Origin of the sequence: Streptomyces sp. NPDC006610 (assembly GCF_040611575.1) — a bacterium.
GTDB lineage: Bacteria > Actinomycetota > Actinomycetes > Streptomycetales > Streptomycetaceae > Streptomyces.
The window spans coordinates 1-54876 of record NZ_JBEXOP010000026.1; the positions used below are offsets into that span (position 1 = coordinate 1).

Sequence of the window (54876 nt, forward strand, 5' to 3'; positions counted from 1 at the left end):
AGTTCTCAAGGAACGGCCGCTTCCTTTGTACTCACCCTCTCGGGCTTTCCTCCGGGCGCTTCCCTTCGGTCTTGCGTTTCCGACTCTATCAGATCCTTTCGGCTCCGATTCCCGGTCGGCGGGGCGTCTTGAGGCTTCCGGGCTTTCGCTCGTCGGCCTCTCGACATTCACTACGTTAGCCGAATCTGCGAGCAGCTCATAATCGAGCTTCCCGAGTCCCGAATTCGACATGCGGGCACGCCGAATTCGCTCCCGCCGAGGGGAGGACGTAGGTAGTGGGTTTGGCCGCTCCGGCTGCTGACTTCGCAGTACCCGGTTCAGCGGCTTGGGCCACATTACGGACCTTCCAAGGTCGAGTCAAGTTCGACGGCGGCGGGGAACGTGGGCCCGGTAAGGGCTGACGGTCGGGTCGTCGGCCACCCAGAAGCGCCAGGGGTGGACGCCGCCCTCGCCGGCGACGCCGGTGCGCGGACCGTTGCGCACCTGGTCGGCGGGGACGGGGGTCCCGGTGAGGACGCGGATGGGGGTCTCGCCGGGGGCGCAGGCGTCCGTGCCGTCGAGGGTCCGGTCCACGTCCAGGGCCGTGGCGAGACGTGCCGGGCCTTTGGCCAGTTCCTTGTCGTTGCGGGCCGAGAGTCGACGGGTGCGAGCCAGTTCCGCGCCCTCGACGATCTCGCCGGCGCGGAGCAGGACCCCGCTCGCCCGGCCCTCCTCGCCGCACACCAGGTTCATGCAGAACCACATGCCGTAGGTGAAGTAGACGTACACGTGTCCGGGAGGCCCGAACATCACGTCGTTGCGGGGGGTGCGGCCCCGGTAGGCATGGGAGCCGGGGTCGTTGTGGCCGTCGTAGGCCTCGACCTCGGTCAGGCGTACCGCGATGGGTCCGTCCGGGGTGTCCCGTACGACGATGCGCCCGAGCAGGTCGGGGGCCACGTCGAGGACGGGGCGGTCGAAGAAGGCGCGCGGCAGGGGCGTACGGTCGGGGGTCGCGATCACGCCGTCCGAGGGTAGTGCAGTCGGGTGGCGCGGAACCGGGGGGTGGCGTATCGCGTATGTAGGGATCGAGGATCCAAGCGCAAGTGGGCGAAGGGGTAAGACATGGCGTTCAAGAAGCTGCTCGCGAGCCTGGGGGCCGGCGGGGCTTCCGTCGAGACGGTGCTCACCGAGGTCAACGTCGTTCCGGGTGGTGTCGTCCAGGGTGAGGTGCGCATCCAGGGCGGGTCCGTCAACCAGCAGATCGAGGCGCTGTCGCTCGGACTGCAGGCCCGGGTCGAGGTGGAGGGCCAGGACTCCGAGTACAAGCAGGACGTGGAGTTCACCAAGGTGCGGCTCGGCGGCGCCTTCGAGCTGCAGGCGAACGCCGTGCACACGGTGCCGTTCGGGCTGGACATCCCGTGGGAGACGCCGATCACCATGATCGACGGTCAGGCGCTGCACGGGATGCACATCGGCGTCACCACGGTGCTGGAGATCGCGCGTGCGGTGGACTCCGGGGACCTTGACCCGATCAACGTGCACCCGCTGCCGGCGCAGAAGGCCATTCTGGACGCCTTCGTCCAGCTGGGCTTCCGGTTCAAGAACGCGGACATGGAGCGCGGGCACATCCGGGGCACGCGTCAGAAGCTGCCGTTCTACCAGGAGATCGAGTTCCTGCCGCCGCAGCAGTACCGCGGGCTGAACCAGGTGGAGCTGAGCTTCGTGGCCGACGAGCAGGCCATGGACGTGGTGCTGGAGATGGACAAGAGGCCGGGCCTGTTCAGCGAGGGCAGCGACACCTTCCGCTCCTTCCAGGTGGGCCTGCACGACTTCCGGGGCACCGACTGGGTGGCGTACCTCAACCAGTGGCTGTCCGAGGTCGGCAGCAAGCGGAACTGGTTCTAGGCTCGGAGGCCTCTGCATTTACCCGATCCAGGAGGTACCGAGGTGACCGAGCTCAAGCGGCGGCCGCTCCCCCACGACTTCCATCCGCCCGTGCCGTCGTTCGCGGTCACGAGCGAGGACGTCCAGGAGGGCGCGACGCTCAAGGACGCTCAGGTCCACGCGGCCGGCAACACCTCGCCGCAGCTGCGGTGGGAGGGCTTTCCGGCCGAGACCAAGAGTTTCGCCGTGACCTGCTACGACCCGGACGCTCCGACGGGGAGCGGGTTCTGGCACTGGGTCCTGTTCGACATCCCGGCCTCGGTGACGGAGCTGCCGGCGGGCGCGGGCAGCGGGAAGTTCGAGGGGCTGCCGGAGGGCGCGGTCCACGCCCGCAACGACTACGGCACCAAGGACTTCGGCGGCGCCGCGCCGCCGCCCGGGGACGGGCCGCACCGGTATGTGTTCACGGTGTACGCGGTGGACCAGGAGAAGCTGGGCCCGGACGCGGACGCCAGTCCGGCGGTCGTGGGCTTCAACCTCCGGTTCCACACCCTGGCGCGCGCTCAGCTGATCGGTGAGTACGAGGTGCCCGCCCAGTCCTGACGTTCATCGAACGTTCGCCCGTCTCTGGTCGCCGCGGTGGTTGGCGGTGATCGGAGGCGGGCATTTATTGCGTTGTCCATCTCGGCGTGCACGGCCAGAGTTGATCCCAGCCCGCCAAGGGGGTGGGCCGGTGCGCACGGGAGGTGGGCTGGTCATGCGGGACACGCTGGTACTGAACGCGAGCTTCGAGCCGCTGTCGACGGTGACGTTGAACCGAGCCGTCGTTCTGGTGCTCCAGGACAAGGCCGTCGTGGAGCAGTCCCACCCCGAACTGCGCATGCGCGGAGCCGCGGTCGACATACCGGCGCCCCGGGTCATCAGGCTGTGCAGATACGTACGGGTGCCGTTCCGAAGACAAGCGCCGTGGTCCCGGCGGGGTGTTCTGGTGCGGGACCGGCACCGGTGCGCGTACTGCGGGAAGCGGGCCACGACCGTGGACCACGTGGTGCCGCGGTCCCAGGGGGGTCGGGACACCTGGCTGAACACGGTCGCCTCGTGCGCGGAGGACAACCACCGCAAGGCGAACCGGACTCCGGAGGAGGCGGGGATGCCGTTGCTGCGGCAGCCGTTCGAGCCCACTCCTGCCGATGCGATGCTGCTGGCGCTGGGGCAGGACGACCTCACGGCGTTGCCGGACTGGCTGACTCTCGACGCTGCGTGAGGCGCCCGCCGGGGTGCGGCTGAGGTGTTCCCCGCGGGTGCGGGGTTCGTCATGGCTTGTCGCGCGGTTCCCCGCGCCCCGGAGCGGGGTTGCGGGGAACTCGCGCTTCCCGAGGCGCCCTCAGTCGATGCTGGGCTTCTCGCGGCGTTCCGTCGGGGTGTGGCCGTTGTCCTGGCTGGGCCTGGGGGCGCCGAAGTTGCCCATGGCGCCGGACAGACCCTTGAGGGCGTCGCCGATTTCGCTGGGGACGATCCAGAGCTTGTTGGCGTCGCCCTCGGCGATCTTCGGGAGCATCTGGAGGTACTGGTAGGAGAGCAGCTTCTGGTCCGGGTCGCCGGCGTGGATCGCCTCGAAGACGGTGCGGACGGCTTGGGCCTCGCCCTCGGCGCGCAGGGCCGCGGCCTTGGCCTCGCCCTCGGCGCGCAGGATCTGGGACTGCTTCTCGCCCTCGGCGCGCAGGATCTCGGACTGCCGGACGCCCTCGGCCTGGAGGATCGCGGCGCGCTTGTCACGGTCGGCGCGCATCTGCTTCTCCATCGAGTCCTGGATGGAGGTGGGCGGTTCGATGGCCTTGAGCTCGACGCGGTTGACGCGGATGCCCCACTTGCCGGTGGCCTCGTCCAGGACGCCGCGCAGGGCGGCGTTGATCTCCTCGCGGGAGGTCAGGGTGCGCTCGAGGTCCATGCCGCCGATGATGTTGCGCAGCGTGGTGACGGTGAGCTGCTCGATGGCCTGGATGTAGCTGGCGACTTCGTAGGTCGCGGCCCGTGCGTCCGTCACCTGGTAGTAGATGACGGTGTCGATGTTGACGACCAGGTTGTCCTGGGTGATGACCGGCTGCGGCGGGAACGGCACGACCTGCTCGCGCAGGTCGATGCGGTTGCGGATGGTGTCGATGAACGGGACGACGATGTTGAGGCCCGCGTTCAGCGTCCGCGTGTAGCGGCCGAAGCGCTCCACGATCGCGGCACTGGCCTGTGGGATGACCTGGATCGTCTTGATCAGGGCGATGAAGACCAACACCACCAGAATGATCAGGACGATGATGACCGGTTCCATCGACGTTCCCCGTACCCTTCTCCGCCTCGGCGCTCTTGGAAGATCTTATGGTTGTCGAAGATCTTGCTGGTCGAGTCTGTCAGACCGTCGCGCGGCTCGTGCGGTGTTCGGCCACCTTGCGTCGTGCGGGGTCATATGACGATCGCCGTGGCTCCCTCGATGTCCACGACGTCCACTTCCTCACCCGCCTCGTAGGCGCGGCCGTTGTCGAGGGCGCGCGCCGACCAGATCTCGCCGGCGAGCTTGATCCGTCCGCCGGAGGCGTCGACGCGTTCCACCACGACGGCCTGGCGGCCTTTCAACGCGTCGACCCCGGTGACGTGTTGGGGCCGGTCGGCGCGGTGCCGGGCCGCGATGGGGCGTACGACGGCGATGAGGGCGACCGATACGACGGCGAAGACGACGACCTGGGCGACGATGCCGCCGCCCAGCGCGGCGACGAGCGCGCCGGCCAGTGCGCCCACGGCCAGCATTGCCAGTTCCGGCATCGCGGTCACGACGAGCGCGATGCCGAGCCCCGCCGCTCCGACGAGCCACCACACCCATGCGTCAATGGCGTTCACACGGTCATGGTAGGTCCGCGGCGGCGTCCCGGACAGGGCGCGCCGTGGGTCGAACGCCCTTGGTGTGCGCCCCTGTTGTCCGCTGTGGGTCCGGGGAGGGTCAGGCGAGCGGGAGGCCCTGGGCGGTCCAGCGGTCGCCGACCTGCTCCACGACGAGCGGGAGGCCGAAGCAGAGGGAGAGGTTGCGGGAGGTGAGTTCGAGCTCCAGCGGGCCCGCGGCGAGGACCTTGCCCTGGCGGATCATGAGGACGTGGGTGAAGCCCGGCGCGATCTCCTCGACGTGGTGGGTGACCATGATCATCGAGGGGGCGATGGGGTCGCGGGCGAGGCGGCCGAGACGGCGTACGAGGTCCTCGCGTCCGCCGAGGTCGAGGCCGGCGGCGGGCTCGTCCAGCAGAAGCAGCTCGGGGTCGGTCATCAGGGCGCGGGCGATGAGGGTGCGCTTGCGCTCGCCCTCGGAGAGGGTGCCGAACTTCCGGTCGAGGAAGTCGGACATGCCGAGGCGGTCGAGGAAGGCGCGGGCGCGCTGCTCGTCGACGTCCTCGTACTCCTCCTGCCAGGCGGCGGTCATGCCGTAGGCGGCGGTGAGGACGGTCTGCAGGACGGTCTGGCGCCCGGGGAGCTTGTCGGCCATGGCGATGCCGGCCATGCCGATGCGGGGGCGCAGTTCGAAGACGTCGGTGCCGGGGCGGCCGAGGGTCTCGCCGAGGATGGTGGCGGTGCCCTTGCTCGGGTAGACGTAGCTGGACGCGACGTTGAGGAGGGTGGTCTTGCCGGCGCCGTTGGGGCCGAGGATGACCCAGCGCTCGCCCTCCTTGACCGACCAGGAGACCTGGTCCACCAGAGCCCGGCCCTCACGGACCACGGATACGTCCTGAAGCTCCAGAACATCGCTCATGAGCGCGTTGTCTCCCCTTGCAGTGTGGCCGGTCTCGGCTGTCGCGTTCGCCTGTGGCTCGGTCCGCCGCGCCGGTGGGGCGGCCCTCCAGGAAATCTACGCCACCGGTCGGCCGCTCCATTCCATCGGTCCGGTACTTAGGGTGGGAGCCATGCTTTCGGAACCGCGCTCTGGACGCCTCGCCGCTTGGGGAAATGCCCTTCTCGCCGGACTTGTCTCGCCGGACGACGCCGTGGTCGCGATCGTCGGCGAGGACGCCGTGCACCGCGTGGAGGGGCTGCCGGGCGAGTCGGCGCCGGTGGGTCTGACGCTGGCGCTGGGACGGCTGCGGGCGCTCGGGGCGACGGGGCTGCGGGTGGCGCTGCCGGCGCCGGGGCATCCGCTGGGGCTGAGCGGTCCGCCGGAGTTCAACGCGCGGGCGCTGGAGGCCGAGGAGGCGGTGATCTGTCACGGGGCCGCCTTCGGGCTGGTTCCCGAGGTGTACGAGGCCGGGCCGGACGGCGATGTGCACGTGGAGGTCGTCTGGCACTGTCTGCCGGTGCGGGAGGCGCCGCCGGCCGACGTGCCCTCGCTGGGCGAGGCGGAGCGGGAGCTGGCGGAGGCGCTGCGGGAGGCGACGGAGGCGTTGACGCGGCTGGACGTGGCCGGGTCGGGTCCGGTGGCCCAGGCGGCGATCGACGCCTACCGGGCGCGGGCCGAGCGCGGCCGGGAGGCTCTGGCTCCGGGGTATCCGGGGCGGGCGGTGCGGGTGCTGGAGCTGGCGCAGCGGGTGGCCCTGCTGATGTCCGTGGCGCACGGGGCGGGGCACGGGGGTGCGGTGAGCGCGGGCGAGATGGCGGCGCGGGCGCAGGCGCTGCGTCCGGTGGAGCGGACGGCCCGGCGGGCGCAGGTGGCGGCGTACAACTCCATGGTGGAGGAGCGGGAGCGGGGCGTGCGCTGAGCGCGGCGCCGCCCGGCGGGCTCCGGCTCAGCCGGTGACGCCGTGGCGTACGGCCCACAGGGCGGCCTGGGTGCGGTCCGACAGGTCGAGTTTCATGAGGATGTTGGAGACGTGGGTCTTCACCGTCTTCTCGGACAGGACCAGGGCGCGGGCGATCTCGCGATTGGAGCGGCCGTCCGCTATCAGGCTCAGCACCTCGCGCTCCCGGTCGGTGAGCGTGCCGCCCCTGCCCTGGCCGCCGTTGCTCTCCTCCTGGGCGAGCAGGGCGCCGGCGACCTCCGGCTGGAGCAGGATGTGGCCGGCGTGGACCGATCGGATGGCGCCGGCGAGGGCGTCCGGGTCGACGTCCTTGTAGACGTACCCGGCGGCGCCGGCGCGCAGGGCGGGGACGACGGTGCGCTGCTCGGTGAAACTGGTGACGACGAGGACGCGTGCGGGGTTGTCCAGTTCGCGGAGCCTGCGCAGCGCCTCGACACCGTCCATGCCCGGCATCTTGACGTCCATGAGGACGACGTCCGGCCGCAGCTCCTCGGCGCGGGCGACGCCCTCCTCGCCGTCGGCGGCCTCGCCGACCACCTCGATGTCGTCCTGTACCTCCAGGAAGGTGCGCAGGCCCCGGCGGACGACCTGGTGGTCGTCGACGAGCAGCACCCTGATTGCGTCAGCCACCGGGGACCTCCATCTCGATCGTGGTGCCCTTGCCGGGCGCCGATTGCACGGTCAGCCTGCCGCCGACGCCGCTCGCGCGGTCCCGCATCGAGACCAGGCCGAGGTGGCGTCCCGCCCGGCGCACGGTGCGCGGTTCGAAGCCGCTGCCGTCGTCGCCGATCCGCAGGACGGCTCCGGGGCCGTGGCGGTCCAGGGTGACGTCGACGCGGGTGGCGCCGGAGTGTCTCAGGGCGTTGTGCAGGGCCTCCTGGGCGACGCGCAGCAGAGCCTCCTCCTGGGCGGCGGGCAGGGCCCGCACGCCGCGCGCGGTGAAGGTGACGTGCGCGCTGTGGGCGCGGTCGAGGACCTGGATCTGGGTGCGCAGGGTGGCGACGAGGCCGTCCTCGTCCAGGGCGGCGGGGCGCAGCTCCACGACGGCGGCGCGCAGTTCGTCGGCGGCCTCGGCGGCGAGGCCGGCGATCTGCTGGAGTTCGCCCTTGGCGCGGGCCGGGTCGCGGTCGACCAGGGCCGCTGCGGCCTGGGCGGTCAGGCGCAGGGAGAAGAGTTTCTGGCTGACGGCGTCGTGCAGTTCGTGGGCGAGGCGGGAGCGTTCCTCGGCGATGGTCAGTTCGCGGCTGCGTTCGTAGAGGCGGGCGTTGGTGAGGGCGATGGCCGCGTGCTGGGCGAGGATGGCCAGCAGTTCCTCGTCGTCCTCGGTGAAGCCGCAGCCGCCGTCGGGTCTGGGGCAGTTCTTGTTGGCGAGGAAGAGCGCGCCGATGATCTCGTCGCCGTCGCGGATGGGCAGGCCGAGGAAGTCGGCCAGCTCGGGGTGGGCGGAGGGCCAGCCCTCGAAGCGGGGGTCCTTGCGGACGTCGGCCAGGCGCTGCGGTTTCGCCTCGCGCAGCATCGCGGCGAGGATGCCGTGCTGGCGTGGGAGGGGGCCGATGGCCTTCCACTGCTCGTCGCCGACGCCGTCCACCACGAACTGGGCGAAGCCGCCGTGGTCGTCGGGGACGCCGAGCGCGGCGTACTGCGCGTCGAGCAGCTCACGGGCGGAGGCGACGATCGTCTTGAGGACGTCGCGCACCTCCAGATGCCTGCTCATCGCCAGCAGCGCGGCGCTCACCGCGGCAAGGCCGGACCGGGGTCCTCGACTCATGGCGTCCACGCTACCGGCGGGGTGCGACAGCGCGGATCGGACCTGTGACGGCCGCCGCCCGGGACGGTGGACCTAGGGCGCGGGACGGAGCGCGGGGCGTAGGGCCGGGGACGGAGCGCGGGGTGTAGGCCCCGGGACGGAGTGCGGTGGCGTAGGCCGAAGGGACCCGTCGTTCTGCGGCCTGCGTCCGACGCGCGGCGGGCCGGCCGGTTCCTAGCGTTCCCCTCGTCGAGGCGACGCCCGTCGAGCGGCGTCGGGAACGAGGGGAGACGTCATGCCGGTAGCGATCATCACAGGGGCGTCCAAAGGGCTGGGGCGGGCGCTCGCCGAAGGGCTGGCCGCGCGCGGCTGGGATCTGGTGCTGAACGCCCGTGGCGCCGGGGCGCTGCGGGAGGCGGCGGCACAGCTCGGGGCGCACGGGACGCGGGTGGAGGCGCTCGCGGGGGACGTGACGGACGCGGGGCACCGGTCGGGGCTGGTGGCCGCGGCCTGGCGGCTCGGCGGGGTCGATCTGCTGGTGCACAACGCGAGCGCTCTGGGCGCCGAGCCGCTGGTGCCGCTGGAGGAGCTGCCCCTGGAAGGGCTGCGGCGGGCGCTGGAGGTGAATGTGGTGGCCGCGCTGGGGCTGGTGCGCGAGGCGTTGCCGCTGCTGCGGGCGTCGGGGGCCGGCGCGGTGATCGCGGTCAGCTCGGACGCCGCCGTGGAGGCCTACCCGACGTGGGGCGGCTACGGGGCGTCGAAGGCGGCGCTGGACCGGCTGGCGGCGGTGCTGGCCGTCGAGGAGCCCGCACTGCGGGTGTGGGCGGTGGATCCCGGGGACATGGCCACCGACCTGTACGCGGCGGCCGTACCGGACGACGACGGGCCGCGGCCGGAGCCGGCCGCTGTGGCCCCGGCGTTCCTGCGGCTGCTGGACGAGCGGCCGGCGAGCGGCCGGATCGTGGCGTCGGCGCTGCTGGAGGAAACGCGATGACGCTCGCGGTGCGGGTGCCGGAGGAGTTGTCCGCGCGGGTGCCGGCCGAGCAGCGGGGACCGGGCCTGGAGCGGGACGACGTACGGCTGCTGGTGTCCCGCGGAACGCAGGTGTCGCACCACGCGTTCCGGGAGCTGCCGCTGCTGCTGCGGGCCGGGGACCTGCTGGTGGTGAACACCTCGCCCACCCTGGCCGCCGCGGTGGACGGCCGGATCGGGCACGCGCGCGTGGTGGTGCACTTCTCGACGCGGGGGGACGACGGGCGCTGGGCGGTGGAACTGCGCGAGCCGGACGGCAGGGGCACCACGCGCCCGCGTGCGGGAGGTCCCGCGGGTGCGGAGGTGGGGCTGCCGGACGGGACGCGGCTGGTGCTGGAGGAGCCCGTCGGTGCCGGGGAGCGGCTGTGGTGGGCGCGGCCGACGGATGCGCAGGTGCTCGGGGTGCTGCGCCGGCACGGGCGGCCGATCCGCTACTCCTACACGGAGCGGGATCAGCCGCTGTCGGCGTACCAGACGGTGTTCGCGCTGCCGTCGGGCGACGGGTCGGGCAGTGCGGAGATGCCGAGCGCGGCGCGGCCCTTCACCGGCCGGACGGTGGCGGAGCTGGTGAGCCGGGGGGTCGGGTTCGCGCCGGTCACGCTGCACACCGGGGTCGCCTCGGCGGAGGCGCACGAGCCGCCGTACCCGGAGCGTTACGAGGTGCCCCCGACGTCGGCCCGGCTGATCAACGCGGTGCGGGCGGGGGACGGCCGGGTGATCGCGGTGGGGACGACCGCGGTGCGGGCGGTGGAGTCGGCGGCCGGCGCCGACGGGGTGGTCCGGGCCGCCCGGGGGTGGACGGACCTGGTGGTCACGCCCGGACGCGGGGTGCGGGTGGTGGACGGGCTGCTGACCGGGCTGCACGAACCGGAGGCCTCGCATCTGCTGATGCTGGAGGCGGTTGCGGGGCGGGCGGCGATCGACCGGGGGTACGGGGAGGCGCTGCGCGGGCGCTATCTGTGGCACGAGTTCGGGGACGTGCACCTTCTGCTCCCGCCGGAGGCGCCGTAGCCGGACCTCACACTCCGCATTGCTCGCGCAACTCCTCGTGAGAGCGCGGCGCGGGCCGTGTGAGGCCTCGCACAGGGCGCAGGTCACCTACGAAGGCGCATAGGAGAGGGGCCCACCCATCCCAGCGGGACAGACAGCCCGGTCTGTCCCGCTTTGCCCCTCCCTGATCCACTATGGGAGATCGTAGATCACACCTTTGCCCCGTTTTTTACAGGCCGCTAACAATGGCTGACGTCGCTCACCGCCGCGGGTTCCCACCCGCGGCGTTCGTACGGGCAACCCCGTGTCCCCGCCGGACGCCGAGCGACCTCCGCGCTATTCGAAGAGGTCCAACCCCCATGCTCACGTATGCCCGGATTCGCGAACGCAGTCGCGCTCTGACCCGGAACCGCAAGATCGCCCTCGCCGGTGCCGCCACGCTCGGCGCCGCCGCCCTCGGCTTCACCGTCGTCCCCGCAGGCGGCGCGACCACCACCACCGAGGCCGTCTCGTCCCCCACGGTGACCTACCGCTCCGAGCCGAGCAAGGACGTCAAGGCCGGTCTCACGGACCCGCTGTACGGCGAGAACCCGGCCTTCGCGGCCCTGGAGGAGCAGCGGAAGGCCGACGCCAAGAAGAAGGCCGACGCCGCCGCCAAGAGGAAGGCCGCCGAGGCCGCGAAGCAGAAAGCCGCCGCCGAGGCCGCGCAGGTGCGCGCCGCCAAGCAGACCGCGAGCCGCTCCGCCGAGCGCGCCCCGGTCAGGAAGGCCGCCGTCAAGAGCTACCCGAACAACCTGCACGGCTGGATCACCCAGGCCCTGGACATCATGAACGCCAAGGGCATACCCGGCTCCTACCACGGCCTGCACAAGAACATCATGCGCGAGTCCTCGGGCAACCCGAACGCGATCAACGACTGGGACATCAACGCCATCAACGGCGTGCCCTCCAAGGGCCTGCTCCAGGTGATCCCGCCGACCTTCCAGGCGTACCACGTGCCCGGCACCTCGTGGAACATCTACGACCCGGTCGCCAACATCACCGCCGCCGCCAACTACGCGGCCGACCGCTACGGCTCGATCGACAACGTCAACAGCGCGTACTGAGGTCGGCGCGGACCTCTTCACGCGAACGAGAACGCCGAAGGGCGGCACCCTCCTGACGGGGTGCCGCCCTTCGGGGCCGAAGCCCCCGGTTACTTGCGCATGACCTCGGGCTCGTGGCGGCGCAGGAAGCGGGCCACGAAGAAGCCGCAGATCGCGCCGAGGATCAGCAGGGCGGCCATGTCCATGCCCCACGTGCCCACGGTGTTCTCCCACAGCGGGTCCTCGTTGCCGGCCTCCTCGGGCGGGCTGATCCGGTTGAAGTCCAGCGTGGCGCCCGCGGCGGCCACCGCCCAGCGCGACGGCATCAGATACGAGAACTGGTTGACGCCCACCGTGCCGTTCAGCGCGAACAGACAGCCCGTGAAGACGACCTGGATGATCGCGAACATCACCAGCAGCGGCATGGTCTTCTCGGCCGTCTTCACCAGCGACGAGATGATCAGGCCGAACATCATCGAGGTGAAGCCCAGCGCCATGATCGGAAGCGACAGCTCGACCAGCGTCATGCCGCCGAGGACCAGGCCCTCCTCCGGGATCTCCCGGCTGGAGAAACCGATCACGCCGACCAGCAGGCCCTGCAGCACGGTGATCATGCCGAGCACGAACACCTTGGACATCAGGTACGCCGACCGGGACAGGCCGGTCGCGCGCTCCCGCTCGTAGATGACCCGTTCCTTGATCAGCTCGCGGACGGAGTTGGCCGCGCCGGCGAAACAGGCGCCGACCGCGAGGATCAGCAGGACCGTGGTGGCCGTGCCGTTCGGGATGACCCGGCCGGTCTGCGGGTTGGGCGGGTTGGGCAGCAGGCCCCGGTCCGGGTCGATGAGCAGGCTCACCGCGCCGAGCACCGCCGGCAGGATCAGCATCAGCGCCAGGAAGCCCCGGTCGGAGGCGATCACCGACACATAGCGGCGCACCAGCGTGACGAACTGCGACATCCAGCCCTGCGGCTTCGGCGGGCGCATGGCCTGCATGGGCTGCATCTGCACGGACTGCGGGGCGACGGCGTCGATGTCCGCGGCGTACATCTGGTAGTGCTGCGAGCCCTTCCAGCGGCCCGCCCAGTCGTAGTCGCGGTAGTTCTCGAAGGCGGAGAAGACATCGGCCCAGGTGTCGTAGCCGAAGAAGTTCAGCGCCTCCTCGGGCGGACCGAAGTAGGCCACCGAGCCGCCCGGCGCCATCACCAGCAGCTTGTCGCAGATGGCCAGCTCGGCCACCGAGTGGGTGACGACCAGCACCGTGCGGCCGTCGTCCGCCAGACCCCGCAGCAGCTGCATCACGTCGCGGTCCATGCCCGGGTCCAGGCCGGAGGTCGGCTCGTCCAGGAAGATCAGCGACGGCTTGGTCAGCAGCTCCAGGGCGACGGAGACGCGCTTGCGCTGGCCGCCGGAGAGGGAGGTGACCTTCTTCTCCTTGTGGATGTCGAGCTTCAGCTCGCGCAGCACCTCGTCGATGCGGGCCTCGCGCTCGGCCGCCGTGGTGTCGGCCGGGAAGCGCAGCTTGGCCGCGTACTTCAGGGCCTTCTTGACGGTCAGCTCCTTGTGCAGGATGTCGTCCTGCGGGACCAGACCGATGCGCTGACGCAGCTCGGCGAACTGCTTGTACAGGTTCCGGTTGTCGTACAGCACCTCGCCCTGGTTGGCGGGCCGGTAGCCGGTCAGCGCCTTGAGCAGGGTCGACTTGCCGGAGCCGGACGGGCCGATGACCGCGATCAGCGACTTCTCCGGGACGCCGAAGGAGACGTCCTTGAGGATCTGCTTGCCGCCGTCGACCGTGACCGTCAGATGGCGGGCCGAGAAGGAGACCTCACCGGTGTCGACGAACTCCTCGAGCCGGTCGCCGACGATCCGGAACGTCGAGTGGCCGACGCCCACGATGTCGGTCGGCCCGAGCAACTGGGAGCCGCCCTTGGGTATCGGCTGACCGTTGACGTACGTGCCGTTGTGGGAGCCCAGGTCGCGGATCTCCATGCGGCCGTCGGGCGTCGAGTGGAACTCCGCGTGGTTGCGGGAGACCTGGAGGTCGGAGACGACCAGGTCGTTCTCCAGGGCACGGCCGATGCGCATCACGCGGCCGAGGGAGAACTGGTGGAACGTGGTCGGGCTGCGGTCGCCGTGGACCGGCGGCGCCCCCGCGCCACCACCGGGGCCCTGCTGCGGCGGAATGTGCGGCGCGGGCTGCTGCTGCGGCGGCGGCCAGCCGGCCTGCGCCGGCTGCGCCTGCGGGACGTGCTGCTGCGCCGGCGCGGACCAGCCGGCGGGCGCGCCCTGCGCCTGCGGCGCCTGCGCGGCGTACGGCTGCTGAGGCGGTGCGGCGACGGCCGCGGCGCCCGAGAGGTTCAGCTGCGGTCCGTCGGTCGCGTTGCCGAGGTTCACCGTCGAACCGGGGCCGATCTCCAACTGCTGGATCCGCTGCCCCTGCACGTATGTGCCGTTGGTGCTGCCATGGTCCTCGACGACCCAACTGCGGCCGTTGAAGCTGACCGTGGCGTGCCGCCAGGAGACCCTGGCGTCGTCGAACACGACGTCTCCCTGCGGATCGCGTCCGAGTGTGTATGCCCTGGACGGGTCGAGCGTCCAGGTCCGTCCATTGGTTTGCAGTACGAGTTCCGGCACTCCATGCCCCACTGAGTTGTCCCCCGAATTACCCCCGTCGCGGGGAGTCTAGGGATGTCGAACATCGGGGGAACTATCGCAGGAGGGGCCGCCTGACCGAAAGCCGGGCCTTGTGAAGACGGCGCGAGGGTGTTTCCCCGCGCGCCGTCGACGGGGGTGATATCGGGCCGGAGAGTGGTAATCCCCGCGAGGGGGACATGAGCGGCGGCCGGCCGCGCCGCGGATCGGGGGGTCCGCCATGAGCGCTTCGACCGGCGGGGGGGGGGACGGTGGTGGGGCGCGGCCGGCGCGTGCCGTGGGGTGAGGTGCTGCTGTCCGCGACGGGCTCGGTGAGCTGGGCGGTGGCCGCGATGGCGGGCGCCGCGGCGCTCGGGCTGCGGCTGCTGGAGGCGGACGCGTCCGGTGCGGGGGCGTCGGATGCGGGGGGCGTGGAGGGCTCTGCGGGGCCGATGACCGCGGCCGTGGTGGCGCTCGGGGCGGGCGGTTCGGTGACGTCGTCCGGCGCGGTGTCCGTGTTCGGGCTCGACGGCGCCGAGGCCGCCACGGCCGTCGAGATCACGCCACTGGGGGTCGGCCTGACCGGTGCGCTGCTCCTGTCCCGGTTCTTCCTGCGGTCCTTGCGGCGGGCGGGGGTCGGCATCACGGCGGCCGACACTCGTCGCGCGGGCGGGGGCGGTGATCGCCCTGTTCGCGGCGGCGCTGGGCGCGGTGACGCGGGCCGGGCACGGCGTCGTCGCGCTCGGCGGGGCGCACTGGGCCTCGGCGACCTGCCGGCGTCGACGTGCACGGCACCCTCACCCTCATGCGGCCCCTGAACCCCCGCCCGAGCAACCGCCTCGGCCGCCCGCCTCCCCCGGCGACGGCCCGCCCCCGCCACCACGCCCGCCCCGGCGTGGACCTTGAGCCCTCGGGCGCGGGTCCTGAGCCGCACCGGCGTGATCCCCGAGCCCTCCCGGCGTCGGCGCCCGAGCCCCGCAGCGGTGAACCACGCCGTCGGATGCACGCCACTCGGGCGCCACCCAGTGTTATGCAGTGTTCCGTGTCCGGCAGGCGGACCTCGCGGGCGGCGGGCACTGCGTGCCGGTTACCGTGGGAACACCATGAGCGCTTCGCAGACCTCTGACGTCCCCACTCTCCTTGTGAAGATCTTCGGCAAGGACAGGCCGGGCATCACGGCCGGACTCTTCGACACCCTCGCCGCCTACTCCGTCGACGTGGTCGACATCGAGCAGGTCGTCACCCGTGGCCGGATCGTGCTGTGCGCGCTCGTGACCGAGCCGCCGCGCGGGCAGGAGGGCGATCTGCGGGCCACCGTCCACAGCTGGGCGGAGTCGATGAAGATGCAGGCGGAGATCATCTCCGGCCGCGGCGACAACCGCCCGCGCGGTCTCGGCCGGTCCCTGGTGACCGTCCTCGGACACCCGCTCACCGCGGAGGCGACGGCGTCGATCGCCGGCCGCATCACCCGGGCCGGCGGCAACATCGACCGCATCTTCCGGCTCGCCAAGTACCCGGTGACGGCGGTCGAGTTCGCGGTGTCCGGCGTGGAGACGGAGCCGCTGCGCACCGCCCTGGTGACCGACGCGGCGGCGCTCGGCGTGGACGTCGCGGTCGTCTCGGCGGGCCTGCACCGGCGGGCGCAGCGCCTGGTCGTGATGGACGTGGACTCCACGCTCATCCAGGACGAGGTGATCGAGCTGTTCGCGGCGCACGCCGGCTGCGAGGCCGAGGTCGCCGAGGTGACGGCCGCCGCGATGCGGGGCGAGCTGGACTTCGAGCAGTCGCTGCACGCGCGCGTGGCGCTGCTGAAGGGGCTGGACGTCTCCGTGGTGGACAAGGTGCGCAGCGAGGTGCGGCTGACGCCCGGCGCGCGCACGCTGATTCGCACGCTGAAACGACTCGGCTACCAAGTCGGCGTGGTCTCCGGCGGGTTCACCCAGGTCACCGACGACCTCAAGGAGCGCCTCGGCCTGGACTTCGCGCAGGCCAACACGCTGGAGATCGTCGACGGCAGGCTCACCGGCCGGGTCACCGGCGAGATCGTCGACCGGGCGGGCAAGGCACGGCTGCTGCGCCGGTTCGCGGCCGAGGCGGGCGTGCCCCTGGCCCAGACGGTGGCCATCGGCGACGGCGCGAACGACCTGGACATGCTGAACGCGGCGGGTCTCGGCGTCGCCTTCAATGCCAAGCCGGTGGTGCGGGAGGCCGCGCACACGGCGGTGAACGTGCCGTTCCTGGACACGGTGCTGTATCTGCTGGGCGTCACCCGCGAAGAGGTCGAGGCGGCGGACGCGCACGAGGAGAGCTGACCGGCCGCGTCCCTGAGCGGTCCCGGAGACGAGGACGGCCCGGGGACGCGGCGTCGTCACTCGGACGGGGCCCAGTAGTCGAGCAGGGTGGCGACGCCGGGCTCCAGGGACTTCCAGGGGCCGGTGAAGGACAGCACGGCGAAGGCGGCGGCCGGGAAGCCGCGTCGGGTCATCCGCTCGCGGGGCTCGGGTTCGGCCGAGCCGGACAGCACCTCGGCGAGCCCCTGGATGCCGGGGTTGTGGCCGATGAGCAGGATGTTGTGGACGTCGTCGGCAGTCTCGTTGACCACGGAGATCAGCTCGCCGGGCGAGGCCTCGTAGATCCGCTCCTCGTAGACGGTCTTCGGCCGGTGCGGGAACTCCTGCACGGCCAGTTTCCACGTCTCTCTGGTCCGGGTCGCGGTGGAGCACAGGGCCAGGTCGAAGGGGATCCCGGAGTCGGCCAGCTTGCGCCCGGCGACGGCGGCGTCCATGCGCCCCCGCTCGGCGAGCGGCCGCTCGTGGTCGTTCACCTGGGGCCAGTCGGCCTTCGCATGCCGGAAGAGGACAATCCTGCGGGGTTCTGCGACGCTCATGGGTCCCAGCTTCGCAGAAAACGAGCCATCGGGCGCGGGTAGTTGGCGGGCGGCTCCGCCCGTCCTCAGTGGGCTATGAGCTGCTGGACGCGCTCGACGAGGTGGGCGACGACGGGCTCCTCGCCCGCGGCGTGGGCCTCGGCGGGGTTCATCATCATCGCGAGCAGGACGCCGAAGGCGAGCGCGGGCAGCGCCAGCGCCCACCAGGGCAGACGGATGTCGACGCGGCCCGTGTTCGCCGGGTGGGGGCGGGGGTGGGTGCTGGCCGACATGATGCCTCCGGGGGTCCGTCCTCGAGCGGGTCGTGACCGCCTCCTGCGGCCACGCTTCGAAGGTACGGAACCGGCGGGCGCGAACCCATCCGGTGATCCACCCACTCGACCCTGACCCTGGCCCCCTAGGGGACAGGGGGGCTACCCCCACCCTCCCCGCTCGCGCCGAGGGCGCCTCAAGAGCGCGGCCACGGCGCGGCCCATGCGCGGCCGACTGTAGGAATCCGACAGGTCACCGGGTGCGCCGCTGTCGGTGCCCGAATGTCCCGGGGCGGGGGCCGCCCGATAGGTTCTGGTAGGAAGCCGCCTGTCATCCAGGTGTTCGGGCGGGGGAATCCGACCGCAATCGAAAGGGTGATCCGTTGAGCCGCTCGGTTCTCGTCACCGGAGGCAACCGGGGCATCGGCCTCGCCATCGCCCGCGCTTTCGCCGACACCGGCGACAAGGTCGCGATCACGTACCGCTCGGGTGAGCCGCCGGCCGGCTTTCTCGCGGTCAAGTGCGACATCACCGACTCCGAGCAGGTGGAGCAGGCATACAAGGAGATCGAGGCCGAACACGGCCCGGTCGAGGTGCTGATCGCCAACGCCGGCATCACCAAGGACCAGCTCCTGATGCGCATGTCCGAGGAGGACTTCACCTCGGTCGTCGACACCAACCTCACCGGCACCTTCCGGGTCGTCAAGCGGGCCAACCGTGCCATGCTGCGGGCCAAGAAGGGCCGCGTCGTCCTCATCTCGTCCGTCGTCGGGCTGCTCGGTTCCGCGGGGCAGGCGAACTACGCCGCCTCCAAGGCCGCGATGGTCGGCTTCGCCCGTTCCCTCGCCCGTGAGCTGGGTTCGCGCAACATCACCTTCAACGTCGTCGCGCCGGGCTTCGTCGACACCGACATGACCCAGGCACTGTCCGAGGAGCAGCGCGCGGGCATCGTCGCGCAGGTGCCGCTCGGCCGGTACGCGCGCCCCGAGGAGATCGCCGCGACGGTGCGGTTCCTCGCCTCGGACGACGCCTCGTACATCACTGGAGCCGTCATTCCCGTTGACGGCGGACTGGGAATGGGTCACTGATCACCATGAGCGGAATTCTCGAGGGCAAGCGCGTCCTGATCACCGGTGTGCTGATGGAGTCCTCCATCGCCTTCCACACCGCGAGGCTGGCCCAGGAGCAGGGTGCGGAGATCATCCTGACCGCGTTCCCGCGGCCCACGCTGACCGAGCGCATCGCCAGGAAGCTGCCGAAGCCCACCAAGGTCATCGAGCTGGACGTCACCAACGACGAGCACCTCGGGCGGCTCGCGGACCTGGTCGGCGAGGAGCTGGGCGGCCTGGACGGCGTCGTGCACTCCATCGGCTTCGCCCCGCAGGACGCGCTCGGCGGCAACTTCCTGAACACGCCGTTCGAGTCCGTCGCCACGGCGATGCACGTCTCGGCGTACTCGCTGAAGTCGCTCACGATGGCCTGCCTGCCGCTGATGCAGAACGGCGGTTCGGTCGTCGGCCTGACCTTCGACGCGCAGTACGCGTGGCCGCAGTACGACTGGATGGGCCCGGCCAAGGCGGCGCTGGAGGCCACCAGCCGCTACATGGCCCGTGACCTGGGCAAGCAGAACATCCGCTGCAACCTCGTCTCGGCGGGCCCGATCGGTTCGATGGCCGCGAAGTCCATCCCGGGCTTCGCCGAGCTGGCGTCCGTCTGGGACACCCGCGCCCCGCTGGAGTGGGACCTGAAGGACCCGGAGCCTGCCGGCCGCGGCGTCGTGGCGCTGCTGAGCGACTGGTTCCCGAAGACCACGGGCGAGATCATCCACGTGGACGGCGGTCTGCACGCCATCGGCGCGTAGCGCCCCCGGGTCTCGCGAAACGCCCCGTTCCCCGCCGCGCGCGGGGAACGGGGCGTCGCCCGTTCGGCCCAACCGGCCGAGCGGAGGAGGGGGACAACTGGGCACTCTGGATTACGCGTTCACCCACGCGTCCCTCCCCAGCACGGCCGAGGAGGTCCCCCCTTGTGCGCCTGCTTCGCCAACTGGCCTCAGTGACCGCCGCCGTGGCCCTCACCGCGTCCCTGCCGTACGACGTCCTCGACCACGCGCGCGTACCGGCCGGGATTCCGGCCCGGCCCGCCTCCGCACCCTCCCCGGCGCCGTTCGGCGCCGAATGCGGCACGAGCGTGCGGGGCTCGCGGGTGGTCGCCCGCTGTCACAACCCCTATGTGGACACCGACCGGGTCCGCCTGCACATCGAGTGCGACCGGTGGTGGGACCTCGACACCGACAGCGCGCCCGTGGACGCGGGGCCGGCCACGACGGTACGGCTGACCGGCCGCTGCTGGAAGGAAGTGCGCTCGGCCTGGGTCAGCCACCAGAACCGGGGGAGCTGAACCGGCACAGGAAGGGGTAGCCCGCGGCCACGGCCGCCGCCGTCTCCGCGTCGCCCGCGCGGATGGCGTCCAGCAGCCGGGCGTGCTCCTGGTAGGTCTCCGGCGTCAGCTCGTCGCCGATGTCGTCGCGGAGCCAGTCGCGCAGCACCTCGCCGAGGTCGGCGTACATCTCGGTCATGACGTCGTTGTGCGAGGCGGCCACGACGGCCAGGTGGAAGGTGGCGTCGGCGGTGACGAACTCCTCCCTGTCACCGGACTCCCAGGCCTCCTCCCGCCGTCTCAGCAGGGCGTCGAGCTGTCCGAGGTCCCGTTCGGTGCGCCGTTCGGCGGCCAGCCGCGCCGCGGCCGACTCCAGGGCGGAGCGCAGCTCGGCGATGTGCCGGGGGTCCGCGTCGGCGAACCGGCGGTGCATGACGCCCGCCAGCTCGCTGGTGGCCGCGACGTAGGTGCCGGAGCCCTGGCGGATGTCCAGGAGCCCGTTGTGGGCGAGGGCGCGGACGGCCTCGCGGACCGTGTTGCGGGCGACTCCGAGCTGTTCGACCAGCTCGGTCTCGGTCGGGATGCGGGAGCCGACGGGCCATTCGCCGGAGGTGATCTGGGTGCGCAGCTCGGCGATGACCTGCTCGGACAGGGCCGAGCGGCGGGGGTGACTCAGGGCCATGGCACACCTTTGCACGGACCGGGCGGCCGCCGGCCGCACGGGGGATGGTCACCCAATCATCCCATGATTCTATGATGGCTGACATGGCGAGCAAGGAAACCGTACGAGCCGGATACCCAGGACCCGGATGCTCAGGACCCGGACGTTCGGGACACGGACGCTCGGGACCCGGACACCCAGGACGGACGGATCGCGCGGATCGAGTGCGGCAGGCGGACCGGGCGGCACGGCCGGCAGGGGTCCGGCGCACCGGGCGGCCGGCGCCCCGCGCGCGTGGGCGGCCCGGCTGACCGTCGTCGCCATCGTCCTGGCCGCCCTGAACCTCCGCCCCGCCATCACCAGCCTCGGCGCCCTGCTGGAGGAGGTGAGTGAAGGGCTCGGCATGAGCGGCAGCGTGGCCGGGCTGCTGACCTCGGTGCCGCCGCTGTGCTTCGCCGTCTTCGGCGTCACCGCCCCGCGTCTGGCCCGCCGCTTCGGGGCGGGGGCGGTGGTGTGCGCCGGCATGACGGCCATCGCCGCCGGCCTGCTGGTGCGCCCCTACGCCGGCGGCACGGCCGGCTTCCTCGCCGCCACCGCCCTCGCGCTGGCCGGCATCGCGGTCGCCAACGTCCTGATGCCGGTCATCGTCAAGCGCCGCTTCCCCGACCGGGTCGGCACCATGACCGGCCTCTACTCCATGGCCCTCGCCCTCGGCACCGCGACGGCCGCCGCGGTCACCGTGCCCGTGACCGACGCCCTCGGCGGCGACTGGCGCTCGGGTCTCGCGGTGTGGGCGGGACTCGCCGGGGCCGCCGTGGCGCCGTGGCTGGCGTTCGCACGGGACCGGGAACCGGCCGCCGAGCTGCCGTCCGCGCCCGCGCCCGCGCCCGCCCTGCGGATCACCCGCAGCCGCACCGCCTGGGCTCTTGCGGTGTTCTTCGGCCTCCAGGCCACCGGCGCCTACGTCACCATGGGGTGGATGGCGCAGATCTTCCGGGACGCCGGCGTGCCCGCCGGCACGGCCGGGGTGCTGCTCGCCGTCACCATGGTGATGGGCGTGCCCCTGGCCTTCGTCATCCCGCGGCTGGCCACCCGGCTGCCGCACCAGGGCCCGATCGTGGTGGCGCTGGGCGCCTGCGGGCTCGCCGGGTACGCCGGCCTGTACCTCGCGCCCGCCGGCGGGGCCTGGGCGTGGGCCGTGCTGCTCGGCGTGTCCAACTGCGCCTTCCCGCTGGCCCTGACCATGGTCGGCATGCGGGCCCGGACGGGCGCGGGCGTCGCCCAGCTGTCGGCCTTCGCGCAGAGCGCCGGCTATCTGCTGTCCATCCCCGGTCCGCTCCTGGTGGGCGTGCTCTACCAGCACAGCGGCGGCTGGGGCCTGCCGCTGGCCCTGATGGCCGCGCTGATGATCCCGCAGACGGCCGTGGGCGTCCTGGCCGGCCGGGACCGCACGGTCGAGGACGAGGCGCGCCGCTGACACCCCCGAGGGCCGGCTGCGCGGCGGGGGTGCGAGACTTGCCGTATGCCTGTGCTCGACCCGAACCCCCGCAACGGCCAGAAGAAGATGCTGCTCGTCTTCGGCTCGTTCCTCGCCATCTTCGTGATCATCGCCGTCGTCGCGACGATCGCCGCGCCCTGACCGGCGGGCCGGACCGGTCGATCCCGGATTTTCGGCGGAAGCCCGCCTGCGAGCCATGATTCACTGCCGGTGACGGCCATCGCAGGAGAGCACCTCGAAGGGATCCCACTCGTGCCCCACGAAGTCGATCAGTCATTCCTGGCGCTCCCGCTACGCGCCCTGGCGGACGCCGCGCTGGCACGCGCGCGTGCGCTCGGGGCGGAGCACGCCGACTTCCGGCTGGAGCGGGTGCGCAGCGCGTCCTGGCGGCTGCGGGACGGCAAGCCGTCCGGCTCGTCGGACACCACGGACCTCGGCTACGCGGTCCGCGTCGTCCACGGCGGAACCTGGGGTTTCGCGTCGGGCGTGGACCTGACGATGGACGCGGCGGCACGGGTCGCCTCGCAGGCGGTGGCGATGGCGAAGCTGTCGGCCCAGGTGATCCGGGCGGCCGGGTCCGATGAGCGCGTGGAGCTGGCCGACGAGCCCGTGCACGCGGACAGGACCTGGGTCTCGTCGTACGAGATCGACCCGTTCACGGTGCCGGACGAGGAGAAGTCCGGGCTGCTGGCCGAGTGGAGCGGGCGGCTCCTGGCGGCCGACGGGGTCGACCACGTCGACGCCTCGCTGCTCACCGTGCACGAGAACAAGTTCTACGCCGACACGGCCGGGACGGTGACCACGCAGCAGCGGGTGCGGCTGCATCCGCAGCTGACGGCCGTCTCGGTGGACGACTCCAGCGGCGAGTTCGACTCGATGCGGACCATCGCCCCGCCGGTCGGGCGCGGCTGGGAGTACCTGACGGGCACCGGCTGGGACTGGGACGCGGAGCTGGCCGAGCTGCCGGAGCTGCTCGCCGGGAAGATGCGCGCGCCGAGCGTGGAGCCGGGGCTGTACGACCTGGTGGTCGACCCGTCCAACCTGTGGCTGACCATCCACGAGTCCATCGGGCACGCCACCGAACTCGACCGCGCGCTCGGCTACGAGGCCGCCTACGCGGGCACCTCGTTCGCGACGTTCGACCGGCTCGGCAAGCTGAAATACGGCTCCGAGCTGATGAACGTCACCGGCGACCGCACCGCCGAGCACGGCCTGGCCACCGTCGGCTACGACGACGAGGGCGTCGAGGCGCAGTCGTGGGACCTGGTGAAGGACGGCACGCTGGTCGGCTACCAGCTGGACCGGCGGATCGCGCGGCTCACCGGGTTCGAGCGGTCCAACGGCTGCGCGTTCGCGGACTCCCCCGCGCACGTGCCGGTGCAGCGCATGGCCAACGTCTCACTGCGGCCGGACCCGGCCGGGATGTCGACCGAGGACCTCATCGGAGGCGTCGACCGGGGCATCTACGTGGTCGGCGACCGGTCGTGGTCCATCGACATGCAGCGCTACAACTTCCAGTTCACGGGCCAGCGCTTCTTCCGGATCGAGAACGGCCGGCTCACCGGCCAGCTGCGGGACGTGGCCTACCAGGCGACGACCACCGACTTCTGGGGCTCCATGGCGGCCGTCGGAGGCCCGCAGACGTACGTACTGGGCGGCGCCTTCAACTGCGGCAAGGCCCAGCCGGGCCAGGTCGCGGCCGTCTCGCACGGCTGCCCGTCCGCCCTCTTCAGGGGCGTCAACATTCTGAACACGACGCAGGAGGCCGGTCGATGAGCGTGTCCGCCAACAAGCCGCACGAGATCGTCGAGCGGGCCCTGGAACTGTCCCGGGCGGACGGCTGCGTCGTGATCGCCGACGAGCACTCCACGGCGAATCTGCGCTGGGCCGGCAACGCGCTGACCACCAACGGCGTCACGCGCGGACGCACCCTCACCGTCGTCGCGACCGTCGACGGCAAGGAAGGTACGGCGACCGGCGTGGTGTCACGGTCGGCGGTGACCGTGGACGAGCTGGAGCCGCTGGTGCGGGCCGCCGAGGCCGCCGCGCGCGGTGCGGGGCCCGCCGAGGACGCGCAGCCCCTGGTGACCGGGGCCGGTGCGAGCCCGGACTTCACGGACGCGCCAGCCGAGACGTCGTCCGCCGTGTTCGCCGACTTCGCGCCGGCGCTCGGCGAGGCGTTCGCCCGCGCGCGGGCCGGCGGACGCGAGCTGTACGGGTTCGCCCACCACGAGCTGACCTCCAGCTATCTCGGGACCTCCGCGGGGCTGCGGCTGCGGCACGACCAGCCGAACGGGACGCTGGAGCTGAACGCCAAGTCGCCGGACCGCGCCCGCTCGGCGTGGGCGGGCCGCTCGACCCGTGGCTTCAAGGACGTCGACCCGCTGGCACTGGACGCTGAGCTGGCCGTACGCCTCGGCTGGGCCGAGCGCCGGACCGAGCTGCCGGCCGGGCGGTACGAGACGCTGCTGCCGCCGACCGCGGTGGCGGACCTGCTGATCTACCAGATGTGGTCGGCGTCGGGCCGGGACGCGGTCGAGGGCCGCACCGTGTTCTCCAAGCCGGGCGGCGGCACCCGCGTCGGCGAGCGGCTGACCGAGCTGCCGCTGACCCTGCGCAGCGACCCCGACGAGCCGGGCCTCGAGTGCGCCCCCTTCGTGCTGACGCACTCCTCCGGCGACGACTCCTCGGTGTTCGACAACGGCCTGCCGCTGGCCCCCACCGAGTGGGTCGCCGAGGGAGAGCTGAGGCATCTGCTCACCTCCCGGCACACCGCCGGGCTCACCGGACTGCCGCTCGCGCCGTCCATCGACAACCTGGTCCTCGACGGCGGCGAGGACCGCTCGCTGGCGGACATGGTCGCGGACACGGAGCGCGGGCTGCTGCTCACGTGCCTGTGGTACATCCGCGAGGTCGACCCGGCGACGCTGCTGCTGACGGGCCTGACCCGGGACGGCGTCTACCTGGTGGAGAACGGCGAGGTGACCGGCGAGGTGAACAACTTCCGGTTCAACGAGTCGCCGGTCGGGCTGCTGGGGCGGGCGACCGAGGCGGGGCGCACGGAGAAGACGCTGCCGCGGGAGTGGAGCGACTGGTTCACCCGGGCCGCGATGCCCCCGCTGCGCATCCCGGATTTCAATATGAGTTCTGTCAGCCGGGGCGTATAACCTCGTAGTCGTTCGTGGCCCGGTGTCGCACCGGGCCACCCGAGAGATCATCCAAGGAGACGCGAGAACCGTGACGGACATCGTCGACGAGCTGAAGTGGCGGGGGCTGTTCGCCCTGTCCACCGATGAGGACGCTTTGCGCAAGGCGCTCGCGGACGGTCCCGTCACGTTCTATTGCGGCTTCGACCCGACCGCGCCGTCGCTGCACGTCGGGCATCTGGTGCAGGTGCTGACCGTACGGCGGCTGCAGCAGGCCGGGCACCGGCCGCTGGCCCTGGTCGGCGGCGCGACGGGCCTGATCGGCGACCCCCGCCCGACCGCGGAGCGCACGCTCAACGACCCGGAGACCGTCGCCGGCTGGGTCGACCGGCTGCGCGGCCAGATCGAGCCGTTCCTGTCCTTCGAGGGCGAGAACGCGGCCGTGATGGTCAACAACCTCGACTGGACGCAGAACCTTTCCGCGATCGAGTTCCTGCGCGACATCGGCAAGAACTTCCGCGTCAACAAGATGCTGACGAAGGAGTCGGTCGCCCGGCGGCTGGAGTCCTCCGAGGGCATCAGCTACACGGAGTTCAGCTACCAGCTGCTCCAGGGCATGGACTTCCTGCAGCTCTACCGGCGCTACGGCTGCACGCTCCAGCAGGGCGGCAGCGACCAGTGGGGCAACCTCACGGCCGGCCTCGACCTGATCCACCGGCTGGAGCCGGACGCCACCGTGCACGCGCTGGCGACGCCGCTGATGACGAAGGCGGACGGCACCAAGTTCGGCAAGACCGAGGGCGGCGCCGTCTGGCTCGACCCGGAGATGACGACGCCGTACGCGTTCTACCAGTTCTGGCTGAACGTCGACGACCGGGACATCTCGCGCTACCTGCGGATTCTGTCCTTCAGGTCCCGTGAGGAGCTCGAGGAGCTGGAGAAGCAGACCGAGGAGCGGCCGCAGGCCCGCGCCGCGCAGCGGGCGCTGGCCGAGGAGCTGACGACGCTCGTGCACGGCGCCGACCAGACGGCCGCCGTGATCGCCGCGTCCCGGGCGCTGTTCGGCCAGGGCGAACTGGGCGGTCTCGACGAGCGGACGCTCGCCGCGGCGCTGTCCGAGGTGCCCCACGTCACGGTGGCCGAGCTGGGCCCGGCGGTGGACCTGTTCGCGGAGGTCGGCCTGGTGCCGAGCAAGTCGGCCGCGCGCCGCACGGTGAAGGAGGGCGGCGCCTACGTGAACAACGTCAAGGTCGTCTCCGAGGACGCCGTGCCCGCGCGCGAGGACCTGCTGCACGGCCGCTGGCTGGTGCTGCGCCGGGGCAAGAAGAACCTGGCCGCGGTCGAGGTCGCCGGCGGCTGAGCACCCGTACGCCCGGCGCGGGGGCGGCCGCCGGGGACGGCGTACGCCCCCCGCGCCGTACGGCGTGGCTCAGGCCCGGCGCCGGTTGCCGCGCAGCGCCATGTAGACCATGTCGCCGAGGAACACGATGACGATCGCGGCCACCAGCTGGAAGATGTGCCGGCTCCAGTCGATGCCCGGCGTCTCGTCGACGCCGAATCCCCGGGCCACGGCGTTGCCGACGATGGCGCCCAGGATGCCGAAGATGGTGGTCAGCCAGAGGGGACTGTGCTGTTTGCCCGGGATGACCGCCTTGGCGATCAGGCCCAGCACGAATCCCACGATGATCGCCCACAACCAGCCCATGGCTGCCTCCTCGTCCGGATCTGCGTGAGCATTACGCCCAGTCTCGGCCGGGGCGCCCGGCGCCGCATGCCGGCCTCGGCCGAACGGGGGACGCCCCCGGTCTCCGCGAGCGCGGGGTGGCGGCGTACCGTGGAGGTGTCCGGGGGGAACAGCGCGATGCGGGCGGATGGTGGAAGGCGATGCTGAAGCGGCGCGGCGGCGGGAACGCCCAGGTGTACCGGATCACCGGCGCCCGGCAGGGGCTGCACGACGACGTCCGCGGGCGGGAGCGGCGCTACATCATCTCGATGTCGGTGCGGACCCTCTCGGTGATCCTCGCGGCGGTGCTGTGGAACGTCGAGCGGCATGTCGCGATCGTCGGGCTGGTGCTCGGCATGGTGCTGCCCTATATCGCGGTGGTCGTCGCGAACGCGGGCCGGGAGAACGCGCCGGGGCTGCCGTCGACGTTCGTGACCGTGCCCCATCCGCCGATGATCTCCCCTCCCCCGGCGCCGGGCGGGGACGCGGAGGAACCCGGCGGCGTGGACGACGCGCAGGCCGAGGACCCACTGCGCACAAAGCTCAGGAAAAGCTCAGATCAATCATGACGTTCCGGTGCCCGGCGGACGGTTACCCGTGACATACTTCGTACGCGCTCCGCATCCCCCGTCGGAGCGACGGACCGACGCCGGGCAGCTCCCCCCGTGGCTGCTCGGCGTCGCCCTTTGTACGGACCTGTGAGACGAACCGTGACCGACGAGACCCCCGTGTGCTCCGCCAAGGGCTGCCGCGCCGACGCCGTGTGGGTGCTGGCGTGGAACAACCCGAAGCTGCACACGCCGGAGCGGCGCAAGACCTGGCTGGCCTGCGAGGAGCACCGGGAGCATCTGTCGCAGTTCCTGGGCGTGCGAGGCTTCCTGAAGGACGTCGTCCTGCTCGCTCAGTGGGAGTCCCGACAGGGGTCCTGACCCGCCGCGGACGCGGTGAGCCGCCGATCGCGGTCAGCCGCCGATCGCGGACATCGGCCGGTCCGGCTGGACGAACGAGGGATCGTCCAGGCCCGCGCCGGCCTTCTTGCCCCACATGGCCGCCTTCCACAGGCGGGCGATCTCCTCGTCGGGTGCGCCGGAGCGCAGGGCGGTGCGCAGGTCGGTCTCCTCGGTGGCGAACAGGCAGGTGCGTATCTGCCCGTCGGCGGTGAGGCGGGTGCGGTCGCAGGCCCGGCAGAACGGGCGGGTGACGGAGGCGATGACGCCGACGCGGTGCGGGCCGCCGTCGACCAGCCAGCGTTCTGCGGGGGCGGAGCCGCGGGCCTCGTCGCCCTCGGGCGTGAGGTCGAAGCGGGTGCGCAGGGAGTCGAGGATGTCCCCGGCGGTGATCATGCCGTCGCGCTTCCAGCCGTGCTGGGCGTCGAGGGGCATCTGCTCGATGAACCGCAGTTCGTAGTCGTGCTCGACGGCCCAGGCGAGCAGGTCGGGGGCCTCGTCGTCGTTGAGCCCCGGCATCAGCACGGAGTTGACCTTCACGGGGGTGAGGCCGGCCTCGCGCGCGGCCGTCAGGCCCTCCAGGACGTCCCGGTGGCGGTCGCGGCGGGTGAGGGCCTTGAAGACGTCGGGGCGCAGGGTGTCGAGGGAGACGTTGACGCGGTCCAGGCCCGCCGCCTTCAGGGCCGGGGCGGTGCGCTTGAGGCCGATGCCGTTGGTCGTCAGGGACATCCGGGGCCGCGGCTCCAGGGCGGCGACGCGCTCGACGATGCCGACCAGGCCGGGGCGCAGCAGCGGCTCGCCGCCGGTGAAGCGGACCTCCTCGACGCCGAGCGAGGTGACCGCGATGCCTATCAGGCGGACGATCTCGTCGTCGGTGAGCAGATCCGTCTTGCCCAGCCACTGCAGCCCTTCCTCGGGCATGCAGTACGTGCAGCGCAGGTTGCAGCGGTCGGTCAGCGAGACCCTCAGGTCGGTGGCCACCCGGCCGTAGGTGTCGATGAGCACGGGGCCCACTCCCTCAGCGGATCGCGGAGCACTTCTTCTACGACACCTGCGAGCCTACGCGACCGCACCGACAACGCGGGACGCCCGCATCCCACGGAGAACGGCGCGGCCGCGCCGCGGGAACCCACCAGCAGGCCCCCACGGCGCGGCCGTCGGTACGCGGTGCGACGCGTGTCAGTGCGCTCCGGTGCCGGTCAGGGACCGGACCTCCAGCTCGGCGAACTTCTTGGCGTCGGGCTCCTCCTTCGACAGGACGGTGCCGAGCCAGCCCATCAGGAAGCCGAACGGGATGGAGATGATGCCCGGGTTCTTGAGCGGGAACCAAGCGAAGTCGACGTCCGGGAACATCGCCTTCGGGTCGCCGGAGACGACCGGGGAGAACAGCACCAGGCCGACGGCGACGATGAGGCCGCCGTAGATCGACCACAGCGCGCCCTGGGTGGTGAAGCGCTTCCAGAACAGGCTGTAGAGGATGGTCGGCAGGTTGGCGGAGGCGGCGACCGCGAAGGCCAGCGCGACCAGGCCGGCGACGTTGAGGTCGCGGGCGAGGGCGCCCAGGGCGATGGAGACGACGCCGATGCCGATGGTGGCCAGGCGGGCGGCCCGGACCTCCTCCTTCTCGGTGGCCTGGCCCTTCCTGATGACGTTGGCGTAGATGTCGTGGGCGAACGACGAGGACGAGGCCAGGGTGAGGCCGGCGACCACGGCGAGGATCGTCGCGAAGGCCACCGCGGAGATGGTGGCGAGCAGGATCGCGCCCCACGCGGAGTCGACGCCGCCCAGGTGGAGGGCGAGCAGCGGGGCCGCGGTGTTGCCGGACGGGTTGGACGCGATGATCTCGTCCTGGGAGATCAGCGCGGCGGCGCCGAAGCCGAGGGCGATGGTCATCAGGTAGAAGGCGCCGATGATGCCGATGGCCCAGTTCACCGACTTACGGGCGGCCTTGGCGTTGGGCACGGTGTAGAAGCGGATCAGGATGTGCGGCAGGCCCGCGGTGCCCAGGACCAGGGCGATGCCGAGGGAGATGAAGTCCAGCTTGGAGGTGCCGGTGGCGCCGTACTGGAGTCCGGGCTCCAGGAAGGCGGCGCCCTTGCCGCTGTTCTCGGCGGCCTCGCCGAGCAGGTCGGAGACGTTGAAGTTGAACTTCAGCAGCACCAGGAACGTAATGAGGATCGTGCCGCCGATGAGCAGCACGGCCTTGACCATCTGGACCCAGGTGGTGCCCTTCATGCCGCCGATGGAGACGTACATGATCATCAGGATGCCGACGAGGGCGACGATGAGGATCTTGCCGGCGTCGGAGGTGATGCCGAGCAGCAGGGAGACCAGGACGCCCGCGCCGGCCATCTGGGCGAGCAGATAGAAGATCGACACGACGATGGTGGAGGTGCCGGCCGCGGTGCGCACCGGGCGCTGGCGCATGCGGTAGGCGAGGACGTCGCCCATGGTGTAGCGGCCGGAGTTGCGCAGCGGCTCGGCGACCAGCAGCAGGGCCACCAGCCAGGCGACCAGGAAGCCGATGGAGTAGAGGAAGCCGTCGTAGCCGAAGAGGGCGATGGCGCCCGCGATGCCGAGGAAGGACGCGGCCGACATGTAGTCGCCGGAGACGGCCAGGCCGTTCTGGAAGGCGCTGAAGGAGCGTCCGCCGGCGTAGAAGTCGGCGGCGTCCTTGGTCTGGCGGCCGGCCCAGACGGTGATGAACAGGGTCGCGACGACGAACAGTGCGAACAGGGTGATGATGAGCGGCCGGTGCTCGCTGGCCTCGTTGGCGGCGAGGATCACGGTCTGCTGTGCGGGGCTCATGCGCCGCCCTCCATCCGGGTCTTGATGGCCTCGGCCTTCGGGTCCAGCTCCGCGGCGGCGTGCCGGGAGTACCACCAGGCGATGAGGAACGTGGTGACGAACTGGGCGACGCCGAGGACGAAGGCGACGTTGATGTTGCCGAACAGCTTCGTGCCCATCAAGCCGCCCGCGTAGTTGGACAGCAGCACGTACAGCAGGTACCAGGCGATGAAGCCGACGGTCAGCGGAAAGGCGAAGGAGCGGTAGGAGCGGCGCAGATCACCGAACTCCGCGCTCTCGTGCACCTCGACGAACTCCTCGGGCGAGGGGAGTCGGTGAACTGGTTTCGAGGGGGGCGGTGCGTCGGTGGCCACGGAGTCTCCTCGTACGACGGACAGGGAACGGCTCATACGTCATAGTGATGTGGATCACATGACCGGGCGGTGATGTTAGGCGCTCCGGCGGTGATCCGACAGGGGGCTCGCTCATGCGCGGCCTCCCTGCTCAACGTCACGGCGCGACGCGGGTGCCGGTTCAAGTCGTCCGCAGTCTTTTCGAACTCGCGCCCGGAAGTCATTGCTGGCCAGCAAGTTCGGGGGATAGCTTCGGCGTGCACTGTTCGTCATGCACCTGCCCAAGGCCCATCTGTGCCTCGGGCGGACTCTCGTTTCCCGGATGATGTGGAGACCCCATGGCTCATCTGCGTTCCAGACGTCGGCTCGCGCTCGCCGTGCCCGTCGTGCTGTCGCTGACCGCCTCCCTCGGCTTCCTGCCCGCCGCCGCCTCGGCCGCCCCGCTCGCGGAGACCGGCGCCCGGACGGCGGAGGCGGCGAACCTGGCGTACGTCGTCAACACCAAGGTGGACCGGCGCACGATCGCGTCCGTCGAGAAGGCCGTCGTCGCCGCGGGCGGCACGGTCGTGACGACGTACGACCGCATCGGCGTGATCGTCGCGCACTCGGCGAACCCGGAGTTCGGCGAGGCGATGCGCGCGGTGCGCGGAGTGCAGTCCGCGGGCGCCACGCGCACCTCGCCGCTGGTCGCCCAGGGCACGACGGACATGGGCGCGGCCGACTATCTGACGGACGCGGAGGCCGCGAAGGTCGAGGCCGCCGCCGAGGACGGCGCCGAGCCGCTCGAGGCCGACCAGTGGGACCTGCGGGCCATCGGCGCCGACCGGGCCGCGCGGATCAACCCGGGCAGCTCCAAGGTGACCGTCGCGGTCATCGACACCGGCGTGGACGACACCCACCCGGACCTCGCCCCGAACTTCTCCGCGGGCCAGTCCGCCAACTGCGTGGGCGGCGTCGCGGACACCAGCGAGGGCGCCTGGCGGCCGTACACCGCGAACGACTACCACGGCACGCACGTCGCCGGCGAGATCGCCGCGGCCCGCAACGGCATCGGCGTCGCGGGCGTCGCGCCGGGCGTGAAGGTCTCCAGCATCAAGGTCAGCGACCCCAACGACGGACTCTTCTACCCGGAGAACGTCGTCTGCGCGTTCGTCTTCGCCGCCGACCACGGCGTCGAGATCACGAACAACAGCTACTACGTCGACCCGTGGCTGTACAACTGCATGGACGACCCCGACCAGCGGGCCATCGTCGACGCGGTCAACCGGGCCCAGCTGTACGCGCAGGCCAAGGGCACGCTGCACCTGGCGTCGGCCGGCAACTCCAACCACGACCTGGACGCCGACGCGATCGTCGACGACTCCAGCCCGGACGACTCCACGCCGGTCGAGCGCACGATCGACCCGCACGAGTGCTTCGACGTGCCGACCCAGCTGCCGGGCATCGTCACGGTCAGCGCCACGGGCGTCAGCAACCTCAAGTCGTACTACTCCTCGTACGGCCGCGGCGTCGTCGACGTGGCCGCGCCCGGTGGCGACCGGCTCTACCAGATCCCGGACACGCCGTCGAAGAACGGCCGCATCCTGTCGACCATGCCGAACAACGCGTACGGCTTCCTCCAGGGCACCTCGATGGCGTCGCCGCACGCCGCGGGCGTCGCCGCGCTGCTCAAGTCCGAGCACCCGTGGGCGTCCCCGGCTCAGCTGCAGGCCCTGCTGAAGGCCCAGGCCGACGCGACCGCCTGCCCCGAGTCCTACGACCAGAACGGCGACGGCACGCAGGACGCGGTGTGCAAGGGCGGCACGCGCGCCAACGGCTTCTACGGCGCCGGCATCGTGAACGCGCTGCGCGCGGTGAAGTAACCCACGCGGTCAGGGGCGCGGCCGGTGCTGCACCGGCCGCGCCCTTGTCGTGCCGCGCGCCAGGAGGTACTGCGCGGCCAGGTACGTGAGCATGATCCACAGGTCGGGCCGGGGAGGCTGCGGCCGGTCGGCGACGCCGGTGGCGATGAGGGTGTCGGAGAGCATGAACAGCGCGCCCCCGGTTCCGGCGGCGACGCCGAGGCGGACGGCGGCCGTGCAGGCCATGGCGGTGAGCAGGGCGCTGTAGACGGCGACGGGGACTCGTAGGCCGGACGGGAGACCGGGGGCGAGCAGGGCGACCGTGACGGCGAGGGCGGCGGAGTAGGCGAGGGCGGCCGGGACGGCACGCGGGTGCGTGGGGCCGCCGTACCGCGCGAAGAGGATCAGGTAGCACACGTGCCCGACGGCGAAGCAGGCCATCCCGGCGAGGAAGGCGGGCTCGGCGTCCCACAGCAGCAGCGTGTCCCCGGCCCACCCGCACAGCAGGGCGGCGACGAGCGGCCGGGGAGCGCCGGAGCGGGCGGCCCAGCCGGCGAGCAACGGCATCAGCAGCGGCTTGACCGCCACGTGGCCGGGGGTGAAGCCGGCGGCGAGGAAGGCCAGGTCGGCGAGGGCGGCACAGAAGAAGGCGACGAGCAGCGCGCGGGCAGCGCTCACGCGGCCGGGTTCTCGTCGGCCGGCGCGAGCGGGGTGACGCGGCCCGGCGTCGGCGCCGCGGGTCCCGCCGTCGCGGGTCCCGGCACCGCGGGTCCCGCCGCCGCTGCGGGCGCCGGCTGCCAGCCCGGGCCCCGGAACAGGCGGCCCGTGCGCTCGCGCCAACCCGTCGCACGGCGCAGGTCCTTGGCGATGGCCACGTACTCGTGGGTGGCCACCTTCAGCGGGTTGTACGTGTCGATGTTCTTGGTCAGCCCGTACACCGGGCGCTCCCGCTCCGCGGTGAAGGAACCGAAGAGGCGGTCCCAGACGATGAGGATGCCGCCGAAGTTGCGGTCCAGATAGCCGCCCTGGGAGGCGTGGTGCACCCGGTGGTGGGACGGGGTGTTGAAGACGGCCTCGAACCAGCGGGGCATCCTGTCGATCCGCTCGGTGTGGATCCAGAACTGGTACACCAGGTTCGCCGAGGAGCAGAAGGCGAGGGCGGCCGGGTGCACGCCGGCGGCGACCAGGGGGACGTAGAACGGCCAGACGGTCAGGGAGGTCCACGGCTGGCGCAGGGCGGTGGTGAGGTTGAACCTGCGGCTGGAGTGGTGGACGACGTGACAGGCCCACAGGATGCGGACGACGTGGTGTCCCCGGTGGGACCAGTAGTAGAAAAAGTCCTGTGCGAGGAGCATCAGCGCGACCGTCCACCACAGCACCGGCACGCGCAGCGGGGTGAGTTCGTAGACGGCCGTGTAGATCGCGACGACGGGGATCTTCCACAGCAGGTCGAACACGAGACTGCCGAGACCCATGGTGACGCTGGTGGCGGCGTCCTTGGCGTCGTACCCGGCCGCGTCGTCGTCGGGATGGAGCCGGACGCTGATCATCTCGACGACGGCGAGCAGCACGAAGGCGGGGATGGACCACAGCACGACGTTGGGGAGGTTCGGCATGGCTGCACCGTAGGACCGGGAAACCTGCCGCGGCTAGACGTTGTTACCGATAAGTATTACCGGAGGTAAGCGCTTGCCGGTTGGCCATCTCCGCCAATGGACGACTCGCGCGTCATACCCCCGCCACGTCCAGCAGGCTCCCCGCCGCGTACGTGACCCCCATCGCCACCGCCCCGCCCACGACGTTCCGCGTCACCGCGCGTGCCGGCGGGGCGGCCCCCGGGCGGGCGCTGCTCCAGCCCGTGGCGGCCAGGGCCGTCAGCACCGAGCCCACCGTCACCGCCAGCCGCCACTCGGCCGGCGGCAGGACGATGGCGAGCAACGGCAGCAGCGCGCCCGCCGTGAAAGCGAGGAAGCCGGCCCAGGCGGCGTGCCAGGGGTTGGTGAGTTCGTCGGGGTCGATGCCGAGCTCCACGCGCGCGTGCGCCCGCAGCGCGTCCCGCTCCGTCACCTGGACCGCCGCCTCCCGGGCCACCTCCCGCGTCAGCCCCCGCCGTGCCGGCGGGTCCGCCAGCTCGGCCGGCTCCGCCTCCGGCCGCTCCCTCAGCTCGCGCCGTTCCACGGCCAGCGCGGCCTTCTCGGAGTCCCGCTGGGTGGAGACCGAGATGTACTCCCCCGCCGCCATCGGCATCGAGCCGGCGAGCAGCCCGGCCAGACCGGCCGTCAGCAACGCGGAGCGGTCGTCGGTGGCGCCGGCCACGCCGACGACGAGGCCCGCGGTGGAGACGATGCCGTCGTTGGCGCCCAGCACCGCAGCGCGCAGCCGGTTCAGGCGCTCCCCCAGTGTGCCCCGGCGCTCCCCGGCGGGGTTCGGTTCGGTCACGTTCGGAGGATGGCACCCCGCGCGCGGCCGGGAGCGCACCGACCCGCCGCCTCGAACGGACGGGCCGGCCAGGCGAACGGACGCCCGGTCCGGGCGGGGCGGTCCTCGAACGGGCGGCCCGGTCCGGGTGGGCCGGCCCTCCGAACAGGTGACCCGGTGCGGGCGGGCCGTGCTCGAACGGGCGGGCCCTGGCGGCGACCTGACGGACCGCGGTGTCAGTCGCGGCCCGTATCCTCATGGACCATGCTCGAAGACCACACCACCACAGCGTCCTCCCGCACGGAGTGGCCGGCCGCGTATCCCGCCGGATACGCGGTCGTTGACGTGGAGACCACCGGACTGGCCCGCGACGACCGCATCATCTCCGCGGCCGTCTACCGGCTCGACGGACGCGGCGAGGTCGAGGACCACTGGTACACCCTGGTCAACCCGGAGCGCGATCCGGGGCCCGTGTGGATCCACGGTCTGACGAGCGACGTGCTGGAGGGCGCGCCCCTGTTCGCCGACATCGCCGAGGAGTTCGCGGCGCGGCTGGCGGGCCGGGTGCTCGTCGCGCACAACGCCGTGTTCGACTGGCAGATGATCGCCCGTGAGTACGCGCGCGCGGAGCGCGAGGCCCCGGTGCGTCAACGGCTGTGCACCATCGCGCTGTCGAAAGCCCTTCAGCTGCCGCTGCCCAACCACAAGCTGGAGTCGCTGGCCGCGCACTTCGGCGTCGTGCAGCGGCGGGCGCACCACGCGCTGGACGACGCGCGGGTGCTGGCGGAGGCGTTCCGGCCGAGCCTGCGGGCCGCCGCCGAGGGCGGGGTGCGGCTGCCGCTGCACGAGTGCCGGCCGCTGACCGAGTGGGCCGAGCGGCCGGCGCCGCTGATCGGGCAGCAGCCGGGCGGCCGCGGCGGATACGGCGGCGGGTACGGCGGGGGCTACCGGCCCGGCAGCTGGCGTCCCGCGCGCAAGCGGCCCGCGTGCCCGTATCCCAACCCGGGCCGGTACGAAGTGGGCAAACGACTCAAGCAGGGCATGCGGGTGGCCTTCTCCGGGGACACCTCGGTCGAGCGCGAGCTGCTGGAGGACCGGGCGACCGAGGCCGGGCTGCACGTCGCCACGAGCCTGTCCCGGCTGACCAGCCTCCTGGTCACCAACGACCCGGACTCGGGCACGTCCAAGGTGGTCAAGGCGCGCCAGTTCGGCACGCCGGTGGTGGACGAGGCGGCGTTCGGGCAGCTGCTCGGCGATGTGGAGCCGGCGTCGGGGCCGTGACCGTACGGACGGGTGATTGCCGGGCGACTCGCCCGCCGCCCGCTCGCCCGGGCCGCGCGCACGGCTCACCCTGTGGCGCATGGCGAGATGCGAAGTATGCGGCAATGACTACGGAATGACCTTCGAGGTGCACGCGCAGGGCGCGGTGCACGTCTTCGACTGCTTCTCCTGCGCGATCCACCGGATGGCGCCGATCTGCGAGCACTGCCGGGTGCAGATCATCGGCCAGGGAGTCGAGGCCGACGGCCACTGGTACTGCGGTGCGCACTGCGCCCGCGCGGAGGGGAGGGCGGGGATCGTCGACCGGGTCTAGACAAGTCCTCCCGGGGCGCCCCGAGACCCGTTGAGGCGCCCCGGGGCACCCCCCGCCGAGCACCCCGCGGCCGAGAGGTACGGTCGTGGGGTGTACCGCTTCCTGTTGACCCGGCAGTGGGTGATCCTCACCCTCGTCGTCCTCGCGCTCGTCCCGACGATGATCGAGCTGGGTTTCTGGCAGCTGCACCGGCACCAGCACCGCGTCGCCCTGAACCAGGTGATCGCCGACTCCCTGGCCGCCGACCCCGTGCCCGTCGAGTCGCTGACCGCGCCCGGCGCCGAGGTGAAGGACGCGGACCTCTACCGCCGGGTGACCGGCGCCGGCCGCTTCGACCCCGCGCGCGAGGTCGTCGTCCGCCGCCGCACCAACGCCGACGACAAGGTCGGCTTCCACGTGCTGACGCCGTTCGTCCTCCGGGACGGCAAGGTCCTGCTGGTCAACCGCGGCTGGGTGCCGGCGGGCCCGACGCAGACCGCGTTCCCCGAGGTCCCGGCCCCGCCGCGCGGCGAGATCACCGTCACCGGCCGGCTGATGCGGGACCAGACCACGGCCGAGAGCGGCATCAAGGACCTCCAGGACATGCCCGACCGCCAGGTCATGCTGATCAGCAGCGAGCAGCAGCAGGAGCGGCTCGGCAGGCAGGTCCTCGGCGGCTACGTCGAGCTGACCTCCCCCCTGCCGAAGGGCGCCGGACCCGAGCCGATCCCCGCGCCCGACCACGACGCCATCGGCAACCACCTCGCCTACGCCATCCAGTGGTGGCTGTTCAGCGCGGGCGTGCCGGTCGGCTGGGTGATCCTGGTCCGCCGCGAGGTCCGGGACCGGGCGGCGGCCGGGCGCGCGGACGACGGCAACGGCGAGGGCGGCGACGGGGAGCCGGCCCGGACGGAGTCGGCGCGCGTCTGACGCCCGCGCGCGGCGCCAACGGGCGCTCCGAGGCCCTCCGGGCACACCGTGCGCCACGTCTCACCCTCCCGGTCGGTTCCCCGGATTGCCCCCGCCCCCCTCCGGGAACCCGATCCGCGTGCATCCGCCCACCGAGAACGGCCCCGACACCGGCATCCACGACCGCATCGGCAACCACGTCGACAACCGCATCGAGGACTACGCCCTCATCGGCGACGAACAGACGGCCGCACTCGTCGGCCGGGACGGTTCCATCGACTGGCTCTGCCTGCCCCGCTTCGACTCCGCCGCCTGCTTCGCCCGGCTCCTCGGCAACGAGGAGAACGGCCACTGGCGGATCGCCCCGAAGGGCGTGCGCGGCCCGTGCACGCGCCGCGCGTACCGCCCCGAGACGCTCGTCCTGGACACCGAGTGGGACACCCCGGACGGCAGCGTCCGGGTCACCGACCTGATGCCGCAGCGCGACCGCGCCCCCGACGTCGTCCGCATCGTCGAGGGCCTCAGCGGCCGGGTCACCGTGCGCAGCACGCTGCGGCTGCGCTTCGACTACGGCTCCGTCGTGCCCTGGATGCGCCGCACCGACGGCCACCGGGTCGCCGTCGCCGGCCCCGACTCGGCGTGGCTGCGCAGCGAACCGCAGGTGGAGACCTGGGGCGAGTCGTACGGCACCCACTCGGAGTTCACCGTCGGGCCCGGGGAGAAGGTCGCGTTCGTCCTGACCTGGCATCCCTCGCACGAGCCGCGGCCCGAGCAGGTCGACCCGTACGAGGCGCTGCGCACCAGCGTCGCCGACTGGCGGGCCTGGTCGGCGCGGTGCCGGTACGACGGCCCGCACCGCGACACCGTGCTGCGCTCGCTCATCACCCTCAAGGCCCTCACCTACGCGCCCACCGGCGGCATCGTGGCCGCCGCCACCACCTCCCTGCCCGAGGAGCTGGGCGGGGTGCGCAACTGGGACTACCGCTACTGCTGGCTGCGCGACGCCACCCTCACCCTGGGCGCCCTGCTGTCGGCGGGCTACCACGAGGAGGCCGAGGCGTGGCGCAACTGGCTGCTGCGCGCGGTCGCCGGGAACACCGCGGACCTGCAGATCATGTACGGGGTCGCGGGCGAGCGGCGGCTCCCGGAGACGGTGCTGCCCTGGCTGAGCGGCTTCGGCCACTCACGGCCGGTGCGGATCGGCAACGACGCGGTGCGCCAGCTCCAACTGGACGTGTACGGCGAGGTGATGGACTCCCTGTCGCTGGGCCGCGACGCCGGCCTGTCGGTCAAGCAGCACATGTGGGCGCTGCAGTGCTCCATGATGCGGTTCCTGTGCGAGGAGTGGCGGCAGCCGGACGAGGGGCTGTGGGAGGTGCGCGGCGGGCGGCGGCAGTTCGTGCACTCCAAGGTGATGGTGTGGGTGGCCGCCGACCGCGCGGTGCGCACGATGGAGCGGTTCCCGGAGCTGAAGGGCGATCTGCACGGCTGGCGGGCGATGCGCGAGGAGGTGCACCGCGAGGTGTGCGAGCGGGGCTACGACCCGGAGCGCAACACCTTCACCCAGTCGTACGGCTCCAAGGAACTGGACGCCGCGCTGCTGCTCATCCCGCGCGTGGGCTTCCTGCCGCCGGACGACCCGCGGGTGCGCGGCACCATCGAGGCGGTCCGCCGGGAGCTGGGGCACGACGGCCTCCTGCACCGCTACAGCACCGACGACACCGTGGTCGACGGGCTGCCCGGCGGCGAGGGCACCTTCCTGGCCTGCACGTTCTGGCTGGCGGACGCGCTGCATCTGACGGGCCGCACCGAGGAGGCCCGGGAGCTGTTCGAACGGCTGGTGGGACTGACCAACGACGTGGGGCTGCTGGCGGAGGAGTACGACCCGGCGACCGGCCGGCAACTGGGCAATTTCCCGCAGGCCTTCAGCCACATCGGCCTGGTGAACACCGCCTTCGCCCTGTACGGCACGGGCGGCGACGCGCTCGGGGCAGGATAGGGCCATGGATCTTGGACTGAAGGACCGGGTGTACGTCGTCACCGGAGCCACCCGCGGCCTCGGCAACGCCTCCGCGCGCGAGCTGGTGGCCGAGGGGGCGAAGGTCGTCGTGACCGGGCGGGACGAGCAGCGGGTGGCCGAGGCCGCGGCGGAGCTGGGCGCGAACGCGCACGGGGTGGCCGTGGACAACGCCGACCCGGAGGCGCCGGCCCGGCTGATCGCCGCCGCGCGGGAACGGTTCGGCGGCTTCGACGGCATCCTCGTCAGCGTCGGCGGGCCGCCCGCCGGGTTCGCCGCCGACAACACCGACGAGCAGTGGCGGGCGGCGTTCGAGTCGGTGTTCCTCGGCGCGGTGCGGCTGGCCCGCGCCGCGGCGGCGGAGCTGGAGGAGGGCGGCGTCATCGCCTTCGTGCTGTCGGGCTCGGTGTACGAGCCCATTCCGGGGCTGACCGTCTCCAACGGGCTGCGCCCCGGTCTCGCGGGCTTCGCCAAGTCGCTCGCGGACGAACTGGGGCCGCGCGGCATCCGCGTGGTCGGCGTGCTGCCCGGCCGCATCGACACCGACCGGGTCCGCGAGCTGGACGCCCTGTCCGCCGACCCCGAGGCGACCCGGATCGCCGCCGAGTCCCGCATCCCGCTGCGGCGGTACGGCAGCCCGCGGGAGTTCGGCCGGGCGGCGGCGTTCCTGCTGTCCCCCGCGGCGTCGTACGTGACCGGCGTGATGCTGCCGGTGGACGGCGGGGTGCGGCACGGGTTCTGAGCGGTGCCGCACGGCCAGTGAGCGGCGGCGGCACGGGTTCTCGGCGGGTCGGCCCGCTCGGCCGTGATCGGCGGCGGTCCGGGTCGCCCCCGGGGTCGGCGGAGTGGGTGCGGCACGGCTTCTGCGCGCGTCAGCCGACCCGTTCCGCGCCGTGTCCGACCGCCCTGAGCCTGACCTCCGCCGGGAGGCGGTCCAGCGCGGCCGACTCCCGGGCGTGCGCCAGGGCGTGGGCGGTGAGGTGGCGCAGGGCGGTGGCGGGGTCGACGTGGGGTTCCAGCAGGAGCCGTACGCGTGCCGAGGGCGACTCCCGGCGGCCGGTGAGGCGGACGTGGGCGCGGTCGACGCCGTCCAGCCCCACGGCCTCGGCGGCGATCGCGTCCTCCAGGGCCCTGCCTCGCAGCAGCGCGCTCTCGCCGTCGCCGGTGTCGACGAGCACCTCGTGCAGCCGGCGGCGGCGCAGGTTGGCGGCCAGCCACCCGAGGGCGAGCAGGAGGAGCACGGCGAGCGCGGCGAGGACGACCGGCCACCACCAGCCGTCCTCCCGCCACCGGGTCCGCTCGGCCGCGGTGAGCAGCACGTCGTCCGGGCCGTCGTGCAGCCACCAGGAGGGCGGCTTCGCCCCGAGCCCGACGGCGAGCACCGCGCCGCCCAGGGCGAGCAGCGCGAGCCCGGCGAGGGCCAGCAGTACACGGTTGACGGTTCGCAGCACCGCCCTCACCCCTTCCGGCCGGGCCGCCGGACCCGCAGCTTCAGCGCGGGGCGCCGGGCCAGGCCCAGTTCCCCGATCGCGTCGGTGAGCGCGGCCTCCAGGTCGGCGCGTACGTCGTCCAGTTCACGGAAGTGCGAGACCGCCCGCACGTCGGCCCGGCGGCGGCCCATGGCGACCCGGGCCGCCTGCACTCCGGCCACCTCCATCGCCCGGTCGCGCAGCACGATCGCGGCGGCGGGGCGATGCAGTCCGGCGCGCACGGCCGGGTGGGTGCGCCGCATGGGCAGCAGGCCGCGCAGTCCGGGCGTGAGCGCGAGGAGCAGCAGCCACAGGCCCAGGGCGGCGGCGAGGCCGGCTCCGGCCAGCACCCAGAGGTCGTCGAGGGGGCGTTCGGCGAGCTGTGCGGCGAGTTCCCGGCGCCAGGCCATGGCGTCGCGGCCGGCGCGCACGGCGGCGACGTCGTAGAGGAAGGCGCCCGTGACGAGGAGCAGCAACAGGGCGGTGACGCCCGCCGGGACGCGGCGCGCCGACCAGAAGCGGTGGGCGCGGCCGTCCGGGACCGGGGTCGCGTCGGCGGAGGCCGCGTCGGAGGGAAGCGCCTCGGCCGGCGGACCGGCCTGGCCGGCCGCGGTCGCGCCGGTCTTCTCGAGGACCGGCGGTCGCCGCTCGGCGCCCCCCGTGGGCAGCGGCTGGCTCATCGGATCCTCCCCTGTGCCGGACCGGGCCCGACGTCGCCCGCCTTGCCGTGCGCGGCGCCGTGTGCCGCCGTCGGGTGCAGCCGCTCGACGCGGACGGCGACCTCCGGGACCGCCATGCCCGTCAGCGTGCCGACGCGTTCGGTGACGTGCCGGCGCACCTCGCGGCAGCGGGAGCCGATGTCGCCCGGGTAGCCGAGTTCGAGGTGGACGTGCACGTGCGCGGCGTCGAGCGGGGCCCCCACGTCCGGGCGGTGCCGGGCGTGGGGGCGGACGACGACGGTGGCGTGCGGGCGGGCGGCGTCCGGCGGCAGCGGTCCGGCCGCCTCGCGGGCGGCCTGGGCGGCGATCTTCGCGACGACGCGGTCGGCGACGGTCGTGGCGCCGCGCTCGGCCGGCGGCACGGCCCCCGCCGGGAGGCGGGCCGCGCCTGCCTCGGTGCTCACCGGCGTCACCGCCGCCGGTCGGCGCGCGAACGGAACAGGTCGCCGACGTCGAGGTCCCCTTCGAGGAACCGCCCGACGACGAACCCGATGGCGCCCAGGGCGGCCACCAGCAGGAAGGCCCCGAACCCGCCGAAATACCCGGCGAACCCCAGCGCCATTCCGGCGATCATGCCGACAACGGCCATGCTCAAGGTGCACTCCCCTCAGTGGGTCCGGTCAGCGGTCCGGTGCACCGGACCTTCAGTGGTCCGGTCGCCCGGTCGCCGACGCGTCACTGGAGCCGGGACTCCGGCTCCTCTTCCTCTTCTTCCGGCAGCTTCACGTCGCTGACGGCGATGTTGACCTCGACGACCTCCAGGCCGGTCATCCGCTCCACCGCCGTGACGACGTTCTCCCGCACGTCGCGGGCGACGTCGGCGATCGACACGCCGTACTCGATGACGATCTCCAGGTCGAGCGCGGTCTGCTTCTCGCCGACCTCGGCCTTGACGCCGCGCGTCACCGCCTTGGACCCGCCGGGCACCCGGTCGCGTACGGCGCCGAAGGTACGGCTGAGTCCACTGCCCATGGCGTGGACGCCCACGACGTCGCGGGCCGCCAGTCCGGCGATCTTCTCCACGACCCCGTCGGCGATGGTGGTCCGCCCCCGGGTCGCCGCGTCGCCGCCGCCGCGCCTGGTGGCCCTGCGGACCTCCGTGCCGCCGTCCGGGATCTGTGTCCGGTTCTGCTCAGTTGTCTCGCTCATCGCCGTACGTCCCTTTCGGTCGTCGTTCTTCGACCACCGTAAGCCGGGTTGCGCGAGGGCGCGCCATCTATGCGGCAGGCTGGAGGAATGACGGCGGACCGATGGACGCGGACGGTACGACAGCAGCTGGCCCTCGGCAGATCCCTGCCGCTGGGCGGACCGGGTGACGGGGCGTGGATCGCGGACGGCGTGGCACGGGCGGTGCTGCGGGCCGCCGCGGGCGCGGTGCCCGGGGTGCGGCCGGGGCGGCTGCGGATCGCGCTCGCCGATCCGGGGCACACCTACGACCCGGCGGTGCCGCAGCCGCCCGCCGCCCTGCCTCCGGGGCCGCTGCGGGTGACGGCGGACTTCGCGGCGACGGCGGCGGAGCCGCTGCCCGCGACGGCCGAGCGGCTGCGCACGGCGCTGCTGACGGCGGCGACGCGGCGGCTGGGGCTGACGGTCGCGGAGATCGACCTGCGGGCGACCGACCTGCTGGACGACGCTTCCGAGGACGCTCGGAGCGCTTCGGACCAGGAGCCGTCTCCGGAACCTCCGGAGCCCGTCGACCCCGTGGCCCCGGACGAGCGCCTGGTGGCGGACGCGGCCCTGACGGTCCCGGGCGTGGCCCGGCTGACCGGCACCCTGGGCGGCGTGGGCCGCGCCGTGCACTTCGAGCCGGGCGCCCGGACGGGCAACGCCTCTCTGCCGCGCCGCCATGTCTGGCTGGAACTCGCGGTCCGCGCCGACCACCGCGCCGTGGACGTGGCCCGGGCGGTCCGCACCCGCGTGGGCGACTGTCTGCCGGACCACCCGTCGGTGGCGGTGCTGGTGACGTCGGTGAGCTGACGGAGCGCCGCGCGGCCGGCGTCGCTCCGCCCTGCCGCCGACCGCATGACCGGCCCATCGGCCGACCGGGCGACGGCCACCCCGGTGACACGACCGGGGCCCGGGACGTCCCCATGTGCCCGGGCGACCCGCCCCTGTCACGCCGACCCCGCCTCGAACGCGGGAGGTCCGGGCCGGGCACGGGCCCACGCCGCGGCCCGAGCTGCCGGTGGCGGCACCGGCGCGGCGCGGGGGCGGTCACCCGGAAGGGCGTGGGTCGGTGGGACCGGCGGCCGGGGCACGCACGGCGTGCGGCCTGCCGAGCCCGGTCCGGGCCGGGCCGGGCTACTCGCCGATTCCCGCGAGGTCGCGCAGGCGGCGGGCCTGGGCGGCGCGTTCGGCGGCGCGCTGGGACTCGTACGTCTGCGTCCGGGCGGACTGGAGCAGGGCCTTCGTCTCGATGACCGCGTCGCGGGGGGCCGCGAGCAGGGCCGAGGTCAGGTCCTGGACCGCCGCGTCCAGCTCGGCGGCGGGGACCGCGATGTTCGCCAGGCCCCAGCGCACCGACTCCTCGGCCGGGACGGAGCGGCCCGTGACGCAGATCTCGAGCGCGCGGGCGTATCCGACGAGGCCCACCAAGGGGTGGGTGCCCGTCAGGTCGGGGACGAGGCCGAGGCTGGTCTCGCGCATGGCGAATTGCACGTCGTCCGCGACGACGCGCAGGTCGCAGGCGAGGGCGAGCTGGAAGCCGGCCCCGATGGCATGTCCCTGGACTGCGGCGACGGAGACGATGTCGCTGCGCCGCCACCAGGTGAAGGCCTCCTGGTACTCGGCGATGGTCGCGTCCAGCTCGGCGTCCGAACCCCGTGCAAGGTCGAGAAACGACGGCTCGCCGTCGAAGCCCTCGGGCGTGAACGCCTGCCGGTCGAGCCCCGCCGAGAACGACTTGCCCTCGGCGCGCAGCACGACCACCCGGACGGCGCCCGGGAGCAGCCGCCCCGCCTCGGCGAGCGCCCGCCACAGGGCGGGGCTCTGCGCATTGCGCTTGGCGGGGTTGGTCAGCGTCACCGTGGCGATCGCGTCGTCGACGGTGAGCCGCACCCCGTCCTTGTCGAGCAGGGGTACGAGGTCGTGGTCGGGCGAAGCCATGGGGCGCCTCCGATGAGTGCGGTCAGCGAAGCGAAGCTAAGTGACTGCACAGTAACCACCCGGTCGGTCGGCTGACAGACCGGGTGGCCACCATCGGAGACGAAGGGGCCGCCCGGGGCGTCAGGCCGAAGTGGCCTTCTTGCCCCGCGTCGCCCCGCCACGCCCACGGAGCGTGACGCCCGACTCGCTGAGCATGCGGTGCACAAAGCCATACGAGCGGCCGGTCTCCTCGGCCAACGCCCGGATGCTCGCACCGGCGTCGTACTTCTTCTTCAGGTCTGCCGCGAGCTTGTCGCGCGCGGCGCCGGTCACCCGGCTGCCCTTCTTCAGAGTCTCGGCCACCCGTGCCTCCTCATGGGAAGTGCGCTCTGGTCTCCTCATGATCACCCCTCCGGGCCGACATGGCCACCCATTCGGCAAGGTCCGTGCGAGAAGGTTTTGACGACGGGAGCCGGTCCACACATGCGGAATCACGAATTCCCAGAGGCAGGCGTCCGTACACCCGAACGGGTTGTTCAGCGAAGTTCCAGGTCAGAAACGTGCGACGGCCGGGCCCCCGACGTCGCCGGGTCCGGCCGTCGCCCACGCGGGGGGCACAACCTCGACACACCCGGGTACGAGGACGTCTCACACAGATGATGGATCACGGATCGGCCGAAAGATCCATCCGCCGTCGACCGTCCGTTCGGTCACGCCAGGGCGACGAGGTCCGCGTAGTCGGAGCCCCACAGGTCCTCGACGCCGTCGGGCAGCAGGATGATCCGCTCCGGCTGGAGCGCCTCGACCGCGCCCTCGTCGTGGGTGACGAGGACGACGGCGCCCTGGTAGGTGCGCAGCGCGCCGAGGATCTCCTCCCGGCTGGCCGGGTCGAGGTTGTTGGTGGGCTCGTCCAGCAGCAGCACGTTCGCCGAGGACACCACGAGGGTGGCGAGGGCGAGCCGGGTCTTCTCGCCGCCGGAGAGGACCCCGGCCGGCTTGTCCACGTCGTCGCCGGAGAACAGGAACGAGCCGAGCACCTTGCGCACCTCGACCAGATCCATGTCGGGCGCGGCGGAGCGCATGTTCTCCAGCACCGTGCGGCCCGGGTCGAGGGTCTCGTGCTCCTGGGCGTAGTAGCCGAGCTTGAGGCCGTGGCCGGGGATCACCTGTCCGGTGTCGGGCTTCTCGACGCCGGCCAGCAGGCGCAGCAAAGTGGTCTTGCCTGCGCCGTTGAGGCCGAGGATGACCACGCGGGAGCCCTTGTCGATGGCCAGGTCGACGTCGGTGAAGATCTCCAGCGAGCCGTACGACTTGGACAGGCCCTCGGCGGTCAGCGGCGTGCGTCCGCAGGGGGCGGGGTCGGGGAAGCGCAGCTTGGCGACCTTGTCCGACTGGCGGACCGCCTCCAGGCCGGACAGCAGCTTCTCGGCGCGCCGGGCCATGTTCTGCGCGGCGACCGTCTTGGTGGCCTTGGCGCGCATCTTGTCGGCCTGCGCGTTGAGCGCAGCAGCCTTCTTCTCGGCGTTCTGCCGCTCGCGCTTGCGGCGCTTCTCGTCCGCCTCGCGCTGCTGCTGGTAGAGCTTCCAGCCCATGTTGTAGATGTCGATGTGGGCGCGGTTGGCGTCCAGGTAGAACACCTTGTTGACGACCGTCTCGACCAGGTCGACGTCGTGGCTGATGACGATGAAGCCGCCGCGGTAGGTCCTGAGGTAGTCGCGCAGCCAGACGATGGAGTCGGCGTCGAGGTGGTTGGTCGGCTCGTCGAGCAGCAGGGTGTCCGCGTCGGAGAACAGGATGCGGGCCAGCTCGATACGGCGGCGCTGACCGCCGGAGAGGGTGTGCAGCGGCTGGCCGAGCACGCGGTCGGGCAGGTTCAGCGCGGCGGCGATGGTGGCGGCCTCGGCCTCGGCGGCGTATCCGCCCTTGGTGAGGAACTCCGTCTCCTGGCGCTCGTACTGCTTGAGCGCCTTCTCGCGCGTGGCGCCCTGGCCGCCCGCGATGCGCTGTTCGTTCTCCCGCATCTTGCGGATCAGTACGTCCAGTCCGCGGGCGGAGAGGATGCGGTCGCGGGCGAGCATGTCGAGGTCGCCGGTGCGGGGGTCCTGCGGGAGGTAGCCGACCTCGCCGGAGCGGGTGATGGTTCCGGCTGCGGGGATGCCCTCGCCGGCGAGACACTTGGTGAGGGTCGTCTTGCCGGCGCCGTTGCGGCCGACGAGGCCGATGCGGTCGCCCTTGGCGACGCGGAAGGTGGCGTTCTCGATGAGGACGCGCGCACCGGCGCGCAGCTCGATACCGGAGGCGGAGATCACGGACAGACTCCAGGGCGGTGGGGGTCCCCCCGCTCGAGCGAAGCCGAGAGTGGGGGAGGGTGGCGGTGGGCGGCTGAGGACGTTCCCGCCGTCTAATGCGCGAGGAGAATGGCCATGGGCCCAAGTCTAACGGGGCCGCGCAAGGGGTTTTGGCGGCCGGTAGGGAGCGGCCGGGAACCGGCGGACGAGGGAGTGATCGGCATGGCAGAGGTGAACGGCGGACGGCCGAGCGTGTACCCGACGCTGCTGTACGCGGACGCGAAGGCGGCGATCCGGCAGCTCACCGAGGCGCTGGGCTTCACCGAGCTGTCCGTGTACGAGGGGCCGGACGGCACGGTGCTGCACGCCGAGCTGGCGCAGGGCAACGGCGCGGTGATGATCGGCTCGAAGGGCGGCGGCGGGATCTTCGACGCCGCGATGAAGGGCGCGGGCCCGGCCGGGGTGTACGTCGTCGTGGACGACGTCGACGCACACCACCAGCGTGCCGTGGACCACGGCGTGGCGATCCTGATGCCCCCGACGGACCAGGACTACGGCTCCCGGGACTACATGGCCCGGGACGCCGAGGGCAACGTCTGGAGCTTCGGCACCTACGCGCCCCAGCCGCAGGGCTGAGCCGCCTCAGCCGCCGGTGTGCACCTGGAAGGCGGCGCGGCGCACGGCCTTGGCCAGGGCCGGGTCGGGGTGGGCGGCGGCGAGGGCGACCAGCACCTGCACCGTGCGCGGGTGGCCGACCGCGCGCACCTCGTCCAGCAGCATGGGCACGGTCGGCTGCACCGCGGACTCCAGGTGCCGCACCAGCAGCGGCGCCTCGCCGTGGTCGGCGACGGCCGCGGCGGTGTCGACCCACAGCCAGGTGGCCTCCTCGCGGGTGAGCACCTCGTGGGCGTCCTCGGGGTCGGCGCCCTCGTGCTCGGCCAGCCACAGCAGGGCGTACGGCCTGAGCGTCGGCTCGTCGACGACGGCGCGGACGTCGGGCTCGGCGGGCGCGCCAACGACGCGCAGCGCCTCGAAGGCGAGGCCGCGCAGCAGGGCGTCCTCGCCGCGGGCGGCGTCGAGCAGCTCGGTGACGGCGCTGCCGACGGGGCGGGCGGCGAGCCAGGCGCGGTACTCGGCGCGGGCGGCGTTCGGGCGCAGCTGGGCGCAGCCGCGGAGCATGTCCTCGGCGGCGGCCTCGATGTTTCCGGCGGGGCTCTGCGCGGCGACGCAGATCTGCTCCAGCTTGACCCAGACCGCCCAGCTGCCGAGCGGGGTGAGGGTGGCCTGGCCGTCGCCGTAGGTGAGGGCGCCGACGGAGGCGAGGGCGCACAGGGCCCAGTCGAGCAGGGGGGCCAGTTCGGCGGGGTCGCCGGTGACCGCGGCGGGCGGGGCCGGTTCGCGCTGGGGGCCGTAGGGGACCTCGCAGCGTTCGGTGCGCAGCTCGCGGACGCGCTGGGCGAGGAGGTCGAGGAGCTGTTCGACGGGGACCGGGCCGGCGGACAGCTGGAGGAAGGAGAGCACCTGCGGCATGGCCGAGACGACCTCGGCGACCGCGGCGGGCTCCTGTCCGGCGGGTTCCGGGTGGGCGAGCGACCAGGCGTCGAACAGCGCGACCCAGCCGCGCAGCACGGCGCTGTCGTCGCGGTCCCAGGCGCGCAGCCGCCAGCCGGGACGGGCGCTGCCGCCGTGCACCTCGACGAGACCGGCGAGGCGGGCGGTGTCCCAGTCGGCGCGGACCTGGGCGGGCGTCAGACCGAGTTCGGCCGCGGCCCGTTCGGCGGTCGCGTCGGCGAGGGTGGCCTTTCCGTCGGAGGTGCCGTTGCCCCCGCCGGGGCGTAGGGCGGCGTCGGCCCAGCGGGCGACGCGGGCCGCGCCGGCCAGCCTGGAGCGTGCCATTCCGGCCAGCTCCGAGGGGGCGGGGGTGCCCTCCGGCGGGCGGGGTGCGGGGCGGCGCGAGCGCCGCTGGTTCATCGCTCGGGGGGCGGCGGCCAGGGGTCGCGGGCGGACGAGTCGGAGCCTGGAGTCGCGCGGGATACGGGACGTCACGAGTGCAGTCTCCCGGCTGACCGTCCGAAAACCCAAACGGAATGTCACGGCGGGCCACGGGACCGGCCCATGGAGGTGGCGTCGGCGCTGCCGGGAGGCGATAACCGGTCAGTGGTCCGGCGTTGAACGGAATCGGCGGGCGCTCACATGAACGGGGTCAGGAAGCGGCGCAGGGCCTCCTCGTAGGCGGCGGGGTCGGCGTTCCACATGGCGTTGTGCGGGGCGTGGCGGACGGTGTGCAGGCGGATGAGGTCGGGGCGGCGGGCGGCCAGCAGGCGGGAGTGGGTCCAGGGGGCGAGCCGGTCGTCGGGTCCGTGGAAGATCAGCGTCGGGATGTTCGGGGGCCCGGTCGTGTCGTCGCCGTGGCGGCTGACGCGTCCGGTGCGGCCCTGGGCGGCGCGGACGGCCAGCGGGAGCAGGGCGGCCGGGGTGCGGTGTGCGGCGGCGAGGGCGCGCAGGGTGGACTCCCAGTGGAGGACCGGGGAGTCCAGGACGAGGCCGTTGATGCGGTCCCGGACCGGGGAGTGGGCGGCGGCGCGCAGCGCCATGGTGGCGCCGGTGGACCAGCCGTGGACGACGATGCGCCGGGCGCCGTAGCGCACGGCGTAGCGGATCGCCGCGTCCAGGTCGCGCCATTCGGTCTCGCCGAGGTGGTGCAGGCCGTCGGGCGAGCGGGGCGCGCCGGGGTCGCCGCGGTGGGCGAGGTCGAGCACGGGGAAGCGCAGTCCGTGCAGGAGCGGGAGCAGGTTGAGGGGGTGCTCCCGGGTCGTGCCGAGCCCGTGCACGGTGATCACCCAGGTGTCCCGCACGCCGGGCAGGAACCAGGCGGGCAGCGGGCCCAGCTCGCCGGGCACGTCGACGTCGGCGTGGTCCAGGCCGAGGGCGCCGGCGGGGTCGCCGACGTGCAGGTTGGGTGTGAGCCACACCTTGTCGCCGGGCTCCAGGGCGCCGTGGGTGACGCGCTCCAGCCTGCGGACGACGGTGTCGGCGGGGTGCGGGACGCTGTGCAGCACGGGCCCGACGACGGCGTGCGATCCCTCCCCGGCGAGGCCGTACGTGCCGGGCCGCTGGGAGGCGAGGGACCGGGTGAGCGTGACGGTGCCCGCGGCGACGCCGTGCACGGTGAGCCGCGGCTCACCGGCGGGCGGCCGCCCCGCGGACGGCCTGAGCGCGGCGCCGCCGGCGATCCGGCCGGCGGCGACGGCCGCGACTCCGGCCGCCGTGAGAGCGGTGACGGCGGCGGCCGCCGCTTGCACAGTGCGCACGGCACCCAGTGTCCCGGCAAGGCGGAGGGGCGGCCAGTGGAGGGGTGGGGGGGTGGCGCGGTGGAGTGACGCGGTCGGGGGCGGGGCGCCGGTCGCAGGCCCCAGGCCTCTCGCCCCGTCCGCACCCGCTCGGCGCGAGGAGTCACGACCGGCCGGCGCGAGGCGCCCCGACCGGCCCGGGGTCGCCCGGGCCCGCATGCCCGAGGCCGCCGCGTCTCGGCGCGAGGCGGCCTCCCGGTCACCCGCCTCGCCGGCCGTACCCGCGCAGCCGCCGGGCCACCTCCGCAAGCTGGTCCGGGGTCAGGAGGGACGGGCTGCGACCCGGTACCGAGGAGGCCGTCAGCCACAGGCGACACATCCACTCCAGCTGGGCCGTGCGGTCGTAGGCCTGGTCCAGGGTGGCGCCGTACGTGATCGTGCCGTGGTTGGCCAGGAGGCAGCCGGAGCGGCCGGTGAGGGCCGTCAACATGTTCTCGGCCAGTTCGGGCGTGCCGTAGGTCGCGTACGGGGCGACGCGGACGGGGCCGCCCAGGGCCGCCGTCATGTAGTGGATCACCGGCAGTTCCGTCACCAGCGTCGAGACCGCCGTCGCGTGCACCGCGTGGGTGTGGACGACCGCCCGCGCGTCGGTCGTACGGTGGACGGCGAGGTGCATCGGCAGTTCGCTGGTCGGCACGAGCGTCCCGCGGACCTGCCGGCCGTCGAGGTCGACCCCGGTCAGGTCGTCCGGCGTGAGCCGGTCGTACGGGACGCCCGAGGGCGTGACCAGGACGACGTCGCCGACGCGTACGGACACGTTGCCCGAGGTGCCGACGACCAGTCCGTCGGCGACGGTGCGCCGGGCCGTCGCGACGAGGGCCTCCCAGGCCGCCCGTTCCCGCTGTGCCCGCCCACCCGTTCGCTCACCCTTCGGTTCACCCATGGCGCGGATCCTGCCAGGCGGCCGGGCGGGTGACCAACGTCTCCTTCCGGCGCCCCGCGGGCCGGATGCGGAACCGGATGCGGAACGGCTTTCGGGGCAGGGGCCTTGGGGCGTCCGGGCCGTCGCCGGGTCGTCGGCGTGGAGCGGTTCACCAAAGGATCGTTGGTGAAGGCCGGAGCCGACCTACAGACACCCAGAAGCCCTTCTCAGTTCACCTTGCGTTCACCTGGGTTACTTACGTTCGTCCAGCCAATGACCTCGAACGATTGCCTGGGTAAATGGAAGGCATCTCGCTGATCCTCGCGATTGTGGTGGTAACCGCACTCGCGTTCGATTTCACGAACGGTTTCCACGACACCGCCAACGCGATGGCCACCACCATCTCCACCGGTGCTCTGCGGCCCAAGGTCGCCGTGGCCATGTCCGCCGTCCTCAATCTGGTCGGCGCGTTCCTTTCGGTGGAGGTCGCCAACACGATCTCCAAGGGCCTGGTCGACGAGAGCGGAATTCGTCCCGAGGTCATCTTCGCCGCGCTGGTCGGCGCGATCCTGTGGAACCTGCTGACCTGGCTGGTGGGCCTGCCCTCGTCCTCCTCGCACGCCCTCATGGGCGGCCTGGTCGGCGCCACCGTCGCCTCCGCCGGCTTCGGCGCGGTGCACGGCGACGCGCTGGTCACCAAGGTGCTCATCCCGGCCATCGCCGCCCCGCTGGTGGCGGGCGTCGCGGCGATGCTCGGCACCCGGCTGACGTACCGGCTCGGCCGCAAGGCCGACGGCGAGGCCTCGGCCAAGGGCTACCGCGCCGGGCAGATCGCCTCCGCCGGCCTGGTCTCCCTCGCCCACGGCACCAACGACGCCCAGAAGACGATGGGCATCATCACCCTCGCCCTGGTCGCCGGCGGCACCCTCGCCCCCGACTCCGACCCGCCCATGTGGGTCATCCTCTCCGCGGGCGTGGCCATCGCCCTCGGCACCTACCTCGGCGGCTGGCGCATCATCCGCACCATGGGCAAGGGCCTGACCGACCTCCAGCCGCAGCAGGGCTTCGCCGCCCAGACCAGCGCCGCGACGGTCATCCTCGCCTCCTCCCACCTCGGCTTCTCCCTCTCCACCACGCACTCGGTCTCCGGCGCCGTGATGGGCGCGGGCCTGGGCCGCAAGGGCGGCGTGGTCCGCTGGTCCACCGCCACCCGGATGTTCGTCGCCTGGGGCCTGACCCTGCCGGCCGCCGCCCTGGTGGGCGCGCTCGCCGAGGTCGTCACCCGCTTCGGCGACTGGGGCACCGCGCTCGTGGCCGTCTTCCTGGTCGGCTCCAGCGCCGCCATCTGGAAGATCTCCCGCCGCGAGGTCGTCGACCACACCAACGTCAACGACACCGAGGAGCCGGCCGGCGTGGTCACCACCGCCATGGCCGCGGTCACCCCGCCGCCCACCGCCGCCGCGGCGGAGGAACTGGCGGCGGCGATCCCCGCCCAGGCGAGCGACTCCAAGGCCCCGTCGGCCTCCACCCCCGTCTGACGAAGGAACGGAAGCAGCATGAAGATCGACTGGGCGGCCCTCGGCTCCGTCTTCGGCGTCAGCCTCGTGGTCACCGTGGCCCTCGTGGGCCTGTTCACCCTCGGCATCGCGGGACTGTCCCGCCGTGAGCGCGCCGCGGCCAGCGGCGGCGGCTCCGCGGCCCTCGCGCTGACCGGCGCCTACGCGGCCTTCGCCGGGTGCGCGGCGGCGGTGGCGTACGGGATCTACCTGATCGTCGCGTAGCCCTCCCCCCTCGCAGCCCGCTCCCCCTTCGGGTCCTCCCCCTCGACGCCCGCCTGCCCGGGCCGCCCTCACCGGTGGCCGGGGCAGGCGGGCATCCGCGCGTTCCGGGACCCATGGGCGGGCGCAAGGGGGCCGGTGTGGGCCTCAGCACACTCCCCTCCCGCAGGTCAACGGCAAGTTGACGGCCCTTCCAACCCCGTGGTGGACTTCCGGGGCCATGTACGGCGGCAGGAGAGGAAGCCCGGTGAGAATCCGGCGCGGTCCCGCCACTGTGACCGGGGCAGGAAACCCCGGGAGCCAGGAACTCTCACCGCCGGTCTCGTCGAACCAGGGCGTGGACACCCTGAGTGAGGACACAACGCGATGCTCGGCTGCCGTTCGAGGTTCAGCACCAGGTCTCTTCCCGACGCCTCCCCACGCGACCTCGCGACCGGCTGAGCCCGATGCGTGCCGATCGCGTCTTCGCGTACGGCGCCACCGCCGGCCTCCTCGGCGACCTGCTCCTCGGCGATCCCCGCCGCGGGCACCCGGTCGCCGCGTTCGGACGTGCCGCGGGCGCCGTGGAACGGGTGCTGTGGCGTGACCACCGCGGGTGGGGCGCGCTGCACACCGCGCTGTGCGCCGGCGGCGCCGTCGCCCTCGGGGCCGCCGCCTCCCGTGCCGTACGCTCCTCCCCCGCCGCCTCCGTCCTGCTGACCGGCGCCGCCACCTGGGCCGTCGTCGGCGGTACCTCCCTCGCCCGCGAGGCCGAAACCGTCGGGCGCGCCCTGGAGGCCGGGGACGTCGAGGCCGCCCGGGACCGGCTGCCGCACCTGTGCGGACGCGATCCGCAGGCGCTGGACGCCGACGGGATCGCCCGCGCGGTGGTGGAGTCCGTCGCCGAGAACACCTCGGACGCCGTGGTCGGCGCGCTGGTGTGGGGCGCGGCCTGCGGAGTGCCGGGGCTGCTCGGCTTCCGGGCCGTCAACACCCTCGACGCCATGGTCGGCCACAAGTCGCCCCGCCACCGCCGTTACGGCTGGGCCTCCGCCCGCCTCGACGACCTCGCCGGATGGCCGGGCGCGCGGCTCACCGCCGTCCTCGCCGCCGCGGCCGGTGACGATCCGCGCGGCGCGCTGCGGGCCTGGCGGACCGACGCCCACAGGCACCCGAGTCCCAACGCCGGGCCCGTGGAGGCCTCGTTCGCGGGGGCGCTCGGGGTGCGGCTCGGCGGGACGCTGTCGTACGGCGGGCGCGTCGAGCACCGGCCCGTGCTCAACGGGGCAGCCGGGCGCGCCGTCGAGGTCGGGGACATCCGGCGCGCGGTCCGGCTGTCCCGGCGCGTGAGCGTGCTCGCGCTCGGGGTGTGCGCGGGCGTGTCCGTGGTGAAGTCCGCCCTGCAGAGAGGACGTACGTGATGAGCGGAGGGCTCCTCGTCGCCGGCACCACCTCCGACGCCGGCAAGAGCGTGGTCACCGCCGGGATCTGCCGCTGGCTGGTCCGCCAGGGCGTGAAGGTGGCGCCGTTCAAGGCGCAGAACATGTCGCTGAACTCCTTCGTGACCCGCGAGGGCGCGGAGATCGGGCGGGCTCAGGCCATGCAGGCGCAGGCCTGCCGGATCGAGCCGACCGCCCTGATGAACCCGGTGCTGCTCAAGCCGGGCGGCGAGCAGAGCAGCCAGGTGGTGCTGCTGGGCAGGCCGGTGGGCGAGCTGAGCGCCCGCGGCTACCACGGCGGGCGGCAGCAGCGGCTGCTGGGCACGGTGCTGGACTGTCTGGAGCAGTTGCGGGGCACGTATGACGCGGTGATCTGTGAGGGGGCCGGCAGTCCTGCGGAGATCAACC

The 54876-nt window shown here is 72.8% G+C and carries 59 protein-coding genes and 1 riboswitch (1 of these 60 only partly in view); of the genes, 31 read left to right on the plus strand and 28 right to left on the minus strand.

Features of this window, described 5'->3' with window-relative positions:
- Positions 1–357: 357 nt before the first annotated feature.
- Positions 358–999 carry a DNA-3-methyladenine glycosylase gene (locus tag ABZY13_RS21080; protein WP_356632898.1) on the minus strand — a complete coding sequence of 214 codons (642 nt, stop codon included), beginning with the start codon at positions 997–999 and terminating at the stop codon, positions 358–360.
- A gap of 102 nt (positions 1000–1101) precedes the next feature.
- On the opposite strand from ABZY13_RS21080, the gene ABZY13_RS21085 reads away from it, so the two are divergent.
- From ABZY13_RS21085 to ABZY13_RS21095, 3 genes are all read left to right on the plus strand, one after another.
- Positions 1102–1884, plus strand: a complete 783-nt coding sequence (locus ABZY13_RS21085; protein WP_356632900.1) for a sporulation protein — start codon at positions 1102–1104, stop codon at positions 1882–1884.
- A 42-nt stretch (positions 1885–1926) separates the two neighbouring features.
- The gene (locus tag ABZY13_RS21090; RefSeq protein WP_356632902.1) at positions 1927–2466 is read left to right on the plus strand and encodes a YbhB/YbcL family Raf kinase inhibitor-like protein; all 540 of its coding nucleotides are present in this window, start codon (positions 1927–1929) and stop codon (positions 2464–2466) included.
- 154 nt (positions 2467–2620) lie between these two features.
- The gene (locus ABZY13_RS21095) at positions 2621–3127 is read left to right on the plus strand and encodes an HNH endonuclease (protein ID WP_356632904.1); all 507 of its coding nucleotides are present in this window, start codon (positions 2621–2623) and stop codon (positions 3125–3127) included.
- Between the two features lie 120 nt (positions 3128–3247).
- On the opposite strand, the gene ABZY13_RS21100 is transcribed toward ABZY13_RS21095, so the two are convergent.
- From ABZY13_RS21100 to ABZY13_RS21110, 3 genes are all read right to left on the minus strand, one after another.
- Positions 3248–4186, minus strand: a complete 939-nt coding sequence (locus ABZY13_RS21100; RefSeq protein ID WP_356632906.1) for an SPFH domain-containing protein — start codon at positions 4184–4186, stop codon at positions 3248–3250.
- A 131-nt stretch (positions 4187–4317) separates the two neighbouring features.
- Entirely contained in the window at positions 4318–4749 is a 432-nt protein-coding gene (locus ABZY13_RS21105; protein WP_356632908.1) for an NfeD family protein, read from the minus strand.
- A gap of 100 nt (positions 4750–4849) precedes the next feature.
- Positions 4850–5647 (minus strand): ABC transporter ATP-binding protein, encoded by a 798-nt coding sequence (locus tag ABZY13_RS21110; protein WP_356632910.1) that lies wholly within the window; start codon positions 5645–5647, stop codon positions 4850–4852.
- Positions 5648–5798: 151 nt separating this feature from the next.
- Here ABZY13_RS21110 and ABZY13_RS21115 point away from each other — a divergent pair, with 151 nt between their 5' ends.
- A complete protein-coding gene (locus ABZY13_RS21115; protein WP_356632912.1) occupies positions 5799–6587 on the plus strand; it encodes a hypothetical protein in 789 nt (262 codons plus the stop codon).
- Positions 6588–6614: 27 nt separating this feature from the next.
- On the opposite strand, the gene ABZY13_RS21120 is transcribed toward ABZY13_RS21115, so the two are convergent.
- Entirely contained in the window at positions 6615–7256 is a 642-nt protein-coding gene (locus ABZY13_RS21120) for a response regulator transcription factor (RefSeq protein WP_356632914.1), read from the minus strand.
- Positions 7249–8394: a GAF domain-containing sensor histidine kinase gene (locus ABZY13_RS21125; protein WP_356632916.1), complete on the minus strand. Its 1146-nt coding sequence runs from the start codon at positions 8392–8394 to the stop codon at positions 7249–7251. The genes ABZY13_RS21120 and ABZY13_RS21125 overlap by 8 nt, the downstream gene beginning before the upstream one ends.
- 274 nt (positions 8395–8668) lie before the next feature.
- On the opposite strand from ABZY13_RS21125, the gene ABZY13_RS21130 reads away from it, so the two are divergent.
- The 3 genes from ABZY13_RS21130 (at position 8669) to ABZY13_RS21140 (ending at position 11501) form a co-directional block, all read left to right on the plus strand.
- Complete coding sequence (locus ABZY13_RS21130; protein ID WP_356632918.1) at positions 8669–9367, plus strand: SDR family NAD(P)-dependent oxidoreductase; 699 nt, start codon at positions 8669–8671, stop codon at positions 9365–9367.
- On the plus strand, positions 9364–10416 hold the full coding sequence (locus ABZY13_RS21135) for an S-adenosylmethionine:tRNA ribosyltransferase-isomerase (protein ID WP_356632920.1): 1053 nt from the start codon (positions 9364–9366) through the stop codon (positions 10414–10416). Before ABZY13_RS21130 ends, ABZY13_RS21135 begins: the two co-directional genes overlap by 4 nt.
- A gap of 338 nt (positions 10417–10754) precedes the next feature.
- Positions 10755–11501 carry a transglycosylase SLT domain-containing protein gene (locus ABZY13_RS21140; RefSeq protein ID WP_356632922.1) on the plus strand — a complete coding sequence of 249 codons (747 nt, stop codon included), beginning with the start codon at positions 10755–10757 and terminating at the stop codon, positions 11499–11501.
- Between the two features lie 89 nt (positions 11502–11590).
- Here ABZY13_RS21140 and ABZY13_RS21145 read toward each other — a convergent pair whose 3' ends face one another.
- Complete coding sequence (locus ABZY13_RS21145) at positions 11591–14116, minus strand: FHA domain-containing protein (protein WP_356632924.1); 2526 nt, start codon at positions 14114–14116, stop codon at positions 11591–11593.
- 290 nt (positions 14117–14406) lie between these two features.
- Here ABZY13_RS21145 and ABZY13_RS21150 point away from each other — a divergent pair, with 290 nt between their 5' ends.
- Together ABZY13_RS21150 and serB are read left to right on the plus strand one after the other, a co-directional pair.
- Complete coding sequence (locus ABZY13_RS21150) at positions 14407–14931, plus strand: streptophobe family protein (protein WP_356632926.1); 525 nt, start codon at positions 14407–14409, stop codon at positions 14929–14931.
- 285 nt (positions 14932–15216) lie between these two features.
- Complete coding sequence (serB, locus tag ABZY13_RS21155) at positions 15217–16425, plus strand: phosphoserine phosphatase SerB (protein ID WP_356632928.1); 1209 nt, start codon at positions 15217–15219, stop codon at positions 16423–16425.
- 56 nt (positions 16426–16481) lie between these two features.
- Here serB and ABZY13_RS21160 read toward each other — a convergent pair whose 3' ends face one another.
- Positions 16482–17000 (minus strand): histidine phosphatase family protein, encoded by a 519-nt coding sequence (locus ABZY13_RS21160; RefSeq protein WP_356632930.1) that lies wholly within the window; start codon positions 16998–17000, stop codon positions 16482–16484.
- 65 nt (positions 17001–17065) lie between these two features.
- On the minus strand, positions 17066–17272 hold the full coding sequence (locus ABZY13_RS21165) for a hypothetical protein (RefSeq protein ID WP_356632932.1): 207 nt from the start codon (positions 17270–17272) through the stop codon (positions 17066–17068).
- Between the two features lie 362 nt (positions 17273–17634).
- Here ABZY13_RS21165 and fabG point away from each other — a divergent pair, with 362 nt between their 5' ends.
- The 3 genes from fabG (at position 17635) to ABZY13_RS21180 (ending at position 19648) form a co-directional block, all read left to right on the plus strand.
- Entirely contained in the window at positions 17635–18339 is a 705-nt protein-coding gene (gene fabG, locus ABZY13_RS21170; protein WP_356632934.1) for a 3-oxoacyl-[acyl-carrier-protein] reductase, read from the plus strand.
- 5 nt (positions 18340–18344) lie between these two features.
- On the plus strand, positions 18345–19112 hold the full coding sequence (gene fabI / locus ABZY13_RS21175; RefSeq protein WP_356632936.1) for an enoyl-ACP reductase FabI: 768 nt from the start codon (positions 18345–18347) through the stop codon (positions 19110–19112).
- A gap of 164 nt (positions 19113–19276) precedes the next feature.
- Positions 19277–19648, plus strand: coding sequence for a hypothetical protein (locus ABZY13_RS21180; protein ID WP_356632938.1), 372 nt, complete (start codon positions 19277–19279; stop codon positions 19646–19648).
- On the opposite strand, the gene ABZY13_RS21185 is transcribed toward ABZY13_RS21180, so the two are convergent.
- Positions 19623–20309 carry a FadR/GntR family transcriptional regulator gene (locus ABZY13_RS21185; protein ID WP_356632940.1) on the minus strand — a complete coding sequence of 229 codons (687 nt, stop codon included), beginning with the start codon at positions 20307–20309 and terminating at the stop codon, positions 19623–19625. The genes ABZY13_RS21180 and ABZY13_RS21185 overlap by 26 nt on opposite strands.
- A 127-nt stretch (positions 20310–20436) precedes the next feature.
- Between ABZY13_RS21185 and ABZY13_RS21190 the strand changes: the two genes are divergently transcribed.
- The 5 genes from ABZY13_RS21190 to tyrS all read left to right on the plus strand — a co-directional run bounded on the left by ABZY13_RS21190 (position 20437) and on the right by tyrS (position 26292).
- A complete protein-coding gene (locus ABZY13_RS21190) occupies positions 20437–21765 on the plus strand; it encodes an MFS transporter (protein WP_356632942.1) in 1329 nt (442 codons plus the stop codon).
- A 45-nt stretch (positions 21766–21810) separates the two neighbouring features.
- Complete coding sequence (locus ABZY13_RS21195; RefSeq protein WP_356632944.1) at positions 21811–21927, plus strand: SGM_5486 family transporter-associated protein; 117 nt, start codon at positions 21811–21813, stop codon at positions 21925–21927.
- Positions 21928–22038: 111 nt separating this feature from the next.
- Positions 22039–23562, plus strand: a complete 1524-nt coding sequence (locus tag ABZY13_RS21200; protein ID WP_356632946.1) for a TldD/PmbA family protein — start codon at positions 22039–22041, stop codon at positions 23560–23562.
- Positions 23559–24953, plus strand: coding sequence for a metallopeptidase TldD-related protein (locus ABZY13_RS21205; protein WP_356632948.1), 1395 nt, complete (start codon positions 23559–23561; stop codon positions 24951–24953). Before ABZY13_RS21200 ends, ABZY13_RS21205 begins: the two co-directional genes overlap by 4 nt.
- A 70-nt stretch (positions 24954–25023) precedes the next feature.
- Complete coding sequence (gene tyrS / locus ABZY13_RS21210) at positions 25024–26292, plus strand: tyrosine--tRNA ligase (protein WP_356632950.1); 1269 nt, start codon at positions 25024–25026, stop codon at positions 26290–26292.
- Between the two features lie 69 nt (positions 26293–26361).
- Here the strand turns inward: tyrS and ABZY13_RS21215 are convergent, their stop codons facing one another.
- Entirely contained in the window at positions 26362–26637 is a 276-nt protein-coding gene (locus ABZY13_RS21215) for a GlsB/YeaQ/YmgE family stress response membrane protein (protein ID WP_356632952.1), read from the minus strand.
- 179 nt (positions 26638–26816) lie between these two features.
- On the opposite strand from ABZY13_RS21215, the gene ABZY13_RS21220 reads away from it, so the two are divergent.
- The gene (locus ABZY13_RS21220; RefSeq protein WP_356632954.1) at positions 26817–27224 is read left to right on the plus strand and encodes a DUF3099 domain-containing protein; all 408 of its coding nucleotides are present in this window, start codon (positions 26817–26819) and stop codon (positions 27222–27224) included.
- Positions 27225–27365: 141 nt separating this feature from the next.
- A complete protein-coding gene (locus ABZY13_RS21225) occupies positions 27366–27584 on the plus strand; it encodes a hypothetical protein (protein WP_356632956.1) in 219 nt (72 codons plus the stop codon).
- A gap of 33 nt (positions 27585–27617) precedes the next feature.
- Here the strand turns inward: ABZY13_RS21225 and moaA are convergent, their stop codons facing one another.
- The 3 genes from moaA to ABZY13_RS21240 all read right to left on the minus strand — a co-directional run bounded on the left by moaA (position 27618) and on the right by ABZY13_RS21240 (position 30763).
- A complete protein-coding gene (gene moaA / locus ABZY13_RS21230) occupies positions 27618–28607 on the minus strand; it encodes a GTP 3',8-cyclase MoaA (RefSeq protein WP_356632958.1) in 990 nt (329 codons plus the stop codon).
- Between the two features lie 174 nt (positions 28608–28781).
- The gene (locus ABZY13_RS21235) at positions 28782–30410 is read right to left on the minus strand and encodes a cation acetate symporter (RefSeq protein WP_356632960.1); all 1629 of its coding nucleotides are present in this window, start codon (positions 30408–30410) and stop codon (positions 28782–28784) included.
- On the minus strand, positions 30407–30763 hold the full coding sequence (locus ABZY13_RS21240; RefSeq protein ID WP_356632962.1) for a DUF485 domain-containing protein: 357 nt from the start codon (positions 30761–30763) through the stop codon (positions 30407–30409). The genes ABZY13_RS21235 and ABZY13_RS21240 overlap by 4 nt, the downstream gene beginning before the upstream one ends.
- 317 nt (positions 30764–31080) lie before the next feature.
- Here ABZY13_RS21240 and ABZY13_RS21245 point away from each other — a divergent pair, with 317 nt between their 5' ends.
- On the plus strand, positions 31081–32604 hold the full coding sequence (locus ABZY13_RS21245; RefSeq protein ID WP_356632964.1) for a S8 family serine peptidase: 1524 nt from the start codon (positions 31081–31083) through the stop codon (positions 32602–32604).
- A 9-nt stretch (positions 32605–32613) separates the two neighbouring features.
- Here ABZY13_RS21245 and ABZY13_RS21250 read toward each other — a convergent pair whose 3' ends face one another.
- From ABZY13_RS21250 to ABZY13_RS21260, 3 genes are all read right to left on the minus strand, one after another.
- Positions 32614–33261: a lysoplasmalogenase gene (locus tag ABZY13_RS21250; RefSeq protein WP_356632966.1), complete on the minus strand. Its 648-nt coding sequence runs from the start codon at positions 33259–33261 to the stop codon at positions 32614–32616.
- Complete coding sequence (locus tag ABZY13_RS21255) at positions 33258–34199, minus strand: sterol desaturase family protein (protein ID WP_356632968.1); 942 nt, start codon at positions 34197–34199, stop codon at positions 33258–33260. The genes ABZY13_RS21250 and ABZY13_RS21255 overlap by 4 nt, the downstream gene beginning before the upstream one ends.
- Before the next feature lie 112 nt (positions 34200–34311).
- The gene (locus ABZY13_RS21260; RefSeq protein WP_356632970.1) at positions 34312–35022 is read right to left on the minus strand and encodes a VIT family protein; all 711 of its coding nucleotides are present in this window, start codon (positions 35020–35022) and stop codon (positions 34312–34314) included.
- Positions 35023–35265: 243 nt separating this feature from the next.
- Here ABZY13_RS21260 and ABZY13_RS21265 point away from each other — a divergent pair, with 243 nt between their 5' ends.
- From ABZY13_RS21265 to ABZY13_RS21285, 5 genes are all read left to right on the plus strand, one after another.
- The gene (locus ABZY13_RS21265; protein WP_356632972.1) at positions 35266–36282 is read left to right on the plus strand and encodes a DEDDh family exonuclease; all 1017 of its coding nucleotides are present in this window, start codon (positions 35266–35268) and stop codon (positions 36280–36282) included.
- A 79-nt stretch (positions 36283–36361) separates the two neighbouring features.
- Complete coding sequence (locus tag ABZY13_RS21270; protein WP_356632974.1) at positions 36362–36595, plus strand: hypothetical protein; 234 nt, start codon at positions 36362–36364, stop codon at positions 36593–36595.
- 90 nt (positions 36596–36685) lie between these two features.
- A complete protein-coding gene (locus ABZY13_RS21275; RefSeq protein ID WP_356632976.1) occupies positions 36686–37504 on the plus strand; it encodes an SURF1 family protein in 819 nt (272 codons plus the stop codon).
- Between the two features lie 166 nt (positions 37505–37670).
- A complete protein-coding gene (locus tag ABZY13_RS21280) occupies positions 37671–39482 on the plus strand; it encodes a glycoside hydrolase family 15 protein (protein ID WP_356633110.1) in 1812 nt (603 codons plus the stop codon).
- A gap of 4 nt (positions 39483–39486) precedes the next feature.
- A complete protein-coding gene (locus ABZY13_RS21285) occupies positions 39487–40242 on the plus strand; it encodes an SDR family oxidoreductase (protein WP_356632978.1) in 756 nt (251 codons plus the stop codon).
- 130 nt (positions 40243–40372) lie between these two features.
- Here the strand turns inward: ABZY13_RS21285 and amaP are convergent, their stop codons facing one another.
- The 5 genes from amaP to ABZY13_RS21310 form a co-directional block, all read right to left on the minus strand.
- Positions 40373–40960: an alkaline shock response membrane anchor protein AmaP gene (amaP, locus tag ABZY13_RS21290; RefSeq protein WP_356632980.1), complete on the minus strand. Its 588-nt coding sequence runs from the start codon at positions 40958–40960 to the stop codon at positions 40373–40375.
- Positions 40957–41649, minus strand: a complete 693-nt coding sequence (locus ABZY13_RS21295) for a DUF6286 domain-containing protein (protein WP_356632982.1) — start codon at positions 41647–41649, stop codon at positions 40957–40959. Before ABZY13_RS21295 ends, amaP begins: the two co-directional genes overlap by 4 nt.
- Entirely contained in the window at positions 41646–42092 is a 447-nt protein-coding gene (locus ABZY13_RS21300) for an Asp23/Gls24 family envelope stress response protein (protein WP_356632984.1), read from the minus strand. The genes ABZY13_RS21295 and ABZY13_RS21300 overlap by 4 nt, the downstream gene beginning before the upstream one ends.
- A 5-nt stretch (positions 42093–42097) precedes the next feature.
- Positions 42098–42283 (minus strand): hypothetical protein, encoded by a 186-nt coding sequence (locus ABZY13_RS21305; RefSeq protein ID WP_356632986.1) that lies wholly within the window; start codon positions 42281–42283, stop codon positions 42098–42100.
- 80 nt (positions 42284–42363) lie between these two features.
- Complete coding sequence (locus tag ABZY13_RS21310) at positions 42364–42837, minus strand: Asp23/Gls24 family envelope stress response protein (RefSeq protein WP_356632988.1); 474 nt, start codon at positions 42835–42837, stop codon at positions 42364–42366.
- Positions 42838–42924: 87 nt separating this feature from the next.
- On the opposite strand from ABZY13_RS21310, the gene ABZY13_RS21315 reads away from it, so the two are divergent.
- The gene (locus ABZY13_RS21315; protein WP_356632990.1) at positions 42925–43665 is read left to right on the plus strand and encodes a nucleopolyhedrovirus P10 family protein; all 741 of its coding nucleotides are present in this window, start codon (positions 42925–42927) and stop codon (positions 43663–43665) included.
- A 324-nt stretch (positions 43666–43989) separates the two neighbouring features.
- Here the strand turns inward: ABZY13_RS21315 and ABZY13_RS21320 are convergent, their stop codons facing one another.
- The 3 genes from ABZY13_RS21320 to abc-f all read right to left on the minus strand — a co-directional run bounded on the left by ABZY13_RS21320 (position 43990) and on the right by abc-f (position 47081).
- On the minus strand, positions 43990–44793 hold the full coding sequence (locus tag ABZY13_RS21320) for an enoyl-CoA hydratase/isomerase family protein (RefSeq protein WP_356632992.1): 804 nt from the start codon (positions 44791–44793) through the stop codon (positions 43990–43992).
- A gap of 120 nt (positions 44794–44913) precedes the next feature.
- Positions 44914–45135 carry a helix-turn-helix domain-containing protein gene (locus ABZY13_RS21325; protein WP_003976983.1) on the minus strand — a complete coding sequence of 74 codons (222 nt, stop codon included), beginning with the start codon at positions 45133–45135 and terminating at the stop codon, positions 44914–44916.
- 347 nt (positions 45136–45482) lie between these two features.
- Entirely contained in the window at positions 45483–47081 is a 1599-nt protein-coding gene (gene abc-f / locus ABZY13_RS21330; protein WP_356632994.1) for a ribosomal protection-like ABC-F family protein, read from the minus strand.
- Between the two features lie 201 nt (positions 47082–47282).
- Between abc-f and ABZY13_RS21335 the strand changes: the two genes are divergently transcribed.
- The gene (locus ABZY13_RS21335; RefSeq protein ID WP_356632996.1) at positions 47283–47696 is read left to right on the plus strand and encodes a VOC family protein; all 414 of its coding nucleotides are present in this window, start codon (positions 47283–47285) and stop codon (positions 47694–47696) included.
- 6 nt (positions 47697–47702) lie between these two features.
- Here ABZY13_RS21335 and ABZY13_RS21340 read toward each other — a convergent pair whose 3' ends face one another.
- The 3 genes from ABZY13_RS21340 to ABZY13_RS21350 all read right to left on the minus strand — a co-directional run bounded on the left by ABZY13_RS21340 (position 47703) and on the right by ABZY13_RS21350 (position 51293).
- Positions 47703–49106 (minus strand): hypothetical protein, encoded by a 1404-nt coding sequence (locus ABZY13_RS21340; RefSeq protein WP_356632998.1) that lies wholly within the window; start codon positions 49104–49106, stop codon positions 47703–47705.
- 143 nt (positions 49107–49249) lie between these two features.
- Positions 49250–50371, minus strand: coding sequence for an alpha/beta fold hydrolase (locus ABZY13_RS21345; protein WP_356633000.1), 1122 nt, complete (start codon positions 50369–50371; stop codon positions 49250–49252).
- A gap of 238 nt (positions 50372–50609) precedes the next feature.
- On the minus strand, positions 50610–51293 hold the full coding sequence (locus tag ABZY13_RS21350; RefSeq protein WP_356633002.1) for a class II aldolase/adducin family protein: 684 nt from the start codon (positions 51291–51293) through the stop codon (positions 50610–50612).
- A 278-nt stretch (positions 51294–51571) separates the two neighbouring features.
- Here ABZY13_RS21350 and ABZY13_RS21355 point away from each other — a divergent pair, with 278 nt between their 5' ends.
- The 4 genes from ABZY13_RS21355 to ABZY13_RS21370 all read left to right on the plus strand — a co-directional run.
- Entirely contained in the window at positions 51572–52810 is a 1239-nt protein-coding gene (locus ABZY13_RS21355; RefSeq protein ID WP_356633004.1) for an inorganic phosphate transporter, read from the plus strand.
- An 18-nt stretch (positions 52811–52828) separates the two neighbouring features.
- On the plus strand, positions 52829–53053 hold the full coding sequence (locus ABZY13_RS21360) for a hypothetical protein (RefSeq protein ID WP_356633006.1): 225 nt from the start codon (positions 52829–52831) through the stop codon (positions 53051–53053).
- Between the two features lie 184 nt (positions 53054–53237).
- A riboswitch (cobalamin riboswitch) is annotated at positions 53238–53381 on the plus strand.
- Positions 53382–53496: 115 nt separating this feature from the next.
- Entirely contained in the window at positions 53497–54450 is a 954-nt protein-coding gene (locus tag ABZY13_RS21365) for a cobalamin biosynthesis protein (protein ID WP_356633008.1), read from the plus strand.
- Positions 54450–54876, plus strand: the beginning of a protein-coding gene (locus tag ABZY13_RS21370) for a cobyric acid synthase (RefSeq protein WP_356633010.1). It continues 1106 nt past the right edge of the window; 427 of the gene's 1533 nt are visible here — the first part of the coding sequence; its start codon is at positions 54450–54452; its stop codon lies off the right edge, out of view. The genes ABZY13_RS21365 and ABZY13_RS21370 overlap by 1 nt, the downstream gene beginning before the upstream one ends.

Excerpts from the sequence above, each read along its gene's own strand:
- ABZY13_RS21085 (WP_356632900.1), top strand. The coding sequence starts at position 1,102 with ATGGCGTTCAAGAAGCTGCTCGCGAGCCTGGGGGCCGGCGGGGCTTCC.
- ABZY13_RS21095 (WP_356632904.1), top strand. The coding sequence starts at position 2,621 with ATGCGGGACACGCTGGTACTGAACGCGAGCTTCGAGCCGCTGTCGACG.
- ABZY13_RS21100 (WP_356632906.1), bottom strand. The coding sequence starts at position 4,186 with ATGGAACCGGTCATCATCGTCCTGATCATTCTGGTGGTGTTGGTCTTC.
- ABZY13_RS21110 (WP_356632910.1), bottom strand. The coding sequence starts at position 5,647 with ATGAGCGATGTTCTGGAGCTTCAGGACGTATCCGTGGTCCGTGAGGGC.
- ABZY13_RS21115 (WP_356632912.1), top strand. The coding sequence starts at position 5,799 with ATGCTTTCGGAACCGCGCTCTGGACGCCTCGCCGCTTGGGGAAATGCC.
- ABZY13_RS21125 (WP_356632916.1), bottom strand. The coding sequence starts at position 8,394 with ATGAGTCGAGGACCCCGGTCCGGCCTTGCCGCGGTGAGCGCCGCGCTG.
- ABZY13_RS21130 (WP_356632918.1), top strand. The coding sequence starts at position 8,669 with ATGCCGGTAGCGATCATCACAGGGGCGTCCAAAGGGCTGGGGCGGGCG.
- ABZY13_RS21135 (WP_356632920.1), top strand. The coding sequence starts at position 9,364 with ATGACGCTCGCGGTGCGGGTGCCGGAGGAGTTGTCCGCGCGGGTGCCG.
- ABZY13_RS21140 (WP_356632922.1), top strand. The coding sequence starts at position 10,755 with ATGCTCACGTATGCCCGGATTCGCGAACGCAGTCGCGCTCTGACCCGG.
- serB (WP_356632928.1), top strand. The coding sequence starts at position 15,217 with ATGAGCGCTTCGCAGACCTCTGACGTCCCCACTCTCCTTGTGAAGATC.
- ABZY13_RS21160 (WP_356632930.1), bottom strand. The coding sequence starts at position 17,000 with ATGAGCGTCGCAGAACCCCGCAGGATTGTCCTCTTCCGGCATGCGAAG.
- ABZY13_RS21165 (WP_356632932.1), bottom strand. The coding sequence starts at position 17,272 with ATGTCGGCCAGCACCCACCCCCGCCCCCACCCGGCGAACACGGGCCGC.
- fabI (WP_356632936.1), top strand. The coding sequence starts at position 18,345 with ATGAGCGGAATTCTCGAGGGCAAGCGCGTCCTGATCACCGGTGTGCTG.
- ABZY13_RS21185 (WP_356632940.1), bottom strand. The coding sequence starts at position 20,309 with ATGGCCCTGAGTCACCCCCGCCGCTCGGCCCTGTCCGAGCAGGTCATC.
- ABZY13_RS21190 (WP_356632942.1), top strand. The coding sequence starts at position 20,437 with ATGCTCAGGACCCGGACGTTCGGGACACGGACGCTCGGGACCCGGACA.
- ABZY13_RS21195 (WP_356632944.1), top strand. The coding sequence starts at position 21,811 with ATGCCTGTGCTCGACCCGAACCCCCGCAACGGCCAGAAGAAGATGCTG.
- ABZY13_RS21205 (WP_356632948.1), top strand. The coding sequence starts at position 23,559 with ATGAGCGTGTCCGCCAACAAGCCGCACGAGATCGTCGAGCGGGCCCTG.
- ABZY13_RS21215 (WP_356632952.1), bottom strand. The coding sequence starts at position 26,637 with ATGGGCTGGTTGTGGGCGATCATCGTGGGATTCGTGCTGGGCCTGATC.
- ABZY13_RS21220 (WP_356632954.1), top strand. The coding sequence starts at position 26,817 with ATGCTGAAGCGGCGCGGCGGCGGGAACGCCCAGGTGTACCGGATCACC.
- ABZY13_RS21235 (WP_356632960.1), bottom strand. The coding sequence starts at position 30,410 with ATGAGCCCCGCACAGCAGACCGTGATCCTCGCCGCCAACGAGGCCAGC.
- ABZY13_RS21245 (WP_356632964.1), top strand. The coding sequence starts at position 31,081 with ATGGCTCATCTGCGTTCCAGACGTCGGCTCGCGCTCGCCGTGCCCGTC.
- ABZY13_RS21255 (WP_356632968.1), bottom strand. The coding sequence starts at position 34,199 with ATGCCGAACCTCCCCAACGTCGTGCTGTGGTCCATCCCCGCCTTCGTG.
- ABZY13_RS21265 (WP_356632972.1), top strand. The coding sequence starts at position 35,266 with ATGCTCGAAGACCACACCACCACAGCGTCCTCCCGCACGGAGTGGCCG.
- ABZY13_RS21270 (WP_356632974.1), top strand. The coding sequence starts at position 36,362 with ATGGCGAGATGCGAAGTATGCGGCAATGACTACGGAATGACCTTCGAG.
- ABZY13_RS21285 (WP_356632978.1), top strand. The coding sequence starts at position 39,487 with ATGGATCTTGGACTGAAGGACCGGGTGTACGTCGTCACCGGAGCCACC.
- ABZY13_RS21295 (WP_356632982.1), bottom strand. The coding sequence starts at position 41,649 with ATGAGCCAGCCGCTGCCCACGGGGGGCGCCGAGCGGCGACCGCCGGTC.
- ABZY13_RS21310 (WP_356632988.1), bottom strand. The coding sequence starts at position 42,837 with ATGAGCGAGACAACTGAGCAGAACCGGACACAGATCCCGGACGGCGGC.
- ABZY13_RS21315 (WP_356632990.1), top strand. The coding sequence starts at position 42,925 with ATGACGGCGGACCGATGGACGCGGACGGTACGACAGCAGCTGGCCCTC.
- ABZY13_RS21320 (WP_356632992.1), bottom strand. The coding sequence starts at position 44,793 with ATGGCTTCGCCCGACCACGACCTCGTACCCCTGCTCGACAAGGACGGG.
- ABZY13_RS21335 (WP_356632996.1), top strand. The coding sequence starts at position 47,283 with ATGGCAGAGGTGAACGGCGGACGGCCGAGCGTGTACCCGACGCTGCTG.
- ABZY13_RS21350 (WP_356633002.1), bottom strand. The coding sequence starts at position 51,293 with ATGGGTGAACCGAAGGGTGAGCGAACGGGTGGGCGGGCACAGCGGGAA.
- ABZY13_RS21355 (WP_356633004.1), top strand. The coding sequence starts at position 51,572 with ATGGAAGGCATCTCGCTGATCCTCGCGATTGTGGTGGTAACCGCACTC.
- ABZY13_RS21360 (WP_356633006.1), top strand. The coding sequence starts at position 52,829 with ATGAAGATCGACTGGGCGGCCCTCGGCTCCGTCTTCGGCGTCAGCCTC.
- ABZY13_RS21365 (WP_356633008.1), top strand. The coding sequence starts at position 53,497 with ATGCGTGCCGATCGCGTCTTCGCGTACGGCGCCACCGCCGGCCTCCTC.